This is a genomic window from Malikia granosa (assembly GCF_002980595.1).
Classification (GTDB): domain Bacteria; phylum Pseudomonadota; class Gammaproteobacteria; order Burkholderiales; family Burkholderiaceae_C; genus Malikia; species Malikia granosa.
Genome location: NZ_PVLQ01000001.1, coordinates 1 through 45,325, shown reverse-complemented (window position 1 = coordinate 45,325; position 45,325 = coordinate 1). Strand labels below are relative to the sequence as shown.

The 45,325-nt window shown below is 69.7% G+C and carries 46 protein-coding genes; 14 read left to right on the top strand and 32 right to left on the bottom strand.

Going from position 1 to position 45,325, the window contains the following annotated elements:
* Positions 1 to 112 precede the first annotated feature (112 nt).
* From C6P64_RS00230 to C6P64_RS00215, 4 genes are read right to left on the bottom strand one after another with little or no spacing between them, the layout of a single operon-like run.
* Positions 113 to 1,855, bottom strand: a complete 1,743-nt coding sequence (locus tag C6P64_RS00230; RefSeq protein WP_105746590.1) for an ABC transporter ATP-binding protein/permease — start codon at positions 1,853 to 1,855, stop codon at positions 113 to 115.
* 7 nt (positions 1,856 to 1,862) lie between these two features.
* Complete coding sequence (locus tag C6P64_RS00225) at positions 1,863 to 2,759, bottom strand: 5'-nucleotidase (RefSeq protein WP_105746589.1); 897 nt, start codon at positions 2,757 to 2,759, stop codon at positions 1,863 to 1,865.
* 50 nt (positions 2,760 to 2,809) lie between these two features.
* Entirely contained in the window at positions 2,810 to 4,036 is a 1,227-nt protein-coding gene (gspF, locus tag C6P64_RS00220; RefSeq protein ID WP_105746588.1) for a type II secretion system inner membrane protein GspF, read from the bottom strand.
* A 12-nt stretch (positions 4,037 to 4,048) separates the two neighbouring features.
* On the bottom strand, positions 4,049 to 5,080 hold the full coding sequence (locus C6P64_RS00215) for an LLM class flavin-dependent oxidoreductase (protein WP_105746587.1): 1,032 nt from the start codon (positions 5,078 to 5,080) through the stop codon (positions 4,049 to 4,051).
* 115 nt (positions 5,081 to 5,195) lie between these two features.
* On the opposite strand from C6P64_RS00215, the gene C6P64_RS00210 reads away from it, so the two are divergent.
* From C6P64_RS00210 to C6P64_RS00195, 4 genes are all read left to right on the top strand, one after another.
* A complete protein-coding gene (locus C6P64_RS00210; RefSeq protein ID WP_146115831.1) occupies positions 5,196 to 6,605 on the top strand; it encodes an AfsR/SARP family transcriptional regulator in 1,410 nt (469 codons plus the stop codon).
* 159 nt (positions 6,606 to 6,764) lie between these two features.
* Positions 6,765 to 7,862: a C1 family peptidase gene (locus tag C6P64_RS00205; protein ID WP_105746585.1), complete on the top strand. Its 1,098-nt coding sequence runs from the start codon at positions 6,765 to 6,767 to the stop codon at positions 7,860 to 7,862.
* Between the two features lie 71 nt (positions 7,863 to 7,933).
* Positions 7,934 to 8,281 carry a hypothetical protein gene (locus tag C6P64_RS00200; protein ID WP_105746584.1) on the top strand — a complete coding sequence of 116 codons (348 nt, stop codon included), beginning with the start codon at positions 7,934 to 7,936 and terminating at the stop codon, positions 8,279 to 8,281.
* 85 nt (positions 8,282 to 8,366) lie between these two features.
* Positions 8,367 to 8,690, top strand: coding sequence for a protease inhibitor I42 family protein (locus tag C6P64_RS00195; protein ID WP_105746583.1), 324 nt, complete (start codon positions 8,367 to 8,369; stop codon positions 8,688 to 8,690).
* Positions 8,691 to 8,778: 88 nt separating this feature from the next.
* On the opposite strand, the gene C6P64_RS00190 is transcribed toward C6P64_RS00195, so the two are convergent.
* The 11 genes from C6P64_RS00190 to gspG all read right to left on the bottom strand — a co-directional run bounded on the left by C6P64_RS00190 (position 8,779) and on the right by gspG (position 19,068).
* Positions 8,779 to 9,744, bottom strand: a complete 966-nt coding sequence (locus tag C6P64_RS00190; RefSeq protein ID WP_105746582.1) for a tripartite tricarboxylate transporter substrate binding protein BugE — start codon at positions 9,742 to 9,744, stop codon at positions 8,779 to 8,781.
* A 127-nt stretch (positions 9,745 to 9,871) separates the two neighbouring features.
* Complete coding sequence (locus C6P64_RS00185) at positions 9,872 to 11,287, bottom strand: GspE/PulE family protein (RefSeq protein ID WP_105746581.1); 1,416 nt, start codon at positions 11,285 to 11,287, stop codon at positions 9,872 to 9,874.
* 15 nt (positions 11,288 to 11,302) lie between these two features.
* The gene (gene gspD / locus C6P64_RS00180) at positions 11,303 to 13,435 is read right to left on the bottom strand and encodes a type II secretion system secretin GspD (protein ID WP_105746580.1); all 2,133 of its coding nucleotides are present in this window, start codon (positions 13,433 to 13,435) and stop codon (positions 11,303 to 11,305) included.
* A 4-nt stretch (positions 13,436 to 13,439) separates the two neighbouring features.
* Positions 13,440 to 14,255 carry a type II secretion system protein N gene (gene gspN / locus C6P64_RS00175; RefSeq protein WP_105746579.1) on the bottom strand — a complete coding sequence of 272 codons (816 nt, stop codon included), beginning with the start codon at positions 14,253 to 14,255 and terminating at the stop codon, positions 13,440 to 13,442.
* Positions 14,252 to 14,767, bottom strand: a complete 516-nt coding sequence (gene gspM / locus C6P64_RS00170) for a type II secretion system protein GspM (protein ID WP_170073007.1) — start codon at positions 14,765 to 14,767, stop codon at positions 14,252 to 14,254. Before gspM ends, gspN begins: the two co-directional genes overlap by 4 nt.
* Complete coding sequence (gspL, locus tag C6P64_RS00165; RefSeq protein WP_105746577.1) at positions 14,764 to 16,017, bottom strand: type II secretion system protein GspL; 1,254 nt, start codon at positions 16,015 to 16,017, stop codon at positions 14,764 to 14,766. The genes gspM and gspL overlap by 4 nt, the downstream gene beginning before the upstream one ends.
* Before the next feature lie 51 nt (positions 16,018 to 16,068).
* The gene (gene gspK / locus C6P64_RS00160) at positions 16,069 to 17,061 is read right to left on the bottom strand and encodes a type II secretion system minor pseudopilin GspK (protein ID WP_245911578.1); all 993 of its coding nucleotides are present in this window, start codon (positions 17,059 to 17,061) and stop codon (positions 16,069 to 16,071) included.
* On the bottom strand, positions 17,058 to 17,759 hold the full coding sequence (locus C6P64_RS18395; protein ID WP_105746576.1) for a PulJ/GspJ family protein: 702 nt from the start codon (positions 17,757 to 17,759) through the stop codon (positions 17,058 to 17,060). Before C6P64_RS18395 ends, gspK begins: the two co-directional genes overlap by 4 nt.
* Complete coding sequence (gspI, locus tag C6P64_RS00150; RefSeq protein WP_105746594.1) at positions 17,759 to 18,142, bottom strand: type II secretion system minor pseudopilin GspI; 384 nt, start codon at positions 18,140 to 18,142, stop codon at positions 17,759 to 17,761. Before gspI ends, C6P64_RS18395 begins: the two co-directional genes overlap by 1 nt.
* Before the next feature lie 5 nt (positions 18,143 to 18,147).
* Positions 18,148 to 18,603, bottom strand: coding sequence for a GspH/FimT family pseudopilin (locus tag C6P64_RS00145; RefSeq protein ID WP_105746575.1), 456 nt, complete (start codon positions 18,601 to 18,603; stop codon positions 18,148 to 18,150).
* 6 nt (positions 18,604 to 18,609) lie between these two features.
* The gene (gene gspG / locus C6P64_RS00140) at positions 18,610 to 19,068 is read right to left on the bottom strand and encodes a type II secretion system major pseudopilin GspG (RefSeq protein WP_281257916.1); all 459 of its coding nucleotides are present in this window, start codon (positions 19,066 to 19,068) and stop codon (positions 18,610 to 18,612) included.
* Positions 19,069 to 19,174: 106 nt separating this feature from the next.
* On the opposite strand from gspG, the gene C6P64_RS00135 reads away from it, so the two are divergent.
* Positions 19,175 to 19,636: a type II secretion system protein N gene (locus C6P64_RS00135; protein ID WP_105746574.1), complete on the top strand. Its 462-nt coding sequence runs from the start codon at positions 19,175 to 19,177 to the stop codon at positions 19,634 to 19,636.
* An 84-nt stretch (positions 19,637 to 19,720) separates the two neighbouring features.
* Here the strand turns inward: C6P64_RS00135 and ilvA are convergent, their stop codons facing one another.
* From ilvA to C6P64_RS00120, 3 genes are all read right to left on the bottom strand, one after another.
* Positions 19,721 to 21,286 (bottom strand): threonine ammonia-lyase, biosynthetic, encoded by a 1,566-nt coding sequence (gene ilvA / locus C6P64_RS00130; RefSeq protein WP_105746573.1) that lies wholly within the window; start codon positions 21,284 to 21,286, stop codon positions 19,721 to 19,723.
* Positions 21,287 to 21,424: 138 nt separating this feature from the next.
* Complete coding sequence (locus tag C6P64_RS00125) at positions 21,425 to 23,422, bottom strand: putative bifunctional diguanylate cyclase/phosphodiesterase (RefSeq protein WP_105746572.1); 1,998 nt, start codon at positions 23,420 to 23,422, stop codon at positions 21,425 to 21,427.
* A 5-nt stretch (positions 23,423 to 23,427) separates the two neighbouring features.
* The gene (locus C6P64_RS00120) at positions 23,428 to 23,838 is read right to left on the bottom strand and encodes a putative pterin-binding protein (protein WP_211296766.1); all 411 of its coding nucleotides are present in this window, start codon (positions 23,836 to 23,838) and stop codon (positions 23,428 to 23,430) included.
* Positions 23,839 to 24,244: 406 nt separating this feature from the next.
* Here C6P64_RS00120 and C6P64_RS00115 point away from each other — a divergent pair, with 406 nt between their 5' ends.
* Complete coding sequence (locus C6P64_RS00115) at positions 24,245 to 24,697, top strand: OsmC family protein (RefSeq protein WP_105746571.1); 453 nt, start codon at positions 24,245 to 24,247, stop codon at positions 24,695 to 24,697.
* 76 nt (positions 24,698 to 24,773) lie between these two features.
* Here the strand turns inward: C6P64_RS00115 and coq7 are convergent, their stop codons facing one another.
* Genes coq7 through C6P64_RS00100 form a run of 3 tightly spaced genes read right to left on the bottom strand, consistent with a single transcriptional unit; the run spans position 24,774 to position 27,054 of the window.
* Complete coding sequence (coq7, locus tag C6P64_RS00110; RefSeq protein ID WP_105746570.1) at positions 24,774 to 25,436, bottom strand: 2-polyprenyl-3-methyl-6-methoxy-1,4-benzoquinone monooxygenase; 663 nt, start codon at positions 25,434 to 25,436, stop codon at positions 24,774 to 24,776.
* A gap of 60 nt (positions 25,437 to 25,496) precedes the next feature.
* Entirely contained in the window at positions 25,497 to 26,249 is a 753-nt protein-coding gene (locus C6P64_RS00105; protein ID WP_105746569.1) for a DUF2189 domain-containing protein, read from the bottom strand.
* Between the two features lie 22 nt (positions 26,250 to 26,271).
* Positions 26,272 to 27,054, bottom strand: a complete 783-nt coding sequence (locus C6P64_RS00100) for an SDR family NAD(P)-dependent oxidoreductase (protein WP_105746568.1) — start codon at positions 27,052 to 27,054, stop codon at positions 26,272 to 26,274.
* A gap of 83 nt (positions 27,055 to 27,137) precedes the next feature.
* Between C6P64_RS00100 and C6P64_RS00095 the strand changes: the two genes are divergently transcribed.
* From C6P64_RS00095 to C6P64_RS00080, 4 genes are read left to right on the top strand one after another with little or no spacing between them, the layout of a single operon-like run.
* Positions 27,138 to 28,085 (top strand): TatD family hydrolase, encoded by a 948-nt coding sequence (locus C6P64_RS00095; protein ID WP_105746567.1) that lies wholly within the window; start codon positions 27,138 to 27,140, stop codon positions 28,083 to 28,085.
* The gene (locus C6P64_RS00090; RefSeq protein ID WP_105746566.1) at positions 28,082 to 28,609 is read left to right on the top strand and encodes a DNA-deoxyinosine glycosylase; all 528 of its coding nucleotides are present in this window, start codon (positions 28,082 to 28,084) and stop codon (positions 28,607 to 28,609) included. The genes C6P64_RS00095 and C6P64_RS00090 overlap by 4 nt, the downstream gene beginning before the upstream one ends.
* On the top strand, positions 28,609 to 29,382 hold the full coding sequence (locus C6P64_RS00085; RefSeq protein WP_105746565.1) for a class I SAM-dependent methyltransferase: 774 nt from the start codon (positions 28,609 to 28,611) through the stop codon (positions 29,380 to 29,382). The genes C6P64_RS00090 and C6P64_RS00085 overlap by 1 nt, the downstream gene beginning before the upstream one ends.
* A complete protein-coding gene (locus tag C6P64_RS00080) occupies positions 29,379 to 30,290 on the top strand; it encodes a DMT family transporter (RefSeq protein WP_105746564.1) in 912 nt (303 codons plus the stop codon). Before C6P64_RS00085 ends, C6P64_RS00080 begins: the two co-directional genes overlap by 4 nt.
* Positions 30,291 to 30,310: 20 nt before the next feature.
* Here the strand turns inward: C6P64_RS00080 and C6P64_RS00075 are convergent, their stop codons facing one another.
* Genes C6P64_RS00075 through C6P64_RS17815 form a run of 3 tightly spaced genes read right to left on the bottom strand, consistent with a single transcriptional unit; the run spans position 30,311 to position 32,481 of the window.
* Entirely contained in the window at positions 30,311 to 31,225 is a 915-nt protein-coding gene (locus C6P64_RS00075) for a DMT family transporter (protein WP_105746563.1), read from the bottom strand.
* Positions 31,226 to 31,271: 46 nt separating this feature from the next.
* The gene (locus tag C6P64_RS00070) at positions 31,272 to 32,042 is read right to left on the bottom strand and encodes an OmpA family protein (protein ID WP_105746562.1); all 771 of its coding nucleotides are present in this window, start codon (positions 32,040 to 32,042) and stop codon (positions 31,272 to 31,274) included.
* Positions 32,043 to 32,064: 22 nt separating this feature from the next.
* Positions 32,065 to 32,481: a hypothetical protein gene (locus C6P64_RS17815; RefSeq protein ID WP_146115830.1), complete on the bottom strand. Its 417-nt coding sequence runs from the start codon at positions 32,479 to 32,481 to the stop codon at positions 32,065 to 32,067.
* 195 nt (positions 32,482 to 32,676) lie between these two features.
* Here C6P64_RS17815 and C6P64_RS00060 point away from each other — a divergent pair, with 195 nt between their 5' ends.
* From C6P64_RS00060 to C6P64_RS00050, 3 genes are read left to right on the top strand one after another with little or no spacing between them, the layout of a single operon-like run.
* Entirely contained in the window at positions 32,677 to 33,675 is a 999-nt protein-coding gene (locus C6P64_RS00060; RefSeq protein ID WP_105746560.1) for a quinone oxidoreductase family protein, read from the top strand.
* Positions 33,676 to 33,694: 19 nt separating this feature from the next.
* Complete coding sequence (locus C6P64_RS00055) at positions 33,695 to 34,156, top strand: MaoC family dehydratase (protein WP_105746559.1); 462 nt, start codon at positions 33,695 to 33,697, stop codon at positions 34,154 to 34,156.
* A 50-nt stretch (positions 34,157 to 34,206) separates the two neighbouring features.
* A complete protein-coding gene (locus C6P64_RS00050; protein WP_105746558.1) occupies positions 34,207 to 34,944 on the top strand; it encodes a hypothetical protein in 738 nt (245 codons plus the stop codon).
* Between the two features lie 53 nt (positions 34,945 to 34,997).
* On the opposite strand, the gene C6P64_RS00045 is transcribed toward C6P64_RS00050, so the two are convergent.
* The 4 genes from C6P64_RS00045 to C6P64_RS00030 all read right to left on the bottom strand — a co-directional run bounded on the left by C6P64_RS00045 (position 34,998) and on the right by C6P64_RS00030 (position 40,729).
* The gene (locus tag C6P64_RS00045) at positions 34,998 to 36,032 is read right to left on the bottom strand and encodes a formylglycine-generating enzyme family protein (RefSeq protein WP_425436656.1); all 1,035 of its coding nucleotides are present in this window, start codon (positions 36,030 to 36,032) and stop codon (positions 34,998 to 35,000) included.
* A 70-nt stretch (positions 36,033 to 36,102) separates the two neighbouring features.
* On the bottom strand, positions 36,103 to 36,678 hold the full coding sequence (gene lspA, locus C6P64_RS00040; protein ID WP_105746556.1) for a signal peptidase II: 576 nt from the start codon (positions 36,676 to 36,678) through the stop codon (positions 36,103 to 36,105).
* Between the two features lies 1 nt (position 36,679).
* The gene (gene ileS / locus C6P64_RS00035) at positions 36,680 to 39,529 is read right to left on the bottom strand and encodes an isoleucine--tRNA ligase (RefSeq protein ID WP_105746591.1); all 2,850 of its coding nucleotides are present in this window, start codon (positions 39,527 to 39,529) and stop codon (positions 36,680 to 36,682) included.
* Between the two features lie 111 nt (positions 39,530 to 39,640).
* Positions 39,641 to 40,729, bottom strand: a complete 1,089-nt coding sequence (locus C6P64_RS00030; RefSeq protein WP_105746555.1) for a bifunctional riboflavin kinase/FAD synthetase — start codon at positions 40,727 to 40,729, stop codon at positions 39,641 to 39,643.
* Between the two features lie 147 nt (positions 40,730 to 40,876).
* Between C6P64_RS00030 and C6P64_RS00025 the strand changes: the two genes are divergently transcribed.
* A complete protein-coding gene (locus tag C6P64_RS00025) occupies positions 40,877 to 41,179 on the top strand; it encodes an antibiotic biosynthesis monooxygenase family protein (protein ID WP_105746554.1) in 303 nt (100 codons plus the stop codon).
* A gap of 9 nt (positions 41,180 to 41,188) precedes the next feature.
* On the opposite strand, the gene C6P64_RS00020 is transcribed toward C6P64_RS00025, so the two are convergent.
* The 4 genes from C6P64_RS00020 to C6P64_RS18315 form a co-directional block, all read right to left on the bottom strand.
* On the bottom strand, positions 41,189 to 41,770 hold the full coding sequence (locus C6P64_RS00020) for a GerMN domain-containing protein (protein WP_170073005.1): 582 nt from the start codon (positions 41,768 to 41,770) through the stop codon (positions 41,189 to 41,191).
* Between the two features lie 31 nt (positions 41,771 to 41,801).
* A complete protein-coding gene (locus tag C6P64_RS00015; RefSeq protein WP_105746552.1) occupies positions 41,802 to 42,491 on the bottom strand; it encodes an N-acetylmuramoyl-L-alanine amidase family protein in 690 nt (229 codons plus the stop codon).
* A gap of 12 nt (positions 42,492 to 42,503) precedes the next feature.
* On the bottom strand, positions 42,504 to 44,906 hold the full coding sequence (locus tag C6P64_RS00010) for a S8 family peptidase (RefSeq protein WP_105746551.1): 2,403 nt from the start codon (positions 44,904 to 44,906) through the stop codon (positions 42,504 to 42,506).
* 235 nt (positions 44,907 to 45,141) lie between these two features.
* Positions 45,142 to 45,325: hypothetical protein (locus C6P64_RS18315; protein ID WP_211296765.1), on the bottom strand; the 184-nt coding region annotated here is incomplete at its 5' end.

Below are 45,325 nucleotides of genomic sequence, written 5' to 3'. Positions count from 1 at the left end.
GCCCCGCTGGCGTGGCAGCAGCGGAGCGATCTGTTCGAATTGCTCGCGAGTCAGTTGCATCGCAACAGTTTCGAGCCAAGTCCACTGCCTTGTCAACTTGCGTTAACAGGCCCTAGCCCGCCAGCCGGCCCGAGGCCTCGACCGTCCACTGTCGCTCATGGAAGGCGGCCACCGAGGGGCGGTGCGCGATCGACACCAGCGCGCCGCCGCTGTCGCGCACCAGCGCGCGCAGCTTGCCGTAGATCTCGAGCTCGGCCGCCGCATCGAGCGCGCTGGTGGCCTCGTCGGCGAACAGCCAGCGCGGCTTCTTGAGCAGCGCGCGCGCCACCGCGAGGCGCTGCTGCTCGCCGCCCGAGAGCTTCTGGCCCCAGGCATCCTCGTCGTCGAGCCGGTCGGTCAGCTGCGGCAGCAGCGCGTCGCGCAGCGCCTGCCGCAGCTCGGCGTCGCTGTAGCGTTCGGCCGCCGCCGGGTAGGCCAGCGCGTCGCGCAACCGCCCGGTCGGGAAATAGGGCCGCTGCGGCAGGAACATCGCGTCCTGCTCGAAGCCGGCCGGCAGCCCGATGCGGCCCTGGGCATAGGGCCAGATGCCGGCCAGGGTGCGGAACAGCGATGACTTGCCGCTGCCCGACGGACCCTGCAGCAGCACGCTGTCGCCCGGGCGCAGCGCCAGGCCCTCGCCCTGCAGCAGCACGCGGCCGTCCGGCAGCGACAGGGTCAGCTGCTCCAGCCGCAGCTCGTCGCCGGCGCTGGCGCCGAGCAAGTCCTGGCCGTTGGCGCTGCGCAGGCTGTCCTCGAAGCCGGTCAGACGGTCGGTGGTCGCGCGCCAGCGCGCCAGCGCGTCGTAGTTGTCGACGAACCAGGACAGCGCATCCTGCACCCGGCCGAAGGCCGAGGCGATCTGCATCAGTTCGCCGAGCTGGATCGCGCCGCTGAAGAAGCGCGGCGCCGCCACCACGAACGGGAACACCACCGCCGCCTGGCCGAAACCGACGGTGAACCAGGTCAGGCGCTTCTGCGCCTTGATCAGCGCCAGGTAGTTCTTCAGCACGGCGCCGAAATGGCCACCGAGCTGGCGCTGCTCGACCGGCTCGCCGCGATCGAGCGCGATCGCCTCGCTGTACTCGCGCACCCGCACCAGGTGATGCCGGAAATCGGCCTCGCGCTTTTGCTGCTCGAAGTTCAGCCCGATCAGCGGTCGGCCGATGTAGTGGGTCAGCACGCTGCCGACCAAGGCATAGATCACCGCCATCCAGACCATGAAGCCGGGGATGTTCCAGTCGCTGCCGTTGAAATGGAAGCCGAAGCTGCCCGACAGCCCCCACAGGATGCCGACGAAGCTCGCCAGCGTGACGGCCGCGTTGAGCAGGCCCATGCTCAGGCCCACCGCCGACGAGGTGAACAGCCCCAGGTCCTCCTGGATGCGCTGGTCGGGGTTGTCGGGCAGGCGCTCGTTCTCGCGCGTGAAGCGCATCAGCTCGAGCCGGTAGAAGGCCTTGTGGCCGAGCCAGCGCCCCATCACATGGGCCGTCATCCAGGCGCGCCAGCGGATCTCGAGCAGTTGGGTCAGGTAGAAGCGGTAGACCGCGATCAGGATGTAGCCGAAGGCCAGTCCGGTGAAGCGCGCGAGCTGCTGCCAGAACACCTCGGCGTTCTTGTTCTGCAGCGCGTCGTAGAAGACCCGGTTCCATTCGTTGATCAGCACCAGCATGTAGACCGCGCCGAGATTGAGCGCCACTATCGCGGCGAGCAGGCCGCGCGCCTTCCATTTCTCGTCGGAGCCGAAATAGGGCGCGGACAGCGCCCAGGCGCGGGCCGCGAAATGGCGGAACTGGTTCAGCTTGGTCAGCAGGCTCATGGGGTCTTCAGGGGTTGGCGATGCCGGACGCCACATGGCCGGATGGCACATGCTGGGCGGCCGATTCGATGTGGCCGGTCTGGTCGTCGAAGAAGAAATCGGGCTCGAACTCGCGCAGGAACTCGCCCTTGGGCAGTCCGCCCAGGAACATCGCCTCGTCGATCGCGAGGTCCCAGTCCATCAGGGTGCGGATGGCGCGCTCGTGCGCCGGTGCGCTGCGCGCCGTCACCAGCGCGGTGCGCAGCCGCATGCCGGCGCTGGCAGCATCTTGCAGCTTCTGCAGCGCCTCGAGCAGCGGCTTGAACGGGCCGCCCGGCAGCGGCTGGTCGGCGCGGTCGATCTCGTGCTGCTGGAAGGCGCCCAGGCCCTGGGCCTGGTAGATGCGCTCGGCCTCGTCCGAGAACAGCACCGCGTCGCCGTCGAAGGCGATGCGCACCTCGTGCGGATGGGCATCGCTGGCGCGCACCGATTGCGGATAGACCTGGGCCGCCGGCACGCCGGCGTCGAGCGCGGCGCGCACGTCGCTCAGGTGCGTCGACAGGAACAGGTTGGCGCGCAGCGGGCGCAGGTAGCGCCAGGGCGGCTGGCCGCGCGTGAACACGCCGCGCTCTATGCCCAGGCCGTAATGCCGGGCCGAGCGGAACACGCGCAGCCCCGACACCGGATCGTTGCGCGACAGGATCACCACCTCGACGCGTTGTTCGCCGGGCGCGTTGAAGCTCAGCAGCTTGCGCACCAGCGAGAAGGCGACGCCAGGCTTTGCTGGCTGCTCCAGCCTCGAGAGCTGCAGCTGCATGTAGGCGCGGTCGTCGCCCTGCTCGAACACCAGGTTCTCCTGCTCGAAGTCGAACAGCGCCCGGGACGAGATCGCGACGACGAGCTGGCCTTCTAGGGTGGCTGGCATGTGGACTCCTGGGGTGGCGGCCCGGCTAGCTTAAGCCCTAGCGCCGCGATTCACTTCACGAGCTGATTGAGCTGGATGATGGGCAGCAGCACCGCGAGCACGATCAGCATCACCACCAGGCCCATCACGACGATCAGCAGCGGCTCGAGCAGGGTGGCCAGGCGCAGCGCGCGGCGCTGCACCTCGGCGCTGAGCTGGCCGGCCGCGCGCTCGAGCATGAGCGGCAGCTGGCCGGTCTGCTCGCCCAGGCGCGCGAACATCGAGATCAGGCCCGGGAAGCGCTTCTTCGACGCCAGCGCGCCGGCCAGCGGCGCGCCCTCGCGCACCAGCACCAGCGCATCGAGCGCATCGGCGCGCAGCGCGCGGTTGTTCAGCGTCTCGGCCGCGGTCTGCAGCGCGCGCAGGATGGGCACGCCGGCACCGGCCAGCATCGCGAGCGTGGCCGCGAAGCGCGCCGCGTTGTAGCCGCGCGCGATCCGGCCCAGCAGCGGCAGCTTGAGCCAGCCGGCGTCCATGCGCTCGCGCAGGGCGTCGTTGCGCCGCGCCTGGACCAGCGCGATCCCGCCGCCGGCCAGCAGCAGCGCCAGCAGCCAGCCCCATTGCCGCACCAGATTGCTCAGGCCTAGCATGACCACGGTTAGAGCGGGCAGCGCGCGCTTGCTGCCGGCGAACACGTTGGCGACCTGGGGCACGACATAACTCATCAGGAACATCACGATCACGACCGCGAACAGGGTCACGATGCCGGGGTAGAGCGCGGCCGAGATCAGCTTGTTGCGCAGCGCCTCGCGTTCCTCGAGGTCAGTCGCCAGCCGGTCGAGCACGGCGCCGAGCTGGCCGCCCTGTTCGCCCGCAGCGACCACCGCGCGGTAGCTGGCGTCGAACTCGCGCGGATGCTGGGCCAGCGCGCGCGCGAAGCTGGAGCCGGCATTCACCTCGGCGCGCAGGCTGGCGACCAGGCGCTGCTGCTCGGGCTGGTCGGCCTCGTCGGCCAGCGCCGCCAGCGCGCGCTCGAGCTGCAGGCCCGAACTCACCAGCCCCGCGAGCTGGCTGGTCCAGACCGACAGGCTGTTGGCGTTGAAGGTGCGCGCGCGCCAGAGCTGGCGGTTCCAGCCGGTGGCTGGCTCCTCCTCGCTGGCCATGGCCGGCGCGATCTCGAGCGGGATCAGTCCGCGCTGGCGCAGCAGGGCGCGCGCCGCGCGCGCGGTATCGGCCTCGAGCAGGCCTTGCTGGCTGCGGCCGTCGGCATCCAGGGCTTCGTAGCGGTAGGCGGGCATGAGCTCTCGTTCTCAGGCCGCCAGGGCGGCTTGCGGGAAGGCGTCGGCCAAGGCCTGCGCCGCGATGTCGAGCGCGCGCAGCCGCAGCGCCGGGTCGTGGATGTCGCACACCAGCATCAGCTCGTCGGCGCCGGTCAGCTCGGCCAGCCGCAGGAAACCCTCGCGCACCGTCGCGGGGCCGCCGATCACGCCCGCGGCCAGGAAGTCGACGATGGCGGCGCGGTGCTGCGCCGGCAGCCGCTCCATGAAGCCCGCATCGGGCGGCGGCAGCAGGCCGCGCTGGTTGCTCAGGATGCCGAGCACGCGCTGGTAATGGCTGCTCGCCAGGTATTCGGCTTCCTCGTCGGTCGGTGCTGCCGCCAGCGGCACGCCGATCATCACATAGGGCCGGTCGAGCTGGGCCGAGGGCCTGAAGTTCTGCCGGTACAGCTCGATCGCCTGCAGCAGCAGGCGCGGCGCGAAATGCGAGGCGAAGGCGTAGGGCAGGCCGCGCTCGGCTGCCAGCCGGGCCGAATACAGGCTCGAGCCCAGCAGCCAGATCGGCACCTCGGTGCCGGCGCCGGGCAGGGCGACCAGGCGCTGGCCGGGCTGGGCCGGCGCGAGCAGGCGCTGCAGCTCGGCGACATCGGCCGGGAAATCGTCTTCCGACTCGACCCGGTCGCGCCGCAGCGCGCGCATCGTCAGGCCATCGGTGCCGGGCGCGCGGCCCAAGCCTAGGTCGATCCGGCCCGGATACAGCTCGGCCAGGGTGCCGAAGGCCTCGGCCACGACCAGCGGCGCGTGGTTGGGCAGCATGATGCCGCCCGAGCCGACCCGGATGCGCTCGGTCGCGCCCGCGACATGGCCGACCAGCACCGCGGTGGCCGAGCTCGCGACGCCGGGGATGTTGTGGTGCTCGGCCAGCCAGTAGCGCACGAAGCCCAGGCTTTCGGCATGCCGGGCGGTACGGCTCGCGAGCGCCAGCGCATCGGCGACGCTGCTGCCCTGGCGCACGGCGACCAGGTCGAGCATGGACAGGCGGGGGGAGGGCAAGGTGGTGGACATGCGGGCATTGTAGGGACAGGATTTGTCACTAGAATTTCCGGCAAAACTAATGAATGGAAGTCGGTCGGCGCTGGGTGGGTCGGTCCCGTCCGGTCTGGCCGACTCAGGGGGGACCATGTCAGATCCGGACCAAGCCTTGGCGCCCGCAGAGCGGGCGGCCGAAGCCTGCCAGGCCATCGATGCGATCCTGTGCGCGGCGCGCGGTTTCGAGCAGCTCGAGCCCTGGCGCCAGGCCTTGCGCGACAGCCTCGAGGCCGGGCTGCCGGCCCGGCCCAGGGCGCAAGCGCTGCAGCGCCTCGGGCTGGTCGCCCTGCTGCGCGACGGTGACGTTGCCGCCGCCGGCCAGCATCTTGCCCAGGCGCTCGAGCAGCTCGATGCCGCCGACCCGAACGAGCTGCTGCTGCGCGCCCTGGCCGGCATCGCCGACAGCCTGGCCGGCCGGCTGGTGCGCGCCGATGTGCGGCTCTCCGATGCCGAGCTCGGCAGCCGCGCGGCCGGACTCCCCGCGCCGGCCCGCTGCTGGCTCGAGATCGCGCTGGCCCTCAACCGCCTGCTGCGGGGGGATGGCGCCGGGGCGCTGGAGCTGCTGGCTGGCACCGGAGACGCCATGTCCGACCCGGGCCCGGCCGAGCTGCTGCGGCTCGAGCTGGCCCTCTACGCGGCGGCGCTGCTGGGTTGCCGGGAGCAGGTCACGGCGCTCTCGGCCCGCCTCGCGCTGCTGCTGTTTCCCCTGCGGCTGACCCTGCTCGAGGCCGGCCGGCATTTCGTGCTCGGGGTCGCGGCCCTGCGGCAGGGCGATGCCCTGCGCGCCCTGGTCCATGCCGAGGAATGCGCCAGTGCCGGCAGCCGGGCCGGGGCCGGGCTGGCCGGCTTGCTGGCGGGCCTGCTGCAGGCCCAGGCCCTGGCCGACCTGCAACGGGCCGACGAGGCCCGCTCGCTGCTGCAGCAGCTCGGCCCGGACTGGGGCCGCCTCGGCCTGAGCCTGCTGGCTGCCATGGGCCGGTTCGAGCTGGCCCGGCTCGAAGCCCAGGCTGGCGAACTTGACCGCGCGCGCCAGGCGCTGGCGACGGCGCGCACCCTGCTGCCGCTCGGCGAGCCACTGGCATCGCCGCACCGCGGGCCCGACAGCCTGCTCGAGCTCGAGCGCCGGCTCGAAGGCGGCCCGGCGCCGGCCTCGAGCGCCCAGGCCCATGTGCGCATCCATACCCTGGGCGAATTCGTCGTCGAGATCCGGGGTCGGCGCCTCTACGACCGCGACTGGAAGGGGCAGCGCACCAAGTCGCTGCTGCTGGCGCTGATCCATGAAGGCGGCTACAAGGTGCCGGCCGAGCGCCTGTCCGACCTGCTCTGGCCCGACTCGGACGGCGACCAGGCGCAGCAGAACCTCAAGGTCGCGCTGCACCGCCTGCGTCGCCTCGGTTGCGCGCCCGGCGAGGCGCCGGTCAACTGGATCCATGTCAGGCATGGACAGGTCAGCCTCGCGCGCAGCCTGTGCTGGGTCGATACCCAGGCCGGCTGTAACTGATTTGGAACCTTGGCGCTGAGATGCTGCTGCCATCGCCCGGCGGCGGAGCTTCCTGCAGAGCGGAGCTGCGGCAGGCGGGCGATCAGGGGCCAGGCGCCAGCGCGTGGCAGACCGGCCTGCACTGCAGCAGCAGGCCTTGCTTCACAGGGAGATCGACAAATGACGGACAGCCTCAAGACCATACAGAACGCAATTGCCAAGGAGGGCCTGGACTGGCAGGCCGCCGCCACCAGCGTGTCGCAGCTGAGCGCCGATGAGCAGAAGACGATGCTGGGCCTGCGCGTCGACAAGGCCGAACTCGACGCGACCGAGAAGGCGATCAAGGCCGCCTCCGCGCTCAGCGCCTTGCAGGCCGAGGCCGGTTTCCCGCTCGCGATCGACTGGCGCAACAACGGCGGCAACTGGACTACGCCGATCAAGAACCAGGGCGCCTGCGGTTCCTGCGTCGCCCATGGCACGCTGGCCACCATCGAGGCGCGCGCCAACATCGCCTGCCAGAACCCCAATCTCGACCTCGACCTGTCGGAGTCCCACCTGTTCTATTGCGGCTGCGGCAACTGCTGCGGCAACGGCTGGAACTTCGCCCCCGCGCTCGAATTCTGCAAGAACACCGGGGTCGCCAAGGAGGCCGACTTCCCCTATGTCGACAGCAACCAGCCCTGCAAGCCCGGCGTCGTGCCGATGTTCAAGATTGCCGGCTGGACCCAGGTGCTCGCGCTGGCCGACCGCAAGAACCTGCTGTCCGCACGCGGCCCGATGGTCGCCGGCATGGCGGTCTACCAGGACTTCTTCAGCTACTCGGGCGGCATCTACAAGCATGTCAGCGGTAGCCTGGCGGGCTACCACGCGATCTCGGTGGTCGGCTACAACGAGACCGACAAGTACTGGATCTGCAAGAACAGCTGGGGCAGCAACTGGGGCGAGCTCGGGCCCGACGGCCAGCGCGGCTGGTTCCGCATCGCCTATGGCGACAGCGGCCTCGACACCCAGTTCGCGTTCTACGACGTGCAGCTCAGCCAATGCCCGGTGCCGGTGATCGATCCCTGCATCAAGCACCGGCTCTACCTGAGCAGCGTGCTGAGCGCGGCCCAGACCAACCGCGCGCTGCGCGCCTGCCTGCTGTTCCATGTCTGCCGGGTCGGGCGCCTGTCCCTGTGCTCGAGCACCGTGATGGCCGTGGTCAACCGGGTCCAGTCCGTGCTCAAGGTCTGCCCGCAGTTCCGTGCCGCCTTCTGCCGCGCCCTGCAGGCGACCTGAAGCGGCGCGCCTTGCAGGCATTGGCCAGGGGCGGCAGTGTCCGTCCCACCACCCAACACCAGGAGGACGATATGAGTGGATGTGGATGCAAATGCGGCTCGCAACAGGCGGCCGGACAGCCGTTCGAGGCGGCGGGCGATGTCTTCGGGCCGGACTTCGGCCTGCCCGGGGCCGGCGGACCGTCGGCCGTCGAGCTGTTCGCGGCCTGGACCGAGCCGGGCGCCGAGGCGGCTGCGCCGACCGACGAGGCCGACCAGGAGCTGGCCGATGCCGCGCTCGAGGACGAGCAGGCGGCGCAGCAGGAGCTCGACGAGCTGCTGGCCGAGGGCGAAGGTGGCGCGGCGGTCGAGCCCGGGCTCGAGGAGCTGCTGACGCTGCTCAGGAACCGGCCTGGACTCAAGCTCACGCTGTCGTACTGAGCCGGGCCGCGCGCGGGGCCGGCGCTATCATGGTCGACGGTCCCGCCGCGCGGCGGTTTTTCATCCTTGCAGCAAGGTCGCAGGCATGCCGAAGACATATACCCGGGAGCAGGCCCGCATCGGCGTCCGGGCGGGCGAGCAGTTCACCGTCGAGCTCGAGTCCAACCCGACCACGGGCTACCAGTGGCAGCCCGACTTCGATCCGGCCGCGCTCAGGCTGGTCGGGCGCGACTTCAGCCTGGCGCGTGCGGCGGCAGGCGCGGCCATGGCCGTCGGCGGCGGCGGCATCGAGCGCTTCCGTTTCGAGTCGCTCGCCGCGGGCACGAGCCGGCTCTCGTTTGCCTACCAGCGCGCCTGGGAGCCTGGCGTGCGCGATCAGGCGCAGTTCGAGATCAACGCGGCCGGATGAGCCCAGGCCGGCCCATCAGCCGCCCTCGCTGGCTCCCAGCCATCCGTCAGCTGTCGATTGGCTGCCGGACGGCCGATCTCGGGTCCGTTCAGTCGAGCTTGAGCTTGCGGCTGTTGACCACCTGTTTGTAGATCTCGAACTCGGACTTGATCTGCGTGGCGAACTGCTCGGGCTGGTTGGCGACGATCAGCGAGCCGGTGCCCTCGATGCGCTTGCGCACCGCCGGGTCCTCGAGCGACTTGCGCACGCCGGCATTGACCTTGTCGACCACTTCCTTCGGCAGGCCCTTGGGGCCGATGATGCCGAAGAAGGCCATGCGGTTGACCGGCTCGAGGCCGACTTCCTTGAAGGTCGGCACATTGGGCAGCTGCTCGAGGCGCTTGGGCGCCGCGACCGCGATCGGCACCAGCTTGCCGGTCTGGATGAAGGGCAGCGCCGAGGGCAGGTTGTCGAAGATCATCTCGACCTGACCGGCCACCGCATCGTTGAGCGCCGGACCCGAGCCGCGGTAGGGGATATGGGTGATGAAGGTCTTGGTCTGTTCCTTGAACAGTTCCATCTGCAGGTGCAGGATGGTGCCGGTGCCCGACGAGGCGTGCGAGTACTTGCCCGGCGCCTTCTTCACGGCCTCGATGAAGGCCTTGTAGTCCTTGGCCGGAAAGCTCGGATGCACCGCCAGCACATTGGGCGTGGCGGCGATGTTGATGATGGGCGTGAAGTCCGTCACCGGGTTGTAGGGGATCTTCGGATTGATCGCCGGGTTGGCGGCCATGCTCGAGACTGTCGCGAGGCCCAGGTTGTAGCCGTCCGGCGCCGCGCGCGCGGTTTCGGCCGCGCCTATGCTGCCGCCGCCACCGGCCTTGTTCTCGACGATCACGCTCTGGCCCAGCGCCTTGCCGAGCGGATCGGCAATGATGCGCGCGACCACGTCGGTGGTGCCGCCGGGCGCGAACGGCACCTGCAGCTTGATCACCTTGTTCGGGTAGCTCTGGGCCAGCGCCAGCGAACAGGCACCCAAGGCGCAGGCCAGGGTCAATACTTGACGACGTTTCATCTCAATACCTCAATCGATGGAAGGGGATGGCTTGCACAAGGCATCCCGGGCCGGGATGCACGCAAAAAGCATACCCGACCCGAGGCCGCTCCGGCCGGACCCAGCATGCACCGGGTCTTGACCCAGGTCAATCCCGGGTCACCCGCAGCAGCTCCTCGCGGCTGGTGATGCCGGCCTGCACCAGGCGCTCGCCGTCGTCGCGCATCAGCACCATGCCGCCGGCCAGGGCCTGGGCGCGGATCTCGCTCTCGGCCGCCTGGCGGTGGATCAGGGCCCGGATCGCGTCGTCGGTGACCAGCAGCTCGTAGATGCCGGTGCGGCCCTGGTAGCCGGTCTGGCCGCAATGCGCGCAGCCTTCGCCCTGGCAATGGGTGCAGCGCTTGCGCACCAGGCGCTGCGCCAGCACCCCGAGCAGCGAGGAGGCGAGCAGGAAGGGCTCGATCCCCATGTCGGTCAGCCGCGTGACGGCGCTGGCGGCGTCGTTGGTGTGCAAGGTGGCCAGCACCAGGTGGCCGGTCAGCGAGGCCTGGATCGCGATCTGCGCGGTCTCGAAGTCGCGGATCTCGCCGATCATGATCACGTCCGGGTCCTGGCGCAGGATGGCGCGCAGCGCCTTGGCGAAGCTCAGGTCGATCCTGGCGTTGACCTGGGTCTGGCCGACCCCGGGCAGCTCGTACTCGATCGGGTCCTCGACCGTCATGATGTTGAGCTGGGAGGCGTCGAGCCGCTGCAGCGCGGCGTAGAGGGTGGTGGTCTTGCCCGAGCCGGTCGGGCCGGTGACCAGGATGATGCCGTGCGGCTGGTTGATCAGCTGCTCGAGGCGCTGCAGGGTCTGGCCCTGCATGCCGACCGCCTCCAGGTTGAGCTTGGATTCGGACTTGTCGAGCAGGCGCAGCACGGCGCGCTCGCCATGCGCGCTCGGCAGCGTCGAGACCCGCACGTCGATGGCGCGCGTGCCCAGGCGCAGGCTGATGCGGCCGTCCTGCGGCAGCCGCTTCTCGGCGATGTCGAGCTCGGCCATGATCTTGAGGCGGCTGATCAGCGCCGCGTGCAGCGCGCGGTTGGGCTGCACCACCTCGCGCAGCGTGCCGTCGACGCGGAAGCGCACGCTCGAGTGGCGCTCGTAGGGCTCGATGTGGATGTCGCTGGCGCCGTCGCGCGCGGCCTGGGTCAGCAGCGCATTGAGCATGCGGATGATGGGGGCATCGCCGGCGGTCTCGAGCAGGTCCTCGATCGCGGGCAGGTCCTGCATCATGCGGCTGAGGTCGGCATCGCTCTCGACCTCGCTGACGACTTCGGCGGCGCTGGCATCGCCCCGGTTGGCGTAGGCGGCGCTGATGCGCTGCATCAGGGCCGCCTCGTCCTCGGTCTGCAGCCGGCTCGGGCCGTGGCGGCGCAGCACCTCGCCCAGGGCGCTGGCCAGCGCCAGCCGCTTGTCGGCGCTGGGCGGCGGCGCCCACAGGATGCTGCCGTCGCTGTCTTGCTGCAGCAGCAGCCGGTGTTCGCGCGCCCAGGCGTAGGGCAGGGGGTAGGTCGTGCTCATGCGCGGGGTCCGGGCTCAGTTCACGATGGCGGCCGGGGCCGGCGCGGTCGGGCGGCGCTGGCCCAGCTCGAGCTGGGGCAGGGTGGCGGACTCGTTGATGCCGAGCACCTGGTTGGGCTGCGGCTGCCGCTGCAGCTGGCTGCCGCGCATCAGCTCGTAGCGGTCCATGGCCAGCGACTCGCTCTGGCGTCCGTCGCGCAGCACGACCGGGCGCAGGAAGACCATCAGGTTGGTCTTCTTGCGCTGGCGCTGCTCGCTCTTGAACAGGTTGCCGAACAGCGGCACGTCGCCCAGGCCCGGCACCTTGTCCTGCTTGCCCGAGTAGTCGTCCTGCAGCAGGCCGCCGAGCACGACGATGCTGCCGTCCTCGACCAGCACGCTCGATTCGATCGAGCGCTTGTTCGTGATCAGGCCGGCGGTCGAGGTGTCCGAGATGCTGCTGACTTCCTGGAACACCGTCATCTTGACGGTGCCGTTCTCGCTGACCTGGGGCCGCACGCGCAGGGTCAGGCCGACGTCCTTGCGCTCGATGGTCTGGAACGGGTTGACCGAGCCGTTGTTGGTGTTGTTGTTGGTGTACTGGCCGGTCACGAAGGGCACGTTCTGGCCGATCACGATCTTGGCTTCCTCGTTGTCCAGCGTCAGCAGGTTCGGCGTCGACAGCACGTTGCCGTCACCCGTGCTCTGCAGGAAGTTGGCCAGCGCGCCGAGGTAATGCTGGCCGTTGAAGCTGGGCGCCAGCGCCAGGTTGAGGCCGCCGCCGAGCGAGTTGACCGCGGTGCCGAGCGCGGTGCCGCCGGCGGCCAGGCCGGCGGTCAGGCCCAGGATGTTGGCGCCTGCCGTGCCCGAGTTGGTGCCGATCAGCCCGAGCGAGCCGTTCTTGCCCAGCACGCCCTGCCACTGGACGCCGAATTCGGCCGCCTTGTCGGCGTTGACCTCGGCGATCAGGCTTTCGACATAGACCTGGGCCCGGCGCGTGTCGAGCTGGTCGATCACGCTGCGCAGCTGGCGGTACTGCGGCTCGGGCGCGCTGATGATCAGCGCATTGGTCGCCGGGTCGGCCTGGATCTGGCCGCCGACCGAGGGCTGGGCCGGTCCGGACAGCGGGGCGCTGGCACCCGTGGCGCCAGCGTTCGCGTTGGCCTGCCGCACCGTGCCGGCATTGCCGGTGGCACCGGTCGTCGCGCCCGCGCTGCCCGGGGTGGCGCTGTCGGCCGCCAGCGCGGCGCGCAGCGTGATCGCGAGCTGGCTGGCGTCGGCATTCTTCAGGTAGACCACATGGATGTTGCCCTGGCTGCCGGCCGCATTCGGGCGGTCCAGCTTGTCGACCAGCGCCCGCACCAGCGCGACCCGGGCCGGATTGGCCGCGCGCAGCACCAGCGCGTTGCTGCGCGGCTCGGGCAGGATCACGGTCTTGAAGCTGCTGTCGGCGCCCGGAGCGGCAGCGCCGGCCGTGCCGGCGCCGCCTTCGAGCAGCTTCTGCATCAGCGGCGCGAGGTCGTTGGCCAGCGCGTGCTTGAGCGGGATCACCTCGACATCGCTGGCGGTCGCGGTGTCGAGCGCGCTGACGATGCGGCCAAGCCGGCGCAGGTTGTCGGCGTAGTCGGTGATCACGAGCGCATTGCTGCCGGGCGTGACGTTGATGGTGTTGTTCGGGCTGATCAGCGGGCGCAGCACCGTGACCAGGTTGTTGGCGTTCTCGTGGTTGAGGCGGAAGATCTGGGTCACGATCTGGCCGCCGGCGGCGACGCTGTCGGCCGCCACCACGGTCGGTGCCTGCAGCTTGGCCTCGGCCTCGGGCATGATCTTGTACAGGCCCTGGGACTCGACCAGCGCGAAGCCTTGCAGGCGCAAGGCGGCGTTGAACTGCTCGAAGGCGGCGGCCGGGCTGACCGGCTTGTCGGTCGACAGGTTCATCTGGCCCTTGACGCGCGGATCGACCACCAGGTTGCGTCCGGTCAGCGTGGCCATGGTGCGCGCCACCGACTCGATCTCGGCGTTGGCGAAGTTGAGCGTGATCGGTTCGCCGGCGCGCAGGGTCGGGCTGGCGGCCTGGCTCCAGGCGGCTGGCAGGGCACAGGCGGCCAGGCTCAGCGCAATCGCCTGTGCCAGCAGGCCGCGGGTGGCGGAATTCAACGGGTTCTTCATGACTTCATCCCAGGCTGATATGGGCGCGCGCGCCATCGCGCCGCCCCAGTATGTTCAACAGGTTGGACAGCGCGCGTTCGCTGCCCGCGGCGGCTTCGGCTTCGCCGCGAAAACGCAGCCGCCGGCCGGTCCAGCGTCCTTCGCCGCTGAGCTTGAGCTCGCCGCGCAGGGTTTCGAGCCGCAGCTGCGGGCTGCCGCCGGCATCGGGCTCGAAGCGCATCCGGTAGCTGCCGAGCGGCTTGAGCGTGGACAGGCTCGATCCCAGGTCGAGCGCCTGCAGCTCGAACGGGCCGGTCAGGCGCGCGCGGCCCTGGGCCCATTCGATGCCGCTGCCCTCGGTCTGCAGCTGCAGGCTGCCTTGCAGCTGGATCGTGTTCCAGGGCGCACCCAGGCCCGCGAGCCAGCTCGCCGGCCAGAGGCTTTGCTGGCGGCCGAGTTCGAGCCGGGCCGAGCCGGCGCGCCAGGCCAGCAGCAGGTCCAGGCCCTGCGGCGTGCAGCAGGGCGCCGACAGCTTGAGCTGCAGCGCCGGTCCGCCAGACCAGGTCGGCGCCAGTTTCCAGCTCATGCCCTGCGGCAGGGCGGCGGACGAGCGGCTGCCCGTCCCGCCCGTCAGCACCCATTCGGCCCGGCCTTGCCAGACAGTGCCGCGCGCGTTGAGCAGCCTGACCTGGTCGCCGCTGGCCTCGCGCACCAGCAGTCCCAGCGCACGCGCCGGCGCGAAGCTGATGGCTCCGACGCCCAGGCCGATGGCCGCGGCGAGCAGGAACAGGCCGTTGCCGCGTCGCGTCCCGGGCTTGGCGCCCGCCGGGGCCGGCCTCATGTGCCGGCTCCGCTCGGGTCGCCCAGCACCAGCTGGCCCTGCCAGCGCCAGGCGCCGGCCGATCCGCTGCGCTCGAGCTGGACCTGGATCGGGCGCAGGCGGGCGTTGACCCGGGTTTCCTGCAGCCATTGCGCCAACGCGCCCGGCGCCGCGTCGCGCAGGATGACGGTGACCTGCTCGCCTGCCGGGCTGAGCTGGGCCTTGTCCTTGAGCAGGCGCTGGGTCGTTGCCTCGAGCGTGCGCAGCCGCTCGGACCAGGCCGGTGGCCGGGCGCTGTCGGACTGCTGCAGGGCCTTGGCCTCGGTTGCCATCGCGCGCATCTGGTGCAGCTGCGGCAGCAGGGCGGCCTGCCTGGCGGGCGCCGCCTGCAGGGTGCGCCAGGCCGGCGCGATCGCCAGGCTCCAGAGCAGCGCCGCCAGCAGCAGCCAGGCCGCCGATTGCAGGGCCAGCCGTTCGCGCGGCGCGCGCGTGGCCAGCCAGGCCTGCCAGCGGGTGTTCAAGATCGTCGTCATTTTCTCTCCCATTCCAGGCGCCAGTCGTTGCCCTGCGGCTCGACGCGCCAGCCACGCGCCTGCAGCGCGCCTTGCAGCGACTGCTCGGCCGCGGCATCCAGCCGGATGCCGATCAGCTTGGCCTGGCCGGGCCCGAATTCGATCTTCTGCCAGCTGGGTGGCTGGCCGCTGGCGCCCAGCGCCGCGAGCAGGCTCTCGAGGTCGCCGCCGCCGAGTTCGCCGCGCTGCTGGCGCAGGCGCTCGAGCTCGGCCTGCATCTGGCGCGGCGCGTCCAGCACCAGCTGGACCTGGGGAAAGGTCTGCGTCAGCAGGGACTGCAGCTCGGCTTGCTGCTTGCGATAGGCAGCCTGCTCCTGCCAGGCCAGCAGGTTGAGCCCGAGCAGCTGCAGGCCGAGCAGCGCGCCCAGGCTCCAGCGCACCGGGCGCCAGGCCGGGTCGCGCGCCAGCGTGCGCCAGGCGCGCGGCAGCCATTGGCCCCGGCGCTGGCTGGCCGACAGCCTCAGGTCGAACTGGGCCAGGTTCCAGCCCTGGCGCAGCGATTGCAGCCAGCGCTCGGGCGCGCTGGCCACGCTCCACGGCAGTTCGGGCCAGGCCTGTTCGGCCAGCGCGAGGTGGGCGGCATCGGCGTAGGCTGCGGGATGGCTGGCTTCGCCGTCGGACGGGTCCTGCGCCAGCCACAGCCTGAGGCTGGCCGGTATGGCGGGCTCGCTGCGGCTCGGGTCGGCATTGGCCGCATCGGCCAGCGGCAGCACCAGCAAGCCCTCGGGCCCGGCTGCGATGGCCCAGGAACGGTCGCCCTCGCCCTGCAGCCAGAGCTGGGGCACAGGCTGGGGGCAGGCCGCCGGCAGGATGCGCCCGACCGGCCGGCCGGCCTGCTCGAGCGCCTGCAGCTGCGCATGCAGCCTGGCCTTGTGGCAGACGGCGACCCAGCCGCTGCCGGCCGCTCCGGGCTTGAGGCCGGGCTCAAGCGCGAAATGCAGCAGCGCGGGATCGTCGAGCAGATGCTCCTCGAGCAGGCCCTCGAGCGCGGCACGCCAGCGCGCCGGCGCGATCTTGGGCCAGCTGACGCGGTGCCAGGACAGCTGTTCCGGCGGGATCACCAGCACGCATTCCGCCTCCTGCGGCAGATCGGTGATCGGTGACAGGCCCTGCCGGGCCAGCTTCAGTCCATCGGGTGACTGGGCCCAGCGCCAGGCTGTTCCGGGCTCGGAGCCGGTCGAGGCGGTTTCAACAGGGGTCAGCAGCAGCACATCGGATTCCGGGGAGGTGAATGAGGGAGGAAATTGCAGGCCGGGAGCGGATCATTCTAGAACCGGGATTTGACGCTTCAGGCCGCCATGCGCGCGCCAGAGCACCCGGACCTGGATGCCGCTGCGCTGCACCAGTGCGTCCTGCTCCAGGGTCGCGCCGTCGATCTGCAGCAGCCCGCGCACGCGGAAGTAGCGGCTCGAGACGGCATGGCGCTGTGGCTTGAGCTCGGCGGCGATCGCGGGCAGCTGCTCGCCGAGCTCGTTGATGGCAGCGAAATGCCGGCGTTCGCGCTGGGCGAGCAGCGACTGCGCCTGGCCCAGGTCGAGACCGGCCAGGCTGGCATGCAGCGCCAGCGCGCTGGCCGTGTTGAGGTTGAGCGGGGTCGGCTCGGGCAGCCAGGTGGCATGGGGGGCGAGCCGCTCCAGCGTCTGGCGCGACAGGCCGAACCAGGCCAGCTGCTCGAAGCGTTGCGGTCGCAGCAGCCGCTGCTCGGCGGAAGCCGGATCGCTGTCGTAGGCGGCCAGCAGGCCCTGCATGAGCTGCTGCAGCTCGCTCGATGGCAGGCCGAGCGCGGCAAACAGCCGCAGGAAGGCCTGGCGTTCGACGGCCGCGAGCTGGGCCCGTTCGCCGCTGGCTTCGATCAGGTTGCGGAAATTGAGCTTGCCCTGCTCGTCGCTGATGCCGCCCGAGAGCCGGGCATCGAGCGCGCCGTCGTCGACCTGGGCGCTTTCGGCCCCGGTCAGGAAGCTCGACAAGCGGGTCTCCTGCAGCGGGATGGCCCAGGGTTCGGCCAGGTGGTCGACGCTGCTGGCGCGCGCGTCCTCGCGCAGGATCAGCCGCGACCAGTCGAGCGCCCCGGTCAGCAGCCAGAGCGATTGCGCGCGCTCGCGCGCCGTCTGCTCGAGCTGCTGGCTGCGCCACTGCTGCCAGTAGGCGGCCGCGCTGATCGAGGCCACCAGGGCCACGGTCAGCATGGCCAGCAGCAGCGCCGCGCCACGCTGGTGGACCGGACTGGCCTGTCGGGCGGATGGCGCCGGCCTCACTGGCCTTCTCCGCCGAGGCTGGGGCGGACCCAGTCGCGCACCAGCTGGCCGCCGGGATTGCCGCCCGCCGGCAGGGTCAGCAGCAGGCGCACGCCGTCGGGCAGCGGCTTGGCCGCCTGGTTGAGCGCCGGGTCGTTTGCCGGGTTGACCGAACCCTCGGCCGACTGCGGGTTGCTCCAGGCGCCGCCGCGGTGGAAGAACAGCTGCCAGGACGTGGCCGGCGTCAGCAGCACCTGCTGCAGGCGGTCCTGGGCGCTCGGGTTGCGGCCCCATTGCGCGACCTGCTGCCAGGCCTGCTCGAGTTCGCTGGCCCGGCGCAGCGGGGCCGAGGTCCAGCGCGCCCAGCGCAGCGCGCCCGATTGCGGATCGGCCTGCAAGCTCCAGCCGACCACGCGCAGTCCCTGGTCCGGGCCCCGGTCCGGGTCGCCGCGCGTGATGCGCAGCACGCGGCCGTCGAAGTCGATTGGCGCGACCTGCTCGGTCGCGAGCGCGGCATCGAGGTCGGCATCCCATTGCGCCAATGCGGTCTGCCACTGGCTCCAGCGATCGAGCTGCTCCTGCGTGATCGATTGCGCGCGCGTCATGCCGTCGAGCGTGCGCCAGCTCAGCAGCGCGAGCATGGACAGCAGCGCCATCGCGATCAGCAGCTCGATCAGCGTCAGGCCGCGCATCGGCCCGGGACGGGTTCCAGTCCGCATCAGTAGCGCCCCATGATCGTGCTCAGCTGCAGCAGGCGTCCGCCGCCAGCGGCCGGATCGGGGTTGTCGATCGCGGCTTCGACGCGCCTGAAGCTGGGGTTCGGCGTCGGATTGACGCGCAGCCGGATCGTGAAGGTCTGGCCGGCCTGCTCGCAGCTCGAGCTCGACTCGCCGACCGGCGGCAGCTGACGCAGCAGGCGCAGCCTGACCAGTTCGTTCTCGGCGCAGAGCTGGGCCAGCCATTGCCTGGGCTGGCGCTCGGCGGCGCGGGTCAGCGCGCCGCTGGCCTGCAGTCCGGCGCTGAGCGCGACCGCCACGATGGCCAGTGCCACCAGGATTTCAACCAGCGTGAAGCCGCGCTGGTGCGGCCGGTGCGCGCGCATCTCGATCAAGGCGATCCGGGCTCGGCGGCCTGCACGCTGAAGGGCAGGAAGCCGTCGCTGACCAGGCGCAGGCTGCGCCCGCCCAGGCTCAGCACCAGGGTCTGGGCCGGAATCAAGGGTTCTGGCCCGAGCCGCAGCGTGCGCGCTCCGGCCGGCCGCTCGATCCGCGCCTGCACCCCTTCGGCCAGCCAGTCGCGCGCGGCCAGGGCCTCCTCGCCGCTGGCCGGGCGGTTCGCACCGGTGAACTCGAAGCCGCGCGCGGTCGCGCGCCATTCCACGGCCGCGGCGCTGGCGCGGGCATGGGCGCGCGCCGACTCGAGCAGGGCGGCCAGGCGCTGGGCATCGCGCTCGAGCGGCTTGGCGTCGGGCAGCGACAGGGTCACGCCTGCCGTGGCCAGGCCGATGATGGCCAGCACGACCAGCAGCTCGAGCAGCGTGAAGCCACGCTGGCGTGCGGCCATGGCGCTTTACTGCCAGCTGCCGATGTCGGCATCGCGGCCTTCGCCACCGGCCTTGCCGTCGGCGCCCAGCGACAGCACGTCGACCGGACCGTGCAGGCCCGGGCTCAGGTACTGGTAGGGATTGCCCCAGGGGTCGGCCGGCAGCTTGTCGAGATAGGGCCGCCAGTTGCCCGGCACCGGAGCCGCGCTGGGCTTGCTCACCAGGGCCTGCAGGCCCTGTTCGCCGCTCGGGAAACGCTGGTTGTCGAGCTTGTAGAGCTTGAGCGCCTGCATCAGGTTGTTGACGTCGGTCTTGGCCGCCGTCACGCGCGAGTCGTCGGCGCGGTCGAGCACATTGGGCACGATCAGCGCGGCCAGCACGCCGATGATGACCAGCACCACCATCAGCTCGATCAGGGTGAAGCCGCGCGAACGGGTGCCGGGAGCCGGCTGGCGGCGCGATGAGAAGTTGCAAGGACTGGACAAGGGAGATCTCCATGGGGGCGCGCACAGCGCAGGCCGACCCGTCAAATGAAAGCAATGACCGGGCCCTATGATAAGGGCCCATCATGACACTAGAGTTCAGCCCAACATGACATCGCTCCGCTCCCTGCGTCCCGCCCTGGCTGCCTCGGCAGCGCCGCGCTGGCTGGCCGCCGGCCTCTGGCTGCTGGCCGGCCTGTCGGCCAGCTACTGGGGCCTGCGCGCCTGGGGCGATGCCGAGCTGGTCAAGGTACCGGCGCCGGCCGCCGAGCCGGCCACGGTCGATCCGGAGGCGGTCGCGCGTGGCCTCGGTGCCGTCAACGTGGTCGCGTCCCAGACCGAGGGCGAGCCGATCGAGGCCAGCCGCCATGTGCTGCTCGGCGTGGTGCGCGACGGCGCCGGCCGCGGCGCGGCGCTGATCGCCAGCGACGGCAAGCCCGCCAAGCCCTACCGGATCGGCGACGAGCTGCCCGGCGGCTTGGTGCTGCGCGAGCTCACCCCGCGCGAGGTGCTGCTCGGCCCGGTCGAGGGCGAAGCCACGCAGCGCCTGAGCCTGCCGGCCAGGCGCTGACCTCCATTCATCTGGCCAGTCTGGCCCGCGAACGGCCCGGTCGGCCCGCCGGCGGCCAAGGCGGCGCAGGCAGGTCAGGCCGCTTCAGTCCTGCAGGAACAGGCGGTAGATCGGGTTGCCGGTTTCCTCGACATGCGGGTAGCCGAGTTGGGCGATGAAGTCCTCAAAGGCCTGGCCGTCGGCCTGCGGCACCTGCAGCCCGACCAGGATGCGGCCGTAGTCGGCGCCCTGGTTGCGGTAGTGGAACAGGCTGATGTTCCAGTTCGGCCGCATCAGGCTCAGGAACTTGAGCAGCGCGCCCGGACGCTCGGGGAAGGTGAAGCGCAGCAGCCGCTCGTCCTGCGCCAGCGGCGAATGGCCGCCGACCATGTGGCGGATATGTTCCTGCGCCAGGTCGTCGTGGGTCAGGTCCAGCGTCGAGAAGCCCTGCCGGCCGAAGCTGGCCGCGATCTCGGCGCTCTCGCCCCTGGCCGAGGTGGTCAGGCCCAGGAACACATGGGCGACCTTCTCGTCGCTGATGCGGTAGTTGAACTCGGTCACGCTGCGCGGGCCGCCCGGCAGATGCTCGATCGTCTCGAGGAAGCGGCGGAAGCTGCCGCGCTCCTCGGGGATGGTGACGGCGAACAGCGCCTCGCGCTCCTCGCCGACCTCGGCGCGCTCGGCGACGAAGCGCAGCCGGTCGAAGTTCATGTTGGCGCCGCACAGGATGGCGGCATAGGTCTGGCCCTCGGCCTGCTGCTCGGCGACATATTTCTTGATCGCCGCCACCGCCAGCGCGCCGGACGGCTCGACGATCGAGCGGGTGTCGACGAAGATGTCCTTGATCGCGGCGCAGACCTCGTCGGTATCGACCGCCACATAGCCGTCGACCAGCTGCTGCGCGATCCGGAAGGTCTCCTCGCCGACCAGCTTGACCGCAGTGCCGTCCGAGAACAGCCCGACCTCGGACAGGGTGACACGGTGGCCGGCGGCGACCGACTGCATCATTGCGCAGGAGTCGTTCATCTGCACCCCGATGACCTTGATCTCGGGTCGCAGCGCCTTGATGTAGCTGGCCACGCCCGCGATCAGGCCGCCGCCGCCGATGGCCACGAACACCGCGTCGAGCCGGTCCGAGCCCAGGCCCTGCAGCTGGCGCAGGATCTCCATCGCGATCGTGCCCTGGCCGGCGATCACGTCCGGATCGTCGAAGGGATGGACGAAGGTCAGGCCCTCTTCCTGCTGCAGCTTGACCGAATGGTCGTAGGCGTCGGAGTAGCTCTCGCCGGCCAGCACCACCTCGCCGCCGAGCGCCTTGACCGCATCGATCTTGAGCTGGGGCGTGGTGGTCGGCATGACGATCACGGCGCGGGTACCGAGCTTGCGTCCGCCCAGGGCGACGCCCTGCGCATGGTTGCCGGCCGAGGCGCAGATCACGCCCTTGGCCAGCTGCTCGGGACTCAGGTGCGCCATCTTGTTGTAGGCGCCGCGCAGCTTGAAGCTGAACACCGGCTGCTGGTCCTCGCGCTTGAGCAGGATGGTGTTGCGCAGGCGTCGGCTCAGGTTGCGCGCCGGCTCGAGCGCGGTCTCGCTGGCGACGTCGTAGACGCGGGCAGTCAGGATCTTCTTGAGGTAGTCGTCGGTGGTCAGTGCGGTGGGCGTCTGGGTCATGGTGAGGAGCTTGAGCGGCCTGGACGGTCGGATCGGGCGAATCGGGCGAATCGGGAAAGGGCGGCGCGGGGTCGGGCAGCGCGCGGCATCAGCCCTCCATCATAAATCCGGCCCAGTCAGCGCCGGATTCCGCTGCCCTCAGCGGGTCGATGGCGCGGCTGGCGCAGCGGCAAGGCCCGCCTGCAGCAGCGCGTCCAGCGGTTCGGGCTGGTGCCAGTGGTAGCCCTGGCCGAAATCGACGGCATAGTCGCGCAGCAGCGCCTCGACCGCGGCGTCCTCGATGCCCTCGGCGATGGTGAGCTGGCCGGTGACCCTGGCCACGCTGCAGATCGCCTGCACCGCGACCTGGTCGTAGGCGTCATGTGCCAGCCCGCGGATGAACTGGCTGTCGATCTTGAGGTAATCCACCGGCAGGTTCTTGAGATAGCCGAAGGACGACATGCCGCTGCCGAAATCGTCCAGCGCGACCTTGACGCCCAGCCGCTGCAGGGTCCTGATCAGGGCCCGCGTCTCGTCGATGTTGGCGATCGCGGCGGTCTCGGTGATCTCGAACAGCAGCTTGCCTTCAGGCAGCTGGCGGCGTTCGAGCTCGTCGATCAGGAAGCGGTGGAAGGCCTTGTCGCCGACCGACTGCCCGGACAGGTTGACCGCCAGTTCAGCCACATGGCCGAGGGTGTCGTGGTGCTGCTCCAGCCAGTCCAGCGTGGCGCCGATCACCCAGCGGTCGACGCGGCTGCTCATGCCGAAGCGCTCGGCCGCCTGCAGCAGCTGCTGCGGCCCGATCAGCAGGCCGCCGTCCTGCAGCCGCAACAGCACCTCGCCCTTGATGCCGCGCGCCAGCGGGCCATCGCGCAGCGGCACGATGCGCTGCCAGTAGAGGCGCAGCTGGTCCTGGTCGAGCGCCTGGTCGAGCCGCTGCATCCAGTGCATCTGGCCGCGGTAGGCCTCGATGTCGCAGTCGCTCTCGCGGTACAGCTGGACCCGGTTGCTGCCCATGGCCTTGGCCACGTAGCGCGCCGAGTCCGCCGCCTGCAGCACCGCGCCGGCGCTGGTCCAGCGCCCGTTGAGCATGACCAGGCCGACGCTGGCGCCGATGCGGAAGCGCTGCCCGGAAAACATGAAGCGGTAGCTGTCCAGCCTGGTGCAGAGCTGTTCGGCCACCCGCAAGGCCTGCTGCTGCGAATGTTCCTGCAGGATCACGCCGTACTCGTCGCCGCCCAGCCGGGCCAGGGTATCGCCCGGGTGCAGGTTCTGGCTGAGCAGCTCGCCGACCTCGCGCAGCAGCTGGTCGCCGGCCTGGTGGCCGCAGGCGTCGTTGACCATCTTGAAGCGGTCGAGGTCGATGATCAGCACCCCATCCTCGGCCTGCTGTGGCCGCAGCGAGGCCAGCCGCAGATCGAGCCGGCGCTCGAACTCGTCGCGGTTGCTCAGGCCGGTCAGGGCGTCGTGGGTGGCGCGGTGGCTCATTTCGGCGTGCAGGGCACCGAGCTCGTCGTTGCGCCGGTGTGCCAGCCGGAGCTGGCGCAGGGCCAGGAAGGCGAAGGCCAGCACCAGCAGCGCCAGCGTGGACGAGGAGGCCGTGGTGGTCCTGAGCTGCTCGCGGATCACATGCAGGTGCTCGGTGGTCCGGTAATGCTGGGCCGCCGTGCTGCCCAGGACCAGCTGCCTGACCGTGGTGATCTGTCCGCTCAGCAGCCGCTCCATCCGGGCCAGCTGGTCGGCGTCGAACGGCGGCGGATTCAGCTCATCGTCCAGGTAGGGGTCGAGCGTGGCCAGCAGCTGCTTGAGCCTGGCGATGACGGGTCTCAGCTCGGTCTGCTGCCGCAGCTGTTCGCCCACGTCGCCCTCGCGCAGCAGCTCGAAGCGGCTGGCGAGGATCTGGTAGCGCAGCGCCAGATCGGCCATGTCGGCCTGGTCCTGGCCCGCGCGCCGCGCGTCCTTGAGCTGGTTGAGCAGCTTCAGGTATTCCAGTTCGAACTGGTAATAGTTCCAGGGGATGTCGGAGCGGTTGGCGATCAGCGAGCGCTCGACGGCCCGCCATTCCTGCAGCTGCAGCCAACCCACCCCGCCGAGCAGCAGCATGATCGCCAGCGCGATCATCATCAGCGAGCGTGTGCGGCCAGTGAGCGATGACATGCGCGTCACTCGACGGTGATGGTCTTGATCTGCCAAATCGAGCGCGCGTAATAGAGCGGGTTGTTCAGTTCCGGATAGCTGTCGAAGGGGTAGACCAGGAACAGCGGCCCCTTGTTGCGCACGCTGAGCGCCTTGCCGTTGAGCTGCCAGGCGAGCACGGGCTGGTACTGCTGCAGGTCGGACAGGGGAATGTTGACCGAGTAGTCGTTCAGTGCCGTGATGCGCAGCGTCTTGCCCGCCGGCCTCAGCGGTTCGAGCAGGTCCCACAGCCTGGGACCGCTGAAATGTCCCTGGCCGTCATGCCAGGGCGTTCGGGTGCGCACGGTGTATTGCGGCAGAGCCCTGAGTGCGGCGCTGTCGAACTCGATGAGGCCTGCGCCATCGGGCGCGCGGATGGCGCCGTCGATGCGCAGCATGGGATGCAGCGCGGCGGGGCTGGCGCCTGGATGACCGGTCGTCCTGGGCTGGGCGCTGACGGAAGGGCCACAGAGCGCGCTCGCTAACAGCAGGCCTGCTGCCAGCAGGCCATGCACAAGCGCTGAGCGGGTCAATCTGTGGCCGACGAGGTTCATTCTGCGTTGAATATTTATTACGCTGGATGATAACCTTCTGTCGAGACAAAAAAAAGCCCGGATCAGAGATCCGGGCTAGAACCACCCATAGAGGGCAGAGGAGACAATCGTCAGCGGAGCCTGAGCTCCGGGCGATGCAACAGGATTTAAAGGATCACTTGTTGCATACAATGCGCTTAGTATAAACCCTAGGTTTTTCCTCTGCAAGCGTTTTTTGCAGAAAAATCGAATTTTCTGGAGATATCCCCCGATGGAATGCACCGTGACCTGGACCGGCGCCGCCGGCACCCGCTCGAACATGGGCTTTATTGCCGAGACCGGCAGCGGCCATGTGCTGATGATGGACGGTGCGCCCGATGCGGCCAAGCCCGAAAACGGCGGTGCCAACCTGGCGCCGCGCCCGATGGAGGCCTTGCTGGCCGGCACCGGCGGCTGCACCGCCTACGACGTGGTGTTGATCCTCAAGCGTGGCCGCCACGACGTGCGCGGCTGCAGCGTCAAGCTGACCAGCGAGCGCGCCGAGACCGAGCCCAAGGTCTTCACCAAGATCCACATGCAGTTCACCGTGACCGGCAAGGGCATTCCGGCCGCCGCGGTCGAGCGCGCGATCGAGATGAGCCATCACAAGTACTGCTCGGCCAGCATCATGCTCGGCAAGACCGCCGACATCACGACCGGCTTCGACCTGATCGAGGCCGACTGAGCCTGCTGCCAGCGCAGCCGAGCCGGCCGGACCCGACCCACTGGACCGGGTCCGGCCAGGCCTGACAGGCCAGGCTTCAGACCCGGTGCGCGATCGTCGTCATGACCTTGGCCGAGGCGCGCATCACTGCCTTGACCGGGGTCGGCAGGTCCATGCCGCCCGCGGCCTGGGCCTCGTCGGCATGGCGCACCTCGTCGACCTTCATCTGCAGCACCACCGCGCGCGAGGCATGGTCCTGTGCCGGCAGCAGGTCGAGGTGGCTGTCGAGATGGGCCTCGACCTGGCGCTCGGTCTCGATCACGAAGCCCAGGCTGACCTGGCGGCCGAGCCGGCCGGCCAGCAGGCCGATGCCGAAGGCGCCCGCATACCAGAGCGGATTGAGCAGCGAGGGCCGCGAGCCGAGCTCGTCGAGCCGCTGCTTGCACCAGGCCAGGTGGTCGGTTTCCTCCTGGCCGGCGGCTTCCAGGTGGCGCGCGAGCTGTTCACGTTCCTGCGCGCTGCCGGGGCCGAGGCGGGCCGCCAGTGCCTGCGAGGTGTAGAGCGCCTGGGCGCAGATCTCGCCCACGTGGTTGACCCGCATCAGCGCGCCCGACAGCGCCTTGTCGCGCTCGGACAGCTCGCTTGGCACGGCTTCCAGCGTGGTCGGGGCGGGCGTGGGGCGGCCGGCACGATGGGGCGCGAACAGGGTCCGCAGTGCGCTGTCGGCGGCTATCAGGCTGGCATCGACGAGGGTGGACATGGCTACTCCGGTGCAAGGTACTTGTCCGATTATCGCAGCCAGGCCCGCTGCAGCCGCCGCTCAGCTGGCGGGCTGCGGGGGCAGCAGCTGGCGGTAGGCGTGCCAGCTCGCGTGGCCCAGCACGGGGCCGACGACCAGCAGGCCCAACAGCCAGGGCAGCATGGCCAGCGCCACCAGCAGCGTGATCAGCGCGCCCCACAGCAGCATCACGCCCGGGTTGTCGGCGCAGGCGCGCAGACTGGTCAGGCCCGCCGTCACCGCGTCGACCTGCCGGTCCAGGATCATCGGGATCGAGATCACGCTGGTGACGAAGATCAGCCCGGCGAAGACCGCGCCGACCGCGGCATAGCTCAGCAGGAAGGGGAGGTTTTCCGGACGCAGCAGGCTGGCCAGCAGGTCCTCGGTCGAGGGCAGGGTGTTGAAGCTCACCGCGAACACCACCAGCGAGGCCCGGCTCCAGATCAGCTCCAGGATCAGCAGCAAGCCGGCGAAGATGGCCATCTGTCCCTGCCGGGTCTTCCAGGCTGTCAGCGTGCTGCGCAAGGAGGGGGCGCGACCGCCGAGCTCGAGGCCACGGCTGGCGTCATAGAGGCCGAGGCAGAGGAGGGGGCCGACCAGCAGGAAGCCGGCGCTGAGCGCGAGCACATATTCGGGCGCCGACGCGAACACCCACCACAGCGCATGGCCCATCAGGCAGAAGCACAGGCCGTAGAACAGGCCGATGTGCGGGCAGCGCATGAAGTCGCGCCAGCCTCGCTGCAGCCAGCGCAGTGGATCGGCGGGGCTCAGCCGGGTCAGTTCGATCGGGTCCATGGCTTGCCTCCTGTGGATGGTCTCAATCGCGCACGTCGGCGACCACCGGGTCGCCAAAGTCGGGCCGTTCCAGCCAGGCCAGCACCCGCGCGGCCGCCTGCTCGGGGCTGGTCAGCAGGCCCTGCTGGTGCAACTCCACGAAGCGTTCCCGGTCCGGGAAGCGCCGCGGATCGGCGTCGCGCATCTGGACCTGCATGCCGGTGGCGATCACGCCTGGCGCCAGCGAGACCACCTTGGCCCCATGCGGCTGCTGTGCCTGCTCGAGCGCGACGCAGCGGCTGAAATGGTCGAGCCCGGCCTTGGCCGCGCAATAGGGCGACTGCGCGGCCATGGCGCGCCGGCCCAGCCCCGACGAGATGTTGAGCAGCTTGCGCTCGCCCTGCCAGCCGGCATCGACCCAGGCTTGGGTCGCGCGCAGGAAGGCGCCGCTCAGCAGCATCGGCGCCTCCAGCCCGACCCGCAAGGCCTGGACCAGCTCATCGGCCGGGCAGTCCTGCAGCGGGACGATGGATGGCAGCAGGCCGGCGTTGTTGATCAGCGTCGCGCTGTTGATCGCGGGCGGATGCAGGCTGTGCAGCCAGCGCTCGAGCCGCTCGACCGCCTCGCCGGCATCGCCCAGGTCCTGCGCCCATTGCTCGAGGTGGACGCCGGCGGCGCGCGCCTCGTGCTCGAGCTCCGGGTTCACATGGCGCGACAGGCACAGCAGCAGATGGCCCGGGCGCATCAGCTGGCGCGCCAGCGCCAGCCCCAGGCCGCGCGAGGCACCGGTCAGGATGGTGAGATCTTGGGCGAGTGGGGTGTTCATGGAGCCAGCATACGCCGTCACCGCGACGGCGTCATCTGCAAGCAGAAAACCTCTGTTCACCATGGGTGAAGGACAATCCCGGCATGTGGATCGATACCCATTGCCACCTCGATGCGCCCGAGTTCGGCACCGACCATGCCCTGGGCCTGCAGGCGCGCGAGCAGGCGCGCGCGCTGGGCGTCGGCCTGTGCGTCTATCCGGCGGTGCACGCGGCCGATTTCGCTTCCGTGCGCGAATTGGCACACCGGACCGGCGACGCCTATGCGCTCGGCATCCACCCGCTGTTCGTGCCGCGCGCCGGTCCCGAGGACCTGCAGGCGCTGGCCGCCGCGCTCGAGCGCCATGCCGGCGACCCCCGCCTGGTCGCGGTCGGCGAGATCGGGCTCGACTTCTTCCTGCCCGAACTCTGCACGCCCGGGATGCGCGAGCGCCAGTGGCAGTGCTACCGCGAGCAGCTGCGGCTGGCGCAGTGCCACGGCCTGCCGGTGATATTGCATGTGCGGCGCTCGGCCGACTGGCTGCTCAAGGGCCTGCGCGAGGCGGCGGCGCGCGGCCGGCCGGTCGCTGGCGGCATCGCGCATGCCTTCAACGGCAGCGTGCAGCAGGCGCAGGCCTTTTTGTCGCTCGGATTCAAGCTCGGCTTTGGTGGCGCCGCGACCTTCGACGCCGCGCGCCAGTTGCGCCAGCTCTTTGGCAACCTGCCGCCCGACGCGCTGGTGCTCGAGACCGACGCGCCCGACATCCCGCCGCAGTGGCGCCATGTCAACGCGGCCCAGCGCGCGGCGGGCCGGCCGCAGGGCCTCAACAGTCCGGCCGAGCTGCCGCGCATCGGCGCCGAGCTGGCCGGCCTGCGCGGCCTCTCGAGCGCCGCCCTGGCCGGGCTGACGACGGCCAATGCGCTGTCGGCCCTGCCCAGGCTGGCGGCGCTGTTGCCGTCGCCGGCAGCGGCGTTCGTTCCGGCCGATCAAGCCGATCCAGCCGCGGCGGGCCCGCCGCCCGTCGGCACCGCCCGCCACATGGAAGCCTCATGACCCTGACCTCGCTGCCTGCCCTGCGCCTGCATGGCCTGGGCCCCATCCTCGACGCCGGCACGCGCCTGATCGTGCTTGGCAGCTTCCCGAGCGTGGCCTCGCTGCGGGCGCAGCGTTACTATGCGCACCCGCAGAATCAATTCTGGAAAATCCTCGGCGCCCTCTGGGGGCTGCCGCTGCACGACATGAACTACCAAGCAAGAACCGACGCCCTGCGCGCCCATGGCCTGGGCGTCTGGGACGTCTACGCCGCCTGCGAGCGCGAAGGCAGCCTCGACAGCGCGATCGAGAACGCGCAGCTCAACGACCTCGCGAGCCTGAAGACCCGCTGCCCGCGGCTGCAGGCGATCGCGCACAACGGCGGCGAGAGCTTCAAGCACGCGCGCCACACCCGCGCGCTGGGCCTGCCGGTCTACCGCCTGCCCTCGACCAGCCCGGCCAACGCGAGCTGGACCTTCGAGCGCAAGCTCGCGGCCTGGCGCGAGGTGTTCGCCGCCCATGGCCTGACCCAACAGGAGGCCTGATGGCGACCAAGACCCGTACCAAGACCGATCCCGACAACCTGCCCGAGGTCACGATCTCCGAGGACAGCGAGGTCCGCTTCCTGCACCTGGGCACCGAATGGGTCCAGGGCAGCATGCTGATCAAGCAGCCGTTCGAGATCGAGCTCGAATATGTCCAGCGCATGATGGCCTGGCTGCTGTTCGTCGATCCCGACAGCGTGGCGCAGCGGCGCGCGATGCAGCTGGGGCTGGGCTCGGCCGCGCTGACCAAGTTCCACTTCAAGAAGCTGAAGATGGACACCACCGCGATCGAGATCAACCCGCAGGTGGTCGCGGCCTGCCGCACCTGGTTCAAGCTGCCGCCCGACTCGGACAAGCTCAGCGTGATCCTGGGCGATGCGGCCGAGGTGGTGCGCCACGCGCCCTTCCATGGCAGCATCGATGCGCTGCAGGTCGATCTCTACGACCACGAGGCCGCCGCGCCGGTGCTCGACAGCCCCGACTTCTACACCGACTGCCGCCACATGCTGACCGACGAGGGCTGCATGACGGTCAACCTGTTCGGCCGCGACGCCAGCTACGAGCGCTCGCTCGAGAGCATCAAGGCGGCCTTCGGCGCCGATGCGGTCTGGGCCTTCAAGCCGACGCGCGACGGCAACACCATCGTGCTGGCGCAGCGCACCCCGAGCCACCCGAGCCGCATGGAGCTGCTCGCGCGCGCCGAGGTGGTGCAGGAGCGCTGGGGCCTGCCGGCGACCAAGTGGCTCAAGGTGTTCAAGCCGGCGCAGCCATGAGCGCGGCGGTCGGCAGTCCCGCGGCAAGGACCGGCCTGCTGCTCGCGCTGGCCGGCTCGATCGCCTTCAGCGGCAAGGCCATCATCGTCAAGCTGGCCTACCGCTACGGCGTCGATGCGGTGACGGTCATCATGTACCGCATGCTGTTCGCGCTGCCGATGTTCCTGGGCTTGAGCTGGTGGGCGACCTATCGCTCGAACAAGCCGGTCATCCCGCTGACCCGGCGCGACTGGCTCGGCATCCTGGGGCTGGGATTCAGCGGCTACTACGCGGCGAGCATGCTCGACTTCTGGGGGCTGCAGTACATCAGCGCCAGCCTCGAGCGGCTGATCCTGTACCTGAACCCGACCCTGGTGCTGGTGCTGGGCTGGCTGCTGTACCGGCGCCCGATCCGTGCCCAGCAATATGTCGCGATGGCCCTGAGCTATGGCGGCATGTTGCTGGTGTTCGGCCACGAGCTCAGCTTCGAGGGCCGATCGACCCTGGTCGGCGCGGCCCTGGTGTTTGCCAGCGCGGTCAGCTACGCGCTCTACCTGGTCTACAGCGGCGAGCTGGTCAAGCGCCTGGGCTCGCTGCGCCTGGTCGGCCTGGCCACCAGCGTCGCCTGCCTGCTGTGCATCCTGCAGTTCCTGCTGCTCAAGCCGCTGTCGGCGGCCATCGTCGCGCCCGAGGTCATCGGGCTGTCGCTGCTCAATGCGCTGGCCTGCACGGCGGCGCCGGTGCTGATGGTGATGATGGCGATCGAGCGCATCGGTTCGGGGCTGACCGCGCAGGTCGGCATGGTCGGGCCGCTGTCGACGATCGCGATGGGGGTCTGGCTGCTGGGCGAGCCGTTCGACGGCTGGGTGCTGGCCGGCACCGCCCTGGTGCTGTCCGGCGTGCTCTGGGTCACGCGCGCCAGGCCCTGAAGCCGCTGCGGCCCAGTGCCTCAGCGCCGGGCCGACACCACGATGCCGCCGACGATCAGCGCGAAGGCCAGGCCGTGGTAGAGCCGGGGCGGCTCGCCAAGCAGCGCGGCCGACATCAGCGCGGCGAACAGCGGGGTCAGGTTGCTGAAGAAGCTCGCCAGCGTCGGGCCCGCGCGCCCGACCCCCGCGCCCCAGCAGCGGTAGGCGATCAGCGCCGGCCCGATCGCCACGAACAGCAGCACCGCCGCGAGTTTTCCGCTCCAGGCGATCTGCGGCGCCTGCGCCGGCAGCAGCCATTCGCCCGCCGTCAGCAGCACCGACCAGACCAGGCCGAAGGCGATCTGCGCCAGCAGGAAGGCGGCCCAGTCCTGCCGGATCTCGGCCGCGCCCTGGCGCCTGGTCAGCAGCCAGCTGTAGCAGGCCCAGGAAAAGGCCGCCAGCAGCATCCAGCCATCGCCCGGCACGAAGCGCAGCTGCAGCAGGCGCGCGAATTCGCCCTGGGCCAGCACCACGCCGACGCCGACCAGCGACAGCGCCGCGCCGGCCAGCGAGCGGCCGCTGACCGGCGCGCCAAAGCCTATCCGTCCGACCAGCAGCATCCAGACCGGCATGCTCGCGGCGACCAGCGTCACGTTGAGCGCCGACGAGCTGTGCAGCGCCAGGTACTGCAGCGAGTTGTAGCCCGCGATCGCCAGCAGTCCGAGCAGGGCGTAGTACCTCCATTCGCGCCAGAGCGGGCTCGAGCGCCGCAGCACCCAGCCACCCAGCGGCAGCAGCACCAGCAGCGCGATCGTCCAGCGCAGCAGGTTGAAGGTCATGGGCGGAATCCAGCCGGCCGCGAGGCGCCCGACGATGGTGTTGCCGGCCCACAGCAGGGGCGCGAGCGTGAGCAGCAGCAGGGTGGTCGGGTCCAGGCGTTTCGGGGCAGCGTTCATGCCCTGACTGTAGCAAGCCCGGCCTGGCGCTGCTGGCGCCAGGCCGCTAGCAGGGACGCAGCCGCAAGCTCACCCGTCGGTCCAGCGCATCGCGCCAGTCGTCGCTGGCGCTGCCGACCAGTGGCGGCAGCTCCGGCGCGGCGGCCTCGGACTGCAGGCGTCCGGCCAGCGCGGGCGCCAGCCCCTCGAGCTGGCGCTGCACGGCCTGGGCCCGCCGCAGCGCCAGCTCAGTGGCCCCCTGCTCGATCGCGCTCGGCCCGGCATGGCCGACCAGGCTCAGGCAGCTCCGGCTGCCTGGCAGGGCGCCGGCGAGCTGGCGCAGCCACATGGCATAGGGGCCGCTGACCCTGGGTTCGGCCAGGTAGCGGGTCTGCCCCGGCTCGAACAGCAGCTTGAGCGGCAGCCGGCCTTGCGCCAGCTCGTGCGCGATGAAGCGGCTGAAAGTGGCCTGCGCGGCCTTGGGTTGCTGCAGCTGCCATTGGCACCGATAGATGGCCGCCAGCGCCTCGCCCTGGGTCGGACCCGGCTGCAGCGCTGCGGGTTCGTAATGCGGCAAGGCATCGCGGCAGCGGCCCTGGACCTCGAGCCGACCGCCTTCGGCCAGCAGCAGCCGGGCCAGCAGCGAGGGCTCGGCATCGGCCGGCGGCGACCCGGCGTCATCATCCGCTAGCGGCTGTTCCAGGCCCGCCTCGGCATCGGCGGCGCTGGAATCCGAGGTCGCTTCGGCGCTGGTCTGCAAGTTCGAGCAGGCGCCCAGCGTCAGCAGCAGGCCGAGCAGGGCGCACAGCGTGAACTGGGGCAGGGGCTGGCGGATCATGGCGGGCTCCTGTCGCTTGGCATCAAGGACATTGCTCGAGCAGGGCCTGGCGCCGTCCGTCATCCCAGTCATCGGACAGGGCCGCGGCATTGAGCAGCCGCAGGCAGGCCGGCCAGCCCGCTCGGTCCGGCCGCTTGCCGGATCGCGCCTGTGGCGGCTCTGAGGCTGGCGGCGCATTCCTGGCCCGGGCCGGGTTGGACCGCTGTGCGGCAGGCGCTGGCGCAGCGGGCGTTGGTGGTCGGGATGCCGCCGGGGCGGCCGATTTCGCGGGTACCGCCATCGGCGCCGGGGCGCTGGTGGGGCGGCTGGCTGGCCTGGCGGGCTCGTCCGGCGCATCCGTCTTGACGACCATGCCGGCCTGGCAGCTCGCGGCCAGGCCCAGCGCCAGTCCGGCGCCCAGCCAGTGCCTGCTGGCAGATCCTGTTGGCAAGATGTTCATCCTGTCCTCCCTGAGCGACCGCCGCCCTTGGCTTGTGATCCGGCGCCTGCCAAGGCAGGTCGTGCCGTTGCATCCGGTCGCCCAGCGACTTTAGCCAGTTGCCCGTCCCGTGAAAAGCCTGCCGTGCCGAATGCCGCGGTTTTTCGTGGCAGGATGGCAAGCTTGCACCGAACCCAATCAGCAGGAGCTTTTTTCATGGCCACCTTCAAGAGCCGCGCCGTCCGCATCACCCAGCATGGCGGCCCCGAGCAGATGCAGCTTGTCGAGACCGAGGTCGGCGAGCCCGGCCCGGGCGAAGTCCGCATCCGCCATCACGCGATCGGCCTCAACTTCATCGATACCTACCAGCGCTCGGGTCTGTATCCGATGGCCATGCCGCTGACCCTGGGCGGCGAGGGCGCGGGCGTGATCGAGGCGGTCGGCGAAGGGGTGACCCACCTGCAGGTCGGCGACCGCGCCGCCTATGCCGGCAGCGGCCAGCCCGGCAGCTATTGCGACCTGCGCGTCATGCCGGCCATGAGCGTGTGCCGCCTGCCCGACGCGATCAGCTTCGAGACCGGCGCCGCCATGATGCTCAAGGGCCTGACCGCGCAATACCTGCTCAAGCGCACCCGTCCGGTCGAGGGCCTCGAGCCGGGCGATTATCTGCTCTGGCATGCCGCGGCTGGCGGCGTCGGCCTGATCGCCTGCCAATGGGCCAAGGCGCTCGGCTACCGCCTGATCGGCACTGCCGGCAGCGACGAGAAATGCGCGCTGGCGCTCGCCAACGGCGCCGCTCACATGATCAACTACCGGACCGAGGACTTCGTCGCCCGCGTGCGCGAGATCACCGGCGGTGCGGGCGTCAAGGTGGTCTACGACTCGGTCGGCAAGGACACCTGGGGCCAGTCGCTCGACTGCCTGCAGCCGCTCGGCCTGATGGTCAGCTTCGGCAACTCGTCGGGCGCGGTGCCGCCGTTTGCCCCCGGCGTGCTGGCGCAAAAGGGTTCGCTCTATGTCACGCGGCCGACCCTGGCCAGCCATGCCCGCACGCGCGAGCGCACCCAGGCCATGGCCGACGAGCTGTTCGCGGTCGTCGCCAGCGGCCAGGTCAAGATCCACATCGACCAGCGCTATCCGCTCGAGCAGGCGGCGCAGGCGCACCGCGATCTCGAGGCGCGCCTGACCACCGGCTCGAGCATCCTGCTGCCCTGATCGAGGCCCCGACCTGTCGATGACTCCCTCCCTCTACCTGGAAGACCTGAGCCCAGGCCAGCGCTTTGCCTCGGCCAGCCTCACGCTCGACCCCGACGCGATCCGCGAGTTTGCCGCCCGCTTCGATCCGCAGCCCTTCCACCTCGACGACGAGGCGGCCCGACCGACGCTGTTCGGCGGCCTGGCCGCCAGCGGCTGGCACACCGCGTCGCTGACGATGCGCTTGCTGGTCGACAGCGACTTCAAGCTGGCCGGCGGCCTGGTCGGCGCCGGCATCGACGAGCTGCGCTGGCCGCGCCCGACCCGGCCTGGCGACCGGCTCAGCGCCGAGATCGAGGTGCTCGAGATCACCCCGTCGCGCTCCAAGCCCGACCGCGGCATGGTCCGGGTGCTGATCACGACCTCGAACCAGCAAGGCGAGACCGTCCAGACCTGCATCGGGCGCATCCTGGCCTGGCGCCGGCCGGTGCCGGCGGCATGAGTCCGACCGCAGCCGCCAGACCGCCCTTGAATGAAATGTCCCGACCCAAGATGAGCACCCTGTTGTTCTGTACCTGCTATGCCAGAGACCAGGCCGCCTGGCAGTCGCGCTATCAGCGCTGGCTTGACTACTACGAGCAGGGACCGATCGATTGGGACCGGATGTTCGCGATCGACGACGGTTCGCCTTACGTGCCTGACGCGCAGGTGATAGGCAGTTTTCCGGCGACGGCAGGGGCTGCCTTGCCTGCTGAGGCCAAGCTGCTGGCCCGGTTTCCGGACAACCTCGGGCGTCAAGCCGCCGCGGTCTACCCCGGCTGGTGGCGCAGCTTCTTCCACTCCCTGCAGCTGGCGCGCCTGACGGGTGCCAGCAAGATCGTCCACATCGAGTCGGATGCCTTCATCCTGAGCCAGCGGCTGGCTGATTTCATCAACGAGGTCTCGTCCGGCTGGCATGTGCTGTGGTCGCTGCGCTACCGCATGCCGGAGACCGCCATCCAGGTGATCTGTGCCGATCAGTTCGCCGCCTTCGAGCGCTTCCAGCAGGACCCCGGCAACCGGATGAACGAGGAGTTCGCCGAAAACATCCTGCCGTTCACGGCCATCCACAAGGAATTCGCCGGCGACCGCTACAGCGAGCTCAAGCGCAACCGCTGGATATTCCGCTCGAAGAAGTTTGACCGATTCCCGCTGTTCCAGCGCGATTTCTTCCGGGTCCCGATTCCGGACGACGCCGATTTCGCCACCCAGGTGGTTCCCCGGCAGCAGGTCCGCTTCCGCGCGCCATAGCATCCGGCTGCAAGCAGGCTGGCAGGGCAGCCTGTCACCCCGCTGAGCCTGCGCTAGCGCCGCCGGTCGTCGTCCTCGGCCTCGAGCAGCAGGCGCATGCCGACCAGGGTGTAGCGGGTCTGCGGCGTGTTCCAGTTGCGGAAGGCGCAGCGCGCATACAGCGCCCAGCTGTGCCAGGAGCCGCCGCGCCTGACCTTGACGCCTCCATCCTCGGGCCCCGTTGGGTCCACGCCCGGTGAGCTCGCGTAATAGGCCTCGTCATGCCAGTCGGCCACCCATTCCCAGGCGTTGCCCAGCATGTCGTGCAGCCCGAAGGCATTCGCTGCCAGGCTGCCGACCGGGGCGCTGAAGGCATGGCCGTCCGATCCGGCCAGGGCATAGGCCTGCCAGCGCGGCCAGTAGGGCAGGGCCGCGGCATCGAAGACATTGGCCACCTGCACCAGCGACTGCGGGTCGTCGCCCTGGGGGTAGCGGGTCCGGCTGCCGGCGCGGCAGGCATATTCCCATTCGGCCTCGGTCGGCAGGCGATAGGTCCGACCTTCCTGCTGGCTGAGCCAGCGCGCCATCGCCACCGCGTCGTTCCAGGTCACGTTGAGCACCGGTGACTGATCGCTCTGGGCGAATCCGGGCTGGTCCCAGGAATAGCGCGGATCCCGGCCTTCGAAGGCATCGCCGCGCGCCGTGCTGGCCGGGTCGTAGTCGGGGTTGTAGCCGTAAGCGCCGGTACCGTCGGCGACCGACTCGGGTACATGGCCCGAGGCCTCTAGGTAGGCCCGGAACTGGCCCACCGTGACCTCGTGCTGGCCGAGCCAGAACGGCTTGCTGATCCGTACCCGGTGCACCGGCTGTTCGTCGCCCAGCTGCAGGAAGCGCCTGGGCTCGTAGGACGGGAAATCCCGCGCCAGCCCTTGCGGGGATTCGTCGCTGCCCATCAGGAATTCGCCCGCCGGTATCAGCACGAACTTCATGCCCAGCGAGTTGACCTGGCTGGGCGGAGCGGGCGGCCTGACCAGGCCGGCACAGGCCGACAGGCCCAGCGACAGAGCGAGCAGCACGAGCTGGGTCGCGCGGGTGGCAGGATTCCTCACGCTTGGCCTCCCTGTGGTGTGCGGCGCATCCGGTGCTGCGCCCATGCCATGGTGGCCAGTGTAGGGCTTGTCAGCCCTGCCGGCTACGCCGCACCCGCAGCAGCTCGTCCAGGATCAGCCCGGCCGCGCCGACGCTGATCGCCACGTCGGCCAGGTTGAAGGCCGGGAAATGGCCGGCCGGGAAGACCGGCTCCAGCCAGCGCCAGTGGAAGTCGAGCATGTCGACCACATAGCCATGCAGCATGCGGTCGATCACGTTGCCTAAAGCGCCGCCCAGCACGCAGGACAGCGCAAACGAGAACAGGCGCTGGCCGGCATGGGCGCGCAGCAGCCAGACGATGAAGCCGGCCGCACACAGGCCCAGCGCGGTGAAGAACCAGCGCTGCCAGCCGCCGGCATCGGCCAGGAAGGAGAAGGCCGCGCCCGGGTTGTGCACCCGCACCAGATTGAAGAAGCTGGTGACGACCGTGGACTCATGCTGCACATAGCTGGCCAGGATCAGCCATTTGCTGAGCTGGTCGGCGACCAGGATCAGCAGCGCCAGCGCCAGCCAGAACAGCAGGCCCGGGCCTGCTGCGCCCTTGACAGGCGGCAAGGGCAGGGCCTTGCTCGTGCGGCCTGTGGCCGCGTTCGGGCGGCGCGCCATCTCAGGCTACGCTGCGGGTTTCGCCCGCGCCGTGCAGGTTGCTGGTACAGCGGCCGCAGATGCCCGGATGCGCCTCGTCGTGGCCGACATCGTCGCGGTAATGCCAGCAGCGCTCGCATTTCTGCGCGCCCGAGGCCTTGACCTCGACCGCCACCTCATCGCCAGCCGCCAGCTCGATGGCCGACACGATGAAGACGAACTTGAGGTCATCGCCCAGGCTCTGCAGCAGCGCCAGGTCCTCGGCGCCCAGCGTGAGGATCACATTGGCCTGCAGCGACGAGCCGACCTCGCCAGCGACGCGGCGTTCCTCGATCGCCTTGTTGACGATGCCGCGCAGCTCGAGCACCCGGCTCCACTTGGCGATCAGCGCCTCGTTCGGGGTCTCGAGCGGCAGGTAGGTCTCGGTGAAGATCGACGGCGTGTGGCCGATGATGGCCCAGGCTTCCTCGGCGGTGAAGGAGAGGAAGGGCGCCATCCAGCGCAGCATCGCGTGGGTGATCTGGTGCAGCGCGGTCTGCGCCGAGCGGCGCGCCAGGCTCTTGGGCGCCGTGGTGTAGAGGCGGTCCTTCAGCACGTCGAGGTAGAAGGCGCCCAGGTCCTCCGAGCAGTAGACCTGCAGCTTGGCCACCACCGGGTGGAACTCGTAGACCTGGTAATGCGCCAGCAGGTCGGCCTGGAAGGCCGAGGCGCGGCTCAGCGCGTAGCGGTCGACTTCCAGCAGCTGCTCGAACGGTACCGCGTCGGTCGCGGCGTCGAAGTCGCTGATGTTGGCGAGCAGGAAGCGCAGCGTGTTGCGGATGCGGCGGTAGGCGTCGACCACGCGCGCCAGGATCTTGTCGTCGATGCCGAGGTCGCCCGAGTAGTCGGTCATCGCGACCCAGAGCCGGATGATCTCGGCGCCCATCTTGGTGCTGATGGTCTGCGGCGCCACCACGTTGCCGACCGACTTGCTCATCTTGCGGCCCTGGCCGTCGACCGTGAAGCCGTGCGTCAGCAGGCCCTTGTAGGGCGCGCGGTCGTACAGCGCGCAGCCCAGCAGCAGCGAGCTGTGGAACCAGCCGCGGTGCTGGTCATGGCCTTCGAGGTAGAGGTCGGCCTCCGGACCCTGATCGTGCGCGCTGCCGGCATGGCTGCCCTTCAAGACCGTGGTGTGGGTCGAGCCGGAGTCGAACCAGACTTCCAGGATGTCGGTGCTCTTGCTGTAGCTGGTGGCGTCGTCCTGCGAGCCGATGCGTGCCAGGATGTCGGCCACCGACAGCTTGCTCCAGGCCTCGACGCCACCGGCCTCGACCACCTCGGCGGCCAGGTCGATGATCTCGGGCGTGCGCGGATGCGGCTCGCCGCTGTCCACATGCAGCAGGAAGGGCAGCGGCACGCCCCAGGAGCGCTGGCGGCTGATGCACCAGTCAGGCCGGTTGGCGATCATGTCGCGCAGGCGGGCGCGGCCGTTCTCGGGGTAGAAGTGCGTGTGCTCGATCGCTTCCAGCGCGAGCTCGCGCAGGCTCCTGGGTGCCTTGTCGGTGGTGAAGATGCCAACGCCTTCGTCCATGCGCACGAACCACTGCGCAGCGGCGCGGTAGATCACCGGCGTCTTGTGGCGCCAGCAATGCGGGTAGCTGTGCGTGATCGCCTTGGTCGCCAGCAGGCGGCCGTTGTCCTTGAGCGTCTCGATGATGAGCGGGCAGGCCTTCCAGATGTTGAGGCCGCCGAACAGCGGCAGCTCGGCCTCGTACTGGCCGTTGCCCTGGACCGGGTTCAGGATCTCGTCGTAGGCCAGGCCATGGGCGATGCAGGTGTTGAAGTCGTCCACGCCGTAGGCCGGCGCCGAGTGCACGATGCCGGTGCCGTCGTCGGCGCTGACATAGTCGGCCAGCATCATCGGCGACAGGCGGCGATAGCCGGCATCGAGGTCGAACAGCGGGTGGCGGAAGGCCAGGCCGGCGAGCTGGTCGCCGGTCGCGGTCGCGATGACCTGGCCTTCGAGCGCATAGCGCTCCAGGCATTTCTCGACCAGCGACTCGGCCAGCAGCAGCTGGCCTTTCGGCGTGTCGACCAGCGCGTAGACCAGCTCGGGGTTGGCGTTGAGCGCCTGGTTGGCCGGAATGGTCCAGGCCGTGGTGGTCCAGATCACCGCGAAGGCTTCGGTCAGCTGTTCGGCGTCGATGCCGAAGGCGGCGGCCAGCTTGGCCTTGTCGTCAGCCAGGAAGGCGACGTCGAGCGTGTCGCTCTTCTTGTCGGCGTATTCGATCTCGAACTCGGCCAGCGAGGAGCCGCAGTCGAAGCACCAGTAGACCGGCTTCAGGCCACGGTAGACGAAGCCGCGCTCCATCACGCGCTTGAAGACGCGCAGCTCCTCGGCCTCGTTCTTGAAGTCCATCGTGCGGTAGGGCTGGTCCCACTGGCCGATCACGCCCAGGCGCTTGAAGTCGGCCATCTGCTGCGCGATCTGCTCGGTCGCGAAGGCGCGCGCCTTGGCCTGCATCTCGTCGCGCGACAGGCCGCGGCCGTGCAGCTTCTCGATCGCGTTCTCGATCGGCAGGCCGTGGCAGTCCCAGCCCGGGATGTACTGGGCGTCGAAGCCGGCCAGCTGGCGCGCCTTGACGATCATGTCCTTGAGCACCTTGTTGACCGCGTGGCCGATGTGGATCTGGCCGTTGGCATAGGGCGGGCCGTCGTGCAGCACGAACTTCGGTGCACCCTGGCGCGCGGCGCGCAGCTGCTGGTACAGGTCCTCGTCCTGCCAGCCCTGGACCCAGCCCGGCTCGCGTTGCGGCAGGTTGCCGCGCATCGGGAAGGGCGTGTCGGGCAGGTTCAGCGTCTGGCTGTAGTCGGTGGTGTTGGCGTCGGACATGGTCGGGAATTGGGTGTCGGCGACAGGCTCGGCCCGCGGGTGCAGGAAATTCAAAACAGTGACCGCCCACCCCGAGCCTGTCCAGGGGCGGCGGCTTGCAGCAGGCGGGTATTAGATTCGGTCGCGCGTGGTCTGGCGGCCGGTCGAGGCATGGGCGGCCTCGTCGCGTGCTGCGAACCAGGCGCGCGCGTCCTCGCAGTCCTTGGCAATGCCCCGAGTCAGGGCTTCCAGACCGTCATACCTCAGTTCGTCGTGCAGTTTGTGCAGCAGCTCCACCCGGATGATTTTACCGTAGGCCTCCGCCTTGCCCAGGGCCTGCTGCACGCGCTCGGGCCATTCGAGGCAATGGGTCTCGAGCAGCACCCGTCCGCCGTTGACGTCATTCGGGTCGAGCGAGGGCCGCACGCCGAGGTTGGCGACGCCGATCAACGGCGGCGCGTCCGGTGCCGGATCGAGGCCATGCACCTGGACCGCGAAGATGCCGCTGGCGGCCGGCTTCCAGTGCGTGAAGCGCAGATTGAGGGTACGGAAGCCGTCGCCCGCTCCCGAGCGACTGGCGCCGAGCTCGCGCCCGAGCTTGGCGCCATGCACCACATGGCCGCTGATCGCATAGGGACGTCCCAGCAGCGCGGCGGCGTCCTCCATCCGGCCCTCGGCCAGCGCCTCGCGCACGGCCGAGCTTGACACGCGCAGGCCATGCACCTCGTAGCTCATCATGCGCGCGACATCGAAGCCCTGCACGGCACCGGCCGCATCGAGCATGTCGTAGTCGCCCTGACGCTGGGCGCCGAAGCGGAAATCGTCGCCGACCAGCAGGTAGCGCACACCCAAGGCGCCGACCAGGATCTGCGAGATGAAGTCCTGCGCCGACTGGGTCGCGAGCCGCTCGTCGAAGGGCAGGATCACGCATTGCTCGATGCCGCAGCGGCGCAGCTCGTGCAGCTTGTCGCGCAGCGTCGCGATGCGCGCCGGCGCCAGCTCGGGCTTGTTGAACTTGGCCGCGAAATAGTCGCGCGGATGCGGCTCGAAAATCATCGCGCAGCTGGGCACGCCGCGGTGGCGCGCCTCGTTGATCAGCAGCGCGAGCATGGCCTGGTGGCCACGGTGCACGCCGTCGAAATTGCCTATGCTCAAGGCGCAGCCGGGGCCGGCCGATTGCGGGTGGCGCAGCAGGTTGTGCAGGCCTCGAATGATCTTCATGCTGTCTCGGATAGGGGATGCGGTCGCTGAAACCGACCAAACGCGCTATGTTGACATATTCGACGCCCGTTCCCGAGGCCGTCGCCGGCTGTCCGCTGGCTATGATGCAGGCTTGACCCCTCGTACCAGCCATCCTCCAGTCCTGCCATGATCCTCGAACACGCCGACATCCGCATCGATCCCGCCAACGCCGCCGACTTCGAAGTCGCGATCGTCCACGGCCTCAACAGCGTCATCGCCAAGGCGCAGGGCTATTGCGGCCACAAGGTCAACCGCAGCCTCGAGTCGCCCGGCCGCTACATCCTGACCATCTTCTGGGCCACGCTCGAGGACCACACGGTGGGCTTCCGCCAGTCGCCGGCCTTCACCGAATGGCGTTCCATCGTCGGCCCCTTCTTCCTGCAGCCGCCGGTGGTCGAGCACATGGAACTGGTGAACCAGGCCGATTGAGCCGCCTTCCTATCGACCTGTCCTGACCCGGAAGGGCCGAGGGTTGCAATAGCCGTTGGCCTGGCCGCAGGGCTCGCCCATCCAGTCGTGGAAGAGGCGCGGATCGCCGTCGATCGCGTAGCGCACCCGCGAGATTCCGCTGAACTGACGCAAGGTCTGGTCGATCTGGGCGCGGAATTCGGCCGCGCCGCAGCTCGACGAACTGCCAGGCAGCCGGGCGCGGAAATCGGCCAGGTCGACATAGGCGGTGCCGCCGCTTATCCTCAAGCGCTTGAGCAGGTCGGCGCTGGCGGGCGAGAACAGCGAGTGGTAGCCCGCCGCGCGCTCGTCTGCGGTGGGCCCCGCCAGCAACTGCCGCAAGGCAGCCTGTGCCGGGGCCGCCCGTTGTGCCTGCGCCAGCTGCCGCTCGATCGGGAACACCGCCGAGCAGTCGCTGTGGTCCGGGTTCAGCCGCTCGTTGGGAAAATACAGCCGTACCGGGACGCCCGCAGCGGCCGATTGCGCCGCGCGGCTGTCCGGCAGCAGCGCCAGCCACAGAACTAGCAACCAGAAGACGGCCGGCAGCCGCCAGCGCGTCTGATCCCACAGCATCATCCGGCCTGTTGCCGCCATCTTCCGCGGCTCAGTCCGGGATGAACAGCAGGTTGCGGTCGGGCGACCAGGACAGCACGGCATCCTCGTCGACCACGGTCTCGAACAGCAGCTGGTCGCCCCGCATCAGGCGCAGCTTGCGCGGTCCCGGCTTGTCGTCCTCGCTGGTCAGCAGCTGCGCAGCCTTCTTGAGCACGAGTTCGGCATAGTCGGCCTCGCTGCCGCCTCCGGCCAGGTCGGCGCCGCGGTCGTTCGGCTGGCTGGTCTTGTACTTGTGGCCGACGCTGAAGGCGATCAGCCCGCCCTGCGGGAAGAAGCGCCGGATGCTCTCGGCCAGGATGCGCGCCAGGATGGCCTGGCCGCTGTCGCTGCGGATGAGGTCGGCCTGCTGCGGATGGCTCGCGAACAGGGGCTCGAGCAGCACCGCCGGCATCTGGGTGTGCTTGAGGTTGCCGTCGCCGCGGCCGCTCCAGCCGCCGACCAGGATGCCCTGGTCGCCGCCGACCGCGATGCCGAACTGCTCGGCGATCGCCTTCGCATACCAGCGCCCCCAGTTGCGGCTGACCTGGGAGGCGTTCGCGCCGACCACCACCACCGCATAGCTGGCCTGGGTCGATGAGCTGCTGTTGAAGTGATGCTCGACATAGGCCACGGCACCGGCCTGGTTGGCCGCCAGCTGGCGCGCGTAGTAGTCGCCCTCGAAGAACTTGACCTGGTACATGCTCGCTCTCCTTCAGGTGTTCAGCAACATCTTGATCAGGTTGGGCATGCCCTTGCCCTGGATATAGGGATCGCGTCCGAGGTCGGTGCAATTGGCCAGCAGCAGCTGCTTGACCCGGTCCGGGTAGCCGATGAACTCGCTGCGTACCGACAGGAAGGCCGCCAGCAGCCCCGAGACATGGGGCGCGGCCATGCTGGTGCCGCTCATCTCGACGTAGTAGTCGCGCGCGCTGCTGCCCTGCTTGGGCCATTGGTGGCGCGCCGACAGGATGTTCTCGCCGGGCGCGACCAGGTCGGGCTTCATGCGGCCGTCGGCGGTCGGTCCGCGCGACGAGAAGTAGGACACCCCGTAGCTGTGCGGGTTGGACTTGTGGATCGAGCCGACGGCGATCGCCTCGTCCAGGTTGGCCGGGTCGCCGATCGACAGGTCCATATTGGCCGGCATGACGCCGTTCTGCGATTCGAGCAGCGCATAGCCCTCGTTGCCGGCCGCCAGGCAGACCAGCACGCCCTGGCGCCACAGGCGGCGCAGCTCCTGGCACAGCGGCGTGTGGCCGCAGCCGAACACGCTCGGGTCGAAGTTGCCGCCCAGGCTCAGGTTGACGCCTTGGATGACCAGCTGGCCGGCGCGCTCGTTGAGATCGGCGATCAGGTCGAGCGCCTTGATGATGAAGGCGTCCTCGCCGCTGCCGCTGTCCTTGAGCACCTTAAAGCCGTACAGCCTGGCCTCGGGCGCCATGCCCTGCAGCTCGATCTCGCGCGGGTCGTTCGGCGACTGCGCCAGCTTCATCGCGCCGGCGATGATGGCGGCGACATGGGTGCCATGGCCGTTGCCGTCGAGCGTGGCGAAGCGCTTGTCCTTGGGCGTGAGCGCTTGCGCCGGGCCGTCGCGGGTGCAATCCCATTGCGCGACCACGTTCTGGTGAGTGGCGAAATGCGGATGGCCGGCCGCGATGCCGGTGTCGAGCACGGCCCAGGCGATGTTCTGGCCGCGCGCGCCGTAGCCCAGGTTGGCCGGGCGCGCCTGCACGGTCTGGCTGGACCGGTGGATCAGCTGGCGCTTGACGCCGTTGCGCCAGACCCGGTCGATCTTGAGTTCGCTGCAGTGCGAGCGCAGCTGCTCGATCTCGCTGCGTGTCAGGTCGGCCGAGACGAAGCGCTTCATGGTCTGGATGCGTCCCGCCTCCAGCGGCACCCGGCTCTGCGCCAGCACCTCGGTCAGCAAGGCCTGCAGGCGCTCGCGCGCCGCGTCGAGCGACTGGCTGTCGTCCGACACCAGCTGGATCAGGGTCGGATGGCGCTGCTCGTGCGTGCCGTCCTCCAGGTCGCTGACCAGGTCCTTCATCACGATCGCGCGTCCCACCAGGTTGCTGAAGCTGGCACCGGCCGTGTCGCGCACGGCCTGGCGCACCTCATCGATCGAGAGATAGCCGGTGCCCGAGTGCGGATTCGATTCCCATTCCGGGTTGATCTTGAGTCTGGATATGTTCTCGATCCGGATGCCACGCGGGTTCTGGCCGTAGTCGTTCGACAGGTCGGTGTCGAGTGCGACCGGGTCGAGCCGTTCCGCGACATTGAGCCAGCGGTCGACGCAGTCCGGCACCGCGAGCGGCCGGTCGGGCTCGAGCTTGAGCAGCATGTCCTGCACTTCCTGCAGTCCCAGTGGCGAACCCAGGGTCAGGAACAGCCGCACGTCGCACTGGCTCTTCTGCAGCTTGCGCAGCACCTGGTAGGCGATCATCGAGCCCTGGCTGTGCCCGATCACGATGAAGGGCCCGCCACCGACTTGCAGCCGGTCGAGCAGGCTCTTTTCCATCCGCTCGCGCTCCGTGGCATCGAAGAAGAAGTCGCGCACGTCCTTCAGGAACAGGCGGCTGATCTGGCGCACGATCCAGCGCCGCATGCCGGCTGGCAAGGGCAGCAGCTTGGCGGATGGGCCCGCTTCCTCGCTGGCGGGTTCGAGCAGGCGCTGCTCCAGGCGCGCCATCAGCTGGCGCTGCGGGTCAGAGAGTTCGGGGCCCGTGTCCAGCGCTTCGGCAGCCAGGCCCCGGCTGCCCGGTCCGCTCTCGACGGTCGGCAGTCCGTCCTTGGCGGCGCAGCTCTCGCTCGACGGGACCGGGTAGCGGCTGCGGTTGACCCAGTAGGCCATGCGGGTGCGGTCGCCCATGGCGGCACCGAACAGGGCGCTGTCCCACTGGCATTTGAGGACCGAGGCGACCGGCTTGTTGTTGATGCCATGGATGTAGACCACCGTGCCGATCTCGGGCGCCAGCCCCTGCTTGGCGAGCAGGGTGGGGAAGTCGGTCTGCTCCGGCAGCGTAGCCGCCAGCCGCATGAAGGGACTGAGCGATGCCGCTTCGGCATCTACCTGCGGGGTCTTGCGCGCCTTGCCAGGCTTGCGTTTTTCGGTGGCCATGCTTCCCTCTCCCTGTGCTTGTTGTTGGGCAATCCGACCCTGAGGTCGGACCCAATGTAAGGCGCGGAAAACCGGGACGCAACGGGACATATGTCCCGCAGCTCAGGCCTTTTGTCCTGGCCTGCTCCCACGGGACAAGGCCAGGCTGGTGCGGCTGACAGGCGCTTCAGGCGCCGACTGCTTGCAGGGACTGTCGATTGTCTTTATGCCTCGGTGATTTCAAGCCCTGCAAGGCTTAATAGGAACCAGGGTCCTGGATTCCGACCAGGTTCACGTCGCTCGTCGTGACAGCCGGCTGCAGCTCGTCCAGCTTCCAGCCGGCATAGGGACCGTGATCGACGATCGATGTCGCATTTAGTCCGTCCATGGTCCAGACTGATGCTGCACCGTTACCGTTCGTCCACAGCAGATCGGTGTTG

Bases quoted from the DNA above. Each gene is read 5' to 3' on its own strand.
- C6P64_RS00105 (WP_105746569.1), bottom strand. From the start codon at position 26,249: ATGGACCCGATCGAACTGACCCGGCTGAGCCCCGCCGATCCACTGCGC.
- C6P64_RS00120 (WP_211296766.1), bottom strand. From the start codon at position 23,838: ATGCTGCGCATCGACGGCGCCATCCGCGCGCCCGATGGCGCAGGCCTC.
- gspN (WP_105746579.1), bottom strand. From the start codon at position 14,255: ATGAGGCCGGCCCCGGCGGGCGCCAAGCCCGGGACGCGACGCGGCAAC.
- C6P64_RS00200 (WP_105746584.1), top strand. From the start codon at position 7,934: ATGAGTGGATGTGGATGCAAATGCGGCTCGCAACAGGCGGCCGGACAG.
- gspI (WP_105746594.1), bottom strand. From the start codon at position 18,142: ATGCGCGCGCACCGGCCGCACCAGCGCGGCTTCACGCTGGTTGAAATC.
- C6P64_RS18395 (WP_105746576.1), bottom strand. From the start codon at position 17,759: ATGCGGACTGGAACCCGTCCCGGGCCGATGCGCGGCCTGACGCTGATC.
- gspF (WP_105746588.1), bottom strand. From the start codon at position 4,036: ATGCCCGCCTACCGCTACGAAGCCCTGGATGCCGACGGCCGCAGCCAG.
- C6P64_RS00190 (WP_105746582.1), bottom strand. From the start codon at position 9,744: ATGAAACGTCGTCAAGTATTGACCCTGGCCTGCGCCTTGGGTGCCTGT.
- C6P64_RS00025 (WP_105746554.1), top strand. From the start codon at position 40,877: ATGATCCTCGAACACGCCGACATCCGCATCGATCCCGCCAACGCCGCC.
- C6P64_RS00075 (WP_105746563.1), bottom strand. From the start codon at position 31,225: ATGAACGCTGCCCCGAAACGCCTGGACCCGACCACCCTGCTGCTGCTC.
- C6P64_RS00125 (WP_105746572.1), bottom strand. From the start codon at position 23,422: ATGTCATCGCTCACTGGCCGCACACGCTCGCTGATGATGATCGCGCTG.
- C6P64_RS00225 (WP_105746589.1), bottom strand. From the start codon at position 2,759: ATGCCAGCCACCCTAGAAGGCCAGCTCGTCGTCGCGATCTCGTCCCGG.
- gspM (WP_170073007.1), bottom strand. From the start codon at position 14,767: ATGACGACGATCTTGAACACCCGCTGGCAGGCCTGGCTGGCCACGCGC.
- coq7 (WP_105746570.1), bottom strand. From the start codon at position 25,436: ATGTCCACCCTCGTCGATGCCAGCCTGATAGCCGCCGACAGCGCACTG.
- lspA (WP_105746556.1), bottom strand. From the start codon at position 36,678: ATGGCGCGCCGCCCGAACGCGGCCACAGGCCGCACGAGCAAGGCCCTG.
- C6P64_RS00115 (WP_105746571.1), top strand. From the start codon at position 24,245: ATGGAATGCACCGTGACCTGGACCGGCGCCGCCGGCACCCGCTCGAAC.
- gspD (WP_105746580.1), bottom strand. From the start codon at position 13,435: ATGAAGAACCCGTTGAATTCCGCCACCCGCGGCCTGCTGGCACAGGCG.
- C6P64_RS00020 (WP_170073005.1), bottom strand. From the start codon at position 41,770: ATGCTGTGGGATCAGACGCGCTGGCGGCTGCCGGCCGTCTTCTGGTTG.
- C6P64_RS00080 (WP_105746564.1), top strand. From the start codon at position 29,379: ATGAGCGCGGCGGTCGGCAGTCCCGCGGCAAGGACCGGCCTGCTGCTC.
- C6P64_RS00085 (WP_105746565.1), top strand. From the start codon at position 28,609: ATGGCGACCAAGACCCGTACCAAGACCGATCCCGACAACCTGCCCGAG.
- C6P64_RS00100 (WP_105746568.1), bottom strand. From the start codon at position 27,054: ATGAACACCCCACTCGCCCAAGATCTCACCATCCTGACCGGTGCCTCG.
- C6P64_RS00135 (WP_105746574.1), top strand. From the start codon at position 19,175: ATGACATCGCTCCGCTCCCTGCGTCCCGCCCTGGCTGCCTCGGCAGCG.
- C6P64_RS00055 (WP_105746559.1), top strand. From the start codon at position 33,695: ATGACTCCCTCCCTCTACCTGGAAGACCTGAGCCCAGGCCAGCGCTTT.
- C6P64_RS00205 (WP_105746585.1), top strand. From the start codon at position 6,765: ATGACGGACAGCCTCAAGACCATACAGAACGCAATTGCCAAGGAGGGC.
- C6P64_RS00210 (WP_146115831.1), top strand. From the start codon at position 5,196: ATGTCAGATCCGGACCAAGCCTTGGCGCCCGCAGAGCGGGCGGCCGAA.
- C6P64_RS00215 (WP_105746587.1), bottom strand. From the start codon at position 5,080: ATGTCCACCACCTTGCCCTCCCCCCGCCTGTCCATGCTCGACCTGGTC.
- C6P64_RS00060 (WP_105746560.1), top strand. From the start codon at position 32,677: ATGGCCACCTTCAAGAGCCGCGCCGTCCGCATCACCCAGCATGGCGGC.
- C6P64_RS00050 (WP_105746558.1), top strand. From the start codon at position 34,207: ATGAGCACCCTGTTGTTCTGTACCTGCTATGCCAGAGACCAGGCCGCC.
- C6P64_RS00070 (WP_105746562.1), bottom strand. From the start codon at position 32,042: ATGATCCGCCAGCCCCTGCCCCAGTTCACGCTGTGCGCCCTGCTCGGC.
- C6P64_RS17815 (WP_146115830.1), bottom strand. From the start codon at position 32,481: ATGAACATCTTGCCAACAGGATCTGCCAGCAGGCACTGGCTGGGCGCC.
- ileS (WP_105746591.1), bottom strand. From the start codon at position 39,529: ATGTCCGACGCCAACACCACCGACTACAGCCAGACGCTGAACCTGCCC.
- C6P64_RS00095 (WP_105746567.1), top strand. From the start codon at position 27,138: ATGTGGATCGATACCCATTGCCACCTCGATGCGCCCGAGTTCGGCACC.
- C6P64_RS00090 (WP_105746566.1), top strand. From the start codon at position 28,082: ATGACCCTGACCTCGCTGCCTGCCCTGCGCCTGCATGGCCTGGGCCCC.
- ilvA (WP_105746573.1), bottom strand. From the start codon at position 21,286: ATGACCCAGACGCCCACCGCACTGACCACCGACGACTACCTCAAGAAG.
- C6P64_RS00010 (WP_105746551.1), bottom strand. From the start codon at position 44,906: ATGGCCACCGAAAAACGCAAGCCTGGCAAGGCGCGCAAGACCCCGCAG.
- C6P64_RS00195 (WP_105746583.1), top strand. From the start codon at position 8,367: ATGCCGAAGACATATACCCGGGAGCAGGCCCGCATCGGCGTCCGGGCG.
- C6P64_RS00185 (WP_105746581.1), bottom strand. From the start codon at position 11,287: ATGAGCACGACCTACCCCCTGCCCTACGCCTGGGCGCGCGAACACCGG.
- C6P64_RS00230 (WP_105746590.1), bottom strand. From the start codon at position 1,855: ATGAGCCTGCTGACCAAGCTGAACCAGTTCCGCCATTTCGCGGCCCGC.
- C6P64_RS00145 (WP_105746575.1), bottom strand. From the start codon at position 18,603: ATGGCCGCACGCCAGCGTGGCTTCACGCTGCTCGAGCTGCTGGTCGTG.
- C6P64_RS00030 (WP_105746555.1), bottom strand. From the start codon at position 40,729: ATGAAGATCATTCGAGGCCTGCACAACCTGCTGCGCCACCCGCAATCG.
- C6P64_RS00015 (WP_105746552.1), bottom strand. From the start codon at position 42,491: ATGTACCAGGTCAAGTTCTTCGAGGGCGACTACTACGCGCGCCAGCTG.